Here is a 57671-nt window from a genome sequence, read left to right on the forward strand (position 1 = left end):
GGCAGCCTTCTCGCCAATCGGTACCACCGGTTGGACTGCTGTTGTTCAGGAACGGCGTAGTATGGCTTTACGTCCCGTTGCCGAAATGCGCAGCTGGCTCATTGAATATGGTTTGATTGTGTTGGTGACGAGTTGCCTGCTGATTTTCACGGTCTGGTATTTTGTGATGCGAGTTCTGACCGAACGCCGTGAATGGGACTGGTCTCGCCAGCAGTCGGAAAAGCGTTCCGAGCAAGGCTCAACTTCGGCCAGTTGGCCTAATCATCCACATAGTTCTTGAAACCATTCTTTTGGAATATGAGGGAGAATTTTCTTGTTGGAATTAATGATGTATGGAGCAAGCCCAAAGAATTCCAGCAAACTTAGCTTGGAGGCCGGTCAGGAACTTGTATTGGGACGGTCTCAGGATGTCCCGATTTCGGTTTCCTGGGATGATCGAATCTCCCGAAAGCATGCGCTGCTGACGGTACAACAGAAACAGGTATTGGTGAAGCGGTTTCCATCAGCTGAGAACCAAATATTTGTTTCTGGAAAGGAGCAGGATGAGTTTCTGCTAAAACCAGGCAGTGCGTTCGTGATTGGTTCCACTACATTTCAACTGACGGATTCGGTTTCCAGTTTTGCATCGCCGCGCGAATCCCCTTTAGAAGAAGTGACGTTCAAACCAAATGAATTATTAAAGGTCAGATATCGAGATGCCGATCAGCGAATCGATGTTTTAGCCCACTTGCCAGAGCTGATTATGGATGCGCGAAACGAGGCGGATCTGTATCATCGACTGGTGACGATGTTGCTGTCAGGTGTGAAGCATGCCGATGCTGTCGCGGTCGTTCGTTTGAATGCGGAAGATCGAGTTGAAGTTCCCTTTTGGGAACGCAGACGCCAGACCCAAGGGGGGTTCCATCCAAGCAGTCGTCTGGTACTGGAAGCGGTCAAAAAGAGCAGGCGGAGCGTTTTGCACGTCTGGGCTTCCAAAGAAGATGTCCCAGACGAGGATGATTATACAGCAGTTGCGGAATTTGACTGGGCATTTTGCACACCCGTTGAAGATGGTGATTCAGTCAAGTGGGGGCTGTATGTGGCAGGTGAGTTGAACCATCCCTTTCAGTCATCGATTCCTCAAGGGACCAGTGGCATTGATCTCCAGGCGGATGTGAAGTTCACGGAACTGGTTTCGTCAATTGTTAAATCGGTCAGGCGTCTTAATCAACTGGAACGACAGCAGGCTGGTTTAAGGCAATTTTTCGCTCCTCCGATCCTGGCTGCTATCGGAGACAATCTGAATACAGAGATTCTGGAGCCTCGGGAATGTGATGTGACCGTCTTATTTTGCGATTTGCGGGGATTCAGCCAGCACGCAGAGGATTCGTCGGAAGACTTAATTGGTTTACTGGATCGAGTCAGTCAGGCGTTGGGAATTATGACCTCACATATACTTGATTTTGGAGGTGTGACTGGTGATTTTCAGGGAGATGCGGCGTTAGGATTCTGGGGATGGCCTTTCTCTTCCGAATTGGCGCCGTTAGATGCTTGCCGCGCTGCTTTAGCAATTCGCGCTGCTTTCGAGCAGCTCAAGCTGCAGACCGATCACCCCCTTTCTGATTTTCGGATGGGGATTGGCATTGCTCATGGAAGAGCCGTTGCCGGGAAGATTGGGACCAGTGAGCAGGTAAAAGTGTCTGTCTTTGGGCCGGTGGTCAACCTTGCCAGTCGCCTGGAGGGCTTGACGAAGCACCTGCGTGTTCCGGTTTTAATGGATGAAGCGACGGCGCAAATCGTCAGGAGTAAGCTGGATCGTCAGGAGGGACGAGTTCGAAAGCTGGCTCGGATTCTTCCCTATGGAATGGAAAGACCCGTGGTGGTTAGTGAGTTGGTTCCACCAGAAACGCAGACAGAAACTCTGACGGATGAACAGATTCAATGCTACGAAACAGCTGTTGACTGTTTTATTCAAGGGCAATGGGAAGAGGCATTTCGATTGTTGCATGCAATTCCTCCTTCCGATCGCGCACAGGACTTTCTAGCGTTGCAAATTACTCGTACAAACCGTGTTGCTCCTGCCGACTGGGATGGGACTATCAGGTTTGATAGTAAGTAGTTTCGTCAATCCAAGTGGGTGTCCCATTTGGAGGGATTTACCTGCTGTTCGGGTTTTGCTGTCTGGGTGGAATACTGATGATAAGCAATCTACTTCTAGACAAAAATTTTCAGAAACCTCAGCCAATTGCATAAAGTTGACCTATTTTTTAACAACGGACGTCACGGCATCGAGTTTGTGATTTAGTCCTGAACAACTTGGGTAGTCAGAACAGGCGAGAGATTTTGCCATGAGCAATGTAGAACTATTAGTCGAGTCGGATACAGAGTTAACAGATCAAGATTTTAAGGTGACTGAAAAAATTGAAATTGATAATCGGTCTCAGGAGATGTTGCTTGTCTTAAATGAAGTCTTTGATTCGATTATTCCACCGACCCAATCTTAAGTTATGATTTTTTAGGTAGTAGGTTCCTCTCATGCTCCAAGCATCAGAAAAATCAAATGCTCGCGTCCTGGTGATTGACGATGACCCCCTCTTTCGTAATCTGATGGTTTCATTTTTGCGTAGAGAGTACATTGTCTCTGTAGCCAGCGATGGTTCCGAAGGATTTTACAAGGCATTGGAATATCCTCCTGACATTGCCATTGTTGATGTGCAAATGGCAGTATGGGATGGGTTACAAACGCTGAAGGCGTTTCGTTCTCATCCGGTACTCAGTCAGACGAAAATTATTATGCTGACTTCCGATGCGAGCAAAGAAACGGTTGTTGCTGCCATTCAGGGAGGCGCCAATGACTACATTATTAAAACCAGCTTCTCCAAGATGGAGTTTCTGGAGAAAGTTCGCAAATTTACCCAACCTGGCTTTACGCGGGTTGCGAATACTCCCAATTCTTCCAAGCGACAGCAGTCGACATCTGCACCAGTTGTTACTGCAACAACCCCTAATCTAGAGCAGCGTGGCACTGAAAATCATAATTCAAATGTGGCCCCCAGTTCGGTTGAAGATCAGTTAACGGGGTTGAATCTTGATCAAACCGAAGAAGAAGCCTTGGAAGAAATGATGGATGACTGGGATTGAGTGCGGCTTGATCGCCAGATTCACAACTCTCATTTCCGACCAGCAAACATGATTAGAGTCAAATAAAAAACCGCACAGGTAAGAGTCTGTGCGGTTTTGTTTTTATCTTGTGAGGCAATTGGTTTACAGTGTTTCTTTTGAAAACTTGGCAATGATATTGCCGAGGAATCTTAAGAATCCTTTATCCAGTTTTGCCTTACCGGAGATGGTATCCTCTTCTCTTTTCATCACAAAAGAGAAGGTATCATCGGAACTGGTCAGGGACTCTAAGGCCATCTTACGGAGTTCCTGTTTTCCTTTTTGATCACGGATTTTGTTGAACAGTTTCAGCCAGGGAAGTGCCTTCACATTCAACTCGATCACATTCGGACTGATCGTTTCGGGAGGGGCTTCTGTGACTGTTTTGGCTGCCGTTTTAATACGTTCGATAGCGCCCGGGCCAGCGGCCATCCAGAGCGATTCTGGTGTACTGCCTACGTATAGTGCTTCCCCTGCTCCAAACAGTTCATAAAAACCGGCTTGTTGTTTTTCTACAATGTTGATTTTATGAATATTCAGGGAGTCTTCTTTAACAACATCAAGCTCAACGGTTTGTCCGATGATCAGCTTGGGTAGGAGTGCGACAACTTCTTTGAGTTTGGCTCCGTCCGTTGACCGAATTCCCCCGAGCATCACATGTTTTTCACCATCAGCGTTGGTATCTATGAAACCATCAATCAGTGATGTTTCCTTGCCGGCATCCAGCATTTCAATAACAAGTTCAGCAACTTTACTGCTGGCAGTCTTTTGTTCCTCTGTCAGTTTTTTATTGTTCGTAATTCGTTCTTTGAGTGTTGGCAGGAGTAATTTATAAAACTCAGTGATATTTGTTTTTCGCATTTCATCGAGAGGATGATTGATTCTACCGTTGAGAATGCCGTCCTGCTTGACTGGGACCTTGGCAAAATAACTGGGTTTTGTGGCAAACTGTTTAATACTGTCATCCAGAGAAGTACCCGCGATCGCTTTAAGAGTAAAATCGAGGCGTCCTTCATGCTTTGCGGCATCAGTGGTCCAGCCGATGACCATTTTTTGTGATTCTGCAAACAGTCGCTCGACTTCATCCATTTGATGAGTGAAGGCCAGTTTTCTCAGTTCGTATGCGTTTTCCGATTCATCTTGCTTTTTCTTGACAGCTGCCAGCAACTGTTTGCGGGTGCTATTCATCGATTTTTTACGTGCATCGACCCCTTCTTTTTCATTCGTAATCAATGCACTAAAATCGTATTTTTGATTCAACAGTTCCTGGACCCGTTTGAGAGGATCTTTGATCTCCTCTACCTCTGAGAGTTTTTCAGAGATGACGACATATTTGTAGTCCTGCAGGTATTTCATAAATCCTTGGAAAAGGTTACCCAGGATATAAGGTCCATTGCGTTGTTTCTTCACAGAAATTTCGAAGACTTCCAAAGCTTCACGAAAAGTTCCGAGGTCCTCAACGGGAAGAATTAACCGATATCGTTCCTGCTGATTTTCTCCCAGCAAAATATCAATTCGCATGGGACGTTGTTTATCGATCCCTTCCAGGAAGGTGGGCAGCAACTCATCGAGGTTGCTCCAGCCTTTTTTATCATCAGCAAGATCAAGGACCAGATATTTCAGGTCGGCAATCATGCCCTCGGCATTGATCTGGACTAGCGAGATGTTCGGAGCCGAATTCTCTTCGGCCGAGACTGCTTTGGGGACGGAAATTCCGAGTAACAGGATTAAGGCAACATGAGCAATGCGGCTCATACATTTCCTCCATGATGTATTTCTAGGGATCGATGGTGATCAACAATAACTGCCAGGGTCTGATTTAGACTTATTCGGTGTTAGTTCCCTGCTAAAACGTACCACTGGCGGATGTTAGTTTATAATGAAAGTGGTGAATAGGGAACTCTGGTTGAAGAAATAACTAAAGTCCGAAATCGTTAAAGCTCACAACGGGTAGAACAGGCGGATTTGGGGTGACGTGCCTAATGTACACTTCCTGTGTGAGGTTGGGTTATCCAAGCCAGTACAGAATAAAAATTCGGCGGGATTTCTGGGAAATAATTAAGGATGTTCTACAGCAAACACAAAAAAACGAAAACTAGGGATCAATAAACAGGACAAATGACCTGAATCGAACCTTACAGGTTTTTCGGTTGTTCCTTTGAAGGGGATGTGCTGGCATCGTCGTTTTTCTTAGTAGCCTGGATTCCACTGATTAGTCCCAGGTAACCTGAAATGCTTTCAGTAGGAGTGTAGCGGTTGGAATCCAGCAACTGTTTGACAGGAGCGATATTTCCCTGAATTGCAGCAACGGCCCCAATGGTATTCAGCATGTCTTCTCGTAAGACGGGATCTTTGATCGCTGTTGTGAATTGAATCGCCTCTTTTAACTTCGACTGATTCATTAATGAAGAAAGTAATTGAAGTGAAAGTTGCCCTTTCCATGCCTTCTTTAAATCTGACTGGTTAATTTCATAGGCGGCCTGTTCCGGTTTTCCATTCATTACCAGTGAAGTTGTTTGTTTTATTAACGTGTCTTCTTTCGATAAATCTGGCATAGATTGATTCAATGCCGTTTTGATCTGTGTTTCTAATTGATTGTTCTTCTGATCAATTGATTCGAGGATGACAGCTGGCAGACTTGTTTCCAGCAGCGTATCTTTCAAATTATCATTGGTCGCCTGTTGACTGCTTGCGGCTATCTTCCATGCCTGTGCGGCTAATTGGGAACGAGTGGCTTGGGAAAGCAGCTTGACTAGAAGAACCTGTCTGTTTTCCGCAGCCGATTTCAGATTGCGTAATTGTTTTTTGTAGTTGTTGATACCTCTGCGAAGGCGATCACTCGAGTCAAGATTCAGGGCTTCTTTGATCTGATCTCGAAAATTAAAGTTGGATGCTTCACTATTTTTGGTTTGGACTGCAGCTACGCTGGGGGCGATCGCACGAATTGTCTGCACAGAATTATTCAGGAATTTGACCGCTTCTGCTGTTTGGCCTAGTTCAGACTCCGCGCAGGCGATTTGAAGGTATGTCTGAGCGAGAAAATCCAGCGGTGCGGCATCGGGGAGTGCCATTTCACTGATCGCTTTGATATTTCCCAGAGTGACGGGAGTGGGAACCGGTGTGCCTGACAAAAACGAGATTGATTTTGTCAGGAAAACACGGGCTGGTTCCGGTTGCTTCAGGGAAATCAGCTTTCTGGCACAACGGGCATACATCAAAGCATTGCCGGTGGGTGACAGTTTCTTCTCTGCAGGTTGAATTTTAGCAATTTCTGGTTTCTGTTTCTGTTTAACAGACTGTTCTATCTGTGCGAGTGACCATTGCGTGACTGCTTCTGTTCGTTCCATTGAGTCAGGAGCCAACGCCGCCCAGTTCAGGGCTTCTTGAGGATAACCGCGGGCAATCAGAATCAAAGTCGTCGCTACCCACTGGGGAGAATCCCAGCGATGATGCAGATCGATCAGTGACTCAAAATCATATTGATTGGTTTCATGAGCAATCTGCAGTGAGGCAGAGAGTTGTGCCAGACTATTTTCAGCTTGATATTTTTTGACCAAGTCGATCGCCAGGTCTTCTTTGCCGGCTGCGACCCAGAATGCTGCCAGGCGTGCGACCAGATCGAGCGAGTCCCGCCCACCAAATTCGGGAATCTGTTTTGAGAGTTCAATGGTTTGATCCAGCGTTTTTTTTAATTCTGGTCCTGATTTCTGTTTTAACTGAATCCAGCCAATTTTGATCAACGGAAAAATTTTATAAAAAGGGAGAAGCGGTTTAACGGCGTCAATCCGCTCAATCTGTCCTTGTGAGTCTTCGATATTTCCCGTGATGGCGTAGGCCTCGGCAGCCAGCCGTCGACTGAATGGTTTACTACGGTTATTTCGTAAACGGGAAAGGTCAACGATTTTTTCGAGTGCTTCTTTCTGAACTACTGCAGTCGAGACCGGAGTGACCGGATCTTTGCTGGATGGCTGCTGTTTCGTCTGGGTATCTTTTACCAGCGGGTTGACTTTGGGTTTATCATTATCAGACTGCTTCGATCGACCAGCAGGATCTGTAATGATTAGCTGGTCAAACGGTTTTGCCAACTCTGAGCCATCAGGGACTTGGGTTAATTTATAATAGCCGCCTCCCAGACCTGCGATGACCACAACAATTATTGCGATCAGAGGCAGTTTTGATTTTTTCTTTTCCTGTGGTTTGACTTGCTCGGCCGCTTTACGATCTTTGGCTTCCGGGTCGGGGACCAGAAAAACCGGCGCCAGGCATTCGGGATTACGACATTTCACTTCTTTTCCGACTATCTTGGGAGAAGCGAATCCGGGGGTATCACACATGGGACACACGACACGAAACATTTTTCCTTTCACGGGTTTACGCAATAAGGGAGTTACTTTTTCGGACTGTTTCTGGCGTTCCAGTTCAAACGGGTCATCATCAGAAACCGTTTCCCGTTTTGTTCGTTTTGTGAGTTGCGGTTTCTGTCCCGAAGCCTCTTTCTTTTCAGCAGCAGGTTTACGTGAAGCAGAAGCGGACATTGCCGCGCCACAGAAAGGACATTCTGCTGCGTCTTCATCGAGAACTGATGCTCCGCAAGATGGGCAAGTTGGAAGATCCATATTCACTAGTCCGATATATTGTAGTTGTCAGAGGTTTTGAATGTGTCACGAATCACAAATACGATTGATTGGAATCTGAGTACCGTAATTGTATGATCACGTGCAGAAATGAGCCTGTGATGCACGGTTAATAAAATAGTGCTCTAAACCCATTGTATACGGTAGGTAACGTTCCGTTCAAGGATTATCTATATATAGCATCAGGCATCTGTGGTCAAAAGAACTTAGCGGTTTGATTGCAGGTACCTCTGATTAAAGTCGGTAACGTGGATTAAGGGACTTGTTAACATGTTCAATTGTAATCAGATTGAAATTCGATGGATTGGAGTAGATAGGAACCAGTCATGCAACAAGTGAATGATATCTTGGCCCAGTTTGAAGAAGCGTTTCAAGAAAAATGCACAATCTTTCCTGTCTTAGACCGAATTATGGATGATTTGGGAGGCAGGGCAATTGGACTGTGGCGGTGTGAAATAGGTAAATTGATCCAGATTGGTTTTCGTGCTGTCGCTGAGATGGATGAACAAGTACGTAAACAATTTGCGTCCTTTACCCAAGAGGTGTCTCTGGAAAAGACCGGTTTAGGGATTGTGAAGGCAATAATAGAACGAACGCCGACAATTGGTACGCTACGAGTCGAGGAATCCGGACTTCAGGGGTCTTCGGAATGGCTCCAGAAATTCGGGGCTCAGCAATCGTATGCTGTCCCGATCATCGAAGGCGATCAGGTAGTGGGAGTCTTAGCAATTTCAACAAATTGCGTCCATCAGGAAGGAGATCCGGAATGGGAGATTTTGACACAAATTGCCGAAGGGATTGGTGAGAAAAAACTTTTGGGGATGCTTTAGTCGGCAAAATTGATTATGATTTCTCAAGTGCAAAAGAGTGGAATTGCCAATGGATTCTCCGGTGTATAACATATTGGTATGGTCAGGATTCGCAATTTGGGAGTGACTTTGCATTCTGAACCAGATTTTCTCTCAGGTTTTTCAGTGACTAAAATCTTCAGGTCTTCGTAAAATGAGTCGTTCGAACCCATTGCACTGGTCATTTCCAATCGGAACCTGGTTCCTGACCCAGGTTCGCGTCAGTATTTTTCTGCCAGTATTGCTACTCGTCTTCTGGTCTCATTACTCATTAGGACTGGGAGTTCTCTTATTTGGCATCCTCTTTTTGAGCGTTTTCCTGCACGAGATGGGACACGTTGTCGCCTGTCGCATGGGCGGTGGAGAAGCAGATCAGATCGTGTTATGGCCTTTAGGGGGGCTTGTTGCCTGTAGTCCTGGGCGTTCTGTTTCAGCCCGGATTATGACCGTGCTCGGAGGACCCGCTGTCAACCTGCTGCTCTGTGCCATTACGATTCCTGCTGTGATCTGGTCAGGGCATCTGTCAGAGTCTTTGAATCCGATCAAGTTACCTGTGGTTGACCTCAGTAACAATTTGGGGCAAGTCATTCTATTAATGATTTTTAACATTAATTGGCTGCTTTTATTGATCAATTTGATTCCTGTGCTTCCGCTGGATGGTGGGAAAGTCCTTCAGATTATTCTTTCGCGTCGTTTTGATGAAACTGTCGTGCATATGATTCTGTTCAATGTCAGTTTCTGGGGCGGCGGTCTGGGAATGGTCATTGGACTGTGTACCTCCAGTGTTTGGGTCGTCTTTTTCAGCGCGCTGTTACTGATGCTCAATTTGATTGAGTTTACGTCAGCTCATCGAGAAGATTCATTTGATGATTCTATATTTGGCTATGATTTCTCACAGGGCTATACCAGCCTGGAACGTTCCAGCGGCCAACTCGTGGAGAAGCAGGCGGGATTCTTTCAGCAATGGCGGGAAAAGCGGAAACTCCAGAAACAGCTTCGAGAGCGAGAAAAGAATCGGGACGCAGAAATACAGCTTGATTTATTGCTGCATAAGGTTCACGAATTTGGTTTAGAGTCTTTGACTCCCAAAGAACGACAGCAGTTAAATCAGGTGAGTGCCAGATTTCGTAAAAGTGATTCCGATCCATAATCTCGGTATATTCAGTTTCATCCCATCCCCGCTCTTTCCGAACACTCTGTATACCTAATGTCCTGTGTTTGAGAATTTACAATGGCGGTTTTTATTTTTTTGGAAATCATTTTACCTGAGAGGCCGTAGATTCGGTTTATTTTCACCAATCGGTAAAACCCGACTCTCAGCCGTTAGGATCAAATGGAACTGAGCCACAAAATGGTGAACACGCTCCTTTCATGAGTTGTGAAATTCTGCTTCAAGGTTGTAATACTTAATTCGCCTTAAGTTCCCTGTTTAAAAAGACTTATTCGAGCGATCCTGTAGGCCCATCATACAAATTTCACTAGCGGGGCAATTGGTTACCAGTCTAGGTTTGAATAATGATTTCGTTGTTCACTATTAGCCGGATAAAGCTTTTCCTCCTCTTATTTCAGCACTCTTTCTATAAAAAGTCCCGATATTCTCTAGAGATAAGGCATTTGAGGTCCGGTTTTTAAAACTGATTTGCGAGCTTAAGTCTACGAACTAACTTTTTATTGGGAATATTCCTTTAGAAAGTAGAGAAGAGACTTATGGCACTAGGAACAACTGACTCAGTGAAGAAGTTGTCGAACTTCAGCAAATGTGGTGGTGAATGGGATCTGGATTTGCATCAGGATGCAAAGATCGATCTTGCCATCAGCCGCATGAAGCGAGTTTCAGAACTGACTGGTCTGACGATGTTTTGTTTCGATTCCGATAATGGAATCGTTCTGGACAAAACGAATGCGCAGTCCCTGCCCTTCTTTCCTGTCGATATTCTCAATGAAATTCAACACATTGATGGCTTGACTTTGGTCGAAAATACAAATGGAGTGACTCACTTTCTCATCCCTCTCGTAGAAGATGAGGCTCATCGAATTACAGCCGCTGGATTTGTGTTTTCCAAAGAGAAACGCAAACTGACCGAAATGGTTTTAGCGGCAGTTCAGAGAGAGTGGGCCGCAGAGGAACTGGATGCGTGGTTGGAAAATCAAAGAGTCCTGGATACGAAATCTCTTCATGCATTATTGAGTCTGGCCCTGCTTCACATCGAAGAGGAACAGCAACTTACGATTTTGAATGAAGAAGTAGACAATCTGTCTGAGTGTCTGGATGAGACATTCGAAGAAATCAGTCTGCTGCATGAAGTGGCTCAGCATCTCAAGATTTCTGAAAGTCCGGAACAATTGGGGAAATTGTGCCTCGATCGAATTGGGACTTTGATCGAAGCGGAAACCAATATTATCTGGTTTGAAGGCCAAGGCAATACGTCACAGTTTATGCCAGACTGTACAGCGGGGTTTGATGAAGTGGCTCTGGCCCGGCTCGTGGCGCAGTTTGACGGATACAACTGGAATCAGCCACTTGTCATTAACCAGGTAGAGAACTCACTATTGTCACTCGAATTTCCAGATTTACACAATCTGGTGCTCGTACCGATTTCTGATGGTTCCAATTCTTATGGCTGGATTCTCAGCTGTAATTTACTGAAAAGCGAAGAATACGGAACAATTCAGGCCAGCCTGCTAAATTCCGTGGCTTCATTTTTAGGCACTCACCTGAGAAATATTGACCTTTACGCTCAACAGGAAGAGTTGATGTTGAGTTTTGTGAAGTCGTTCATCTCGACCCTTGATGCCAAAGATCCTTATACACGAGGCCATAGCGAGCGAGTCGCTTTGATTGCACAAAAACTGGCAAAGCAGTTGGGATATTCCGGCGAATTTCTGCAGAATATCTATCTGTCGGGGCTGTTGCATGACATTGGTAAAATCGGAGTCAATGATGGGATTCTTCGGAAAGAAGGAAAATTAACTGACGAAGAGTTTGCCCAAATTCAGAAGCACCCGATGATCGGATATAAAATTCTTTCCGGGATCAAAAAACTGAAGAATATTTTGCCGGGGATTCGTAATCACCATGAGCAGATTGATGGCTTAGGCTATCCCGATCGGTTAAAGGGGACTGACATTCCATTGATGGCGCGGATTATTGCTGTGGCCGATGCTTATGATGCGATGGGCAGTGATCGTCCTTACCGAAACGGTATGCCCTTAGAACGATTGGAAATCATTTTCCGCGAAGGTAAAGGCTTTCAGTGGGATTCTGATGTCATTGATGCCTATTTTGAGATTCGTGATGAAATCATCCGGCTTTCTCAAAAATATAATGACGAAGCGACAACTCTGGTTTATTTCAGTCCTAATTGATAAAATAGCGCCCTGTAACGGATATTCTCTTCTCAAACTGTACGATTCCCAATAGAGGGGCGTCGATGAGGCAGGCAATGATTCAACAGTGGCAATCTTCTTACTCGATAGTCGTAATTCTCTGCGCTGTCGGTTTTCCTGGCTGTGGTTTGAATGAGTATGAATCGAAGACCGATTTACCCATCCCGGAAGCGGAACCACTGCATTCCAGAGGGTTGAAGTCCGATCAGTTAGACCAGCAAACATCCGGAGTCAAAGAATTTGATGGGATTCAGTTTCAGGTGCCTGTGGGCTGGGAGCAGGCAGCATTAACGCCGGCTCAACGGGGAATGATTTCCGCCAGCTTCAAGATTCCTCAGGCCGGAGATGGAGTCAAGCTGACGCTTTCTTCCGTGGGAGGCGGCATTGACGCCAACATTCAAAGATGGAAGGGGCAGTTTCATTTGCCGCCTGGCGAAGCACCTCTGCAGGAAACAATTCGAGTGGATCATGTCGATGCGATCTGGCTCGATCTGAGAGGGACCTTTGATTCTGGACCTGCGATCAATTCCGGTGTGGCATCCGACATGAGAATGATTGGTGTTGCGATTCCACGCAGTCCCCGCGATTTTTATCTCAAACTGACAGGCCCGCGTGAGCAGTTACTAAAAGCAGAAGAGGGATTTCGCGAATTTGTCAAATCAGCTCGGTTTGTGCAATAGGCAGTCATACTAGTGGAGCGTCATTTTTAAATATTGGGTTGATAGATATCACGAGAGTGCGACAACGGAGCACGTAAACAACACCCCTAAGCCTCAATTTCTAGCTTGACAAAGCACTAGAGAGACGGATCCCACTTGCGGATCAGTCCCGCGACGAGGTGTCCCCCAAAACCGAACGACAGCTTCAGAGCCGTTTTGATTTCCTGGGGAACCGGTTTCAGCGGCGTGTAATTCAGAGTGCACTCCGGATCTGGGTTTTCCAGATTGACTGTTGGGGGAACCAGGTTATCGCGCATCGCCAGCAGGGTAAAACCGAGTTCCACACTTCCGGCCGCTCCCAGCAGGTGTCCCATGCCTCCTTTTAAACTTGAGCAACGAATCTTGCTTGATGCAGATCCCAGTGCGTTCTGGATTGCACGGGTTTCATACAGATCATTAATCTGGGTTCCCGTCCCATGCAGGTTGATGTAGTCAATTTCTGCGGGAGTGACCTGGGAGCGATTGAGCGTACTGGAAATCAATCGCGACAGGCTTTGCGCCGTCGGATCGAACTGCATTAAGTGAGTCGAGTCTGAACCCAGGCTGCCTGTTAACCATTCTGCATAAGGGACCGCGTTTCGCTTCAATGCCTGCTCCAGCGATTCCAGAACTAGAATTCCGGCACCCTCCCCGACGACAAAACCGTTACGTTTTCGATCATATGGGCGGCACGCGGATTCGGGAGATGGAAAATCGGTGGCCAGAACCCCCATGCGTTGAAAAGAGCCGATGACAGCCGGAAGGAGAGACGCATCAGCGCTGCCTGCAAAAACGGTTTCGCAGACTCCTTCTCGAATGAGATCAGCCGCGCGCATGATGCTGGAAAATCCTGTCGCACAGGCAGAGACCGTTGATAATGCCGCACCCTGTAAATCATAATGTGCGGCGACGGACTGGCTGGCGGCACTGGGAAAACATTGTTGCCAGAACGCAGTGGGAACTTGCGCTGCCTGTTCCGGGGGCATCCGCGGCAATTCTGCCATTTGTGCAAAACCAGCCATGCCTCCCTTACTGGAACCGATGACGCAGCCTGCTGTTTCTCGGGGAAGCTGATCCATATCGAGCCCCGCATCCTGAATCGCTTCTGCAGTAGCGTTCAGCGCTAATGTGATTGACGGTTCTCTCTGAAGCGGAATCTGATCGGACAGAGAAGTGGATGAGAGTTGCCTGTCTGGGATGACTCCACCCGCAATGGGGCGATTCAGTTGCCGAGACAAGTCATCAAGCAGACAGGTTGCGGATTGCCCTGTGAGCAGTTTCTGCCAGGACGCTTCCCGGCCTGCCGCATAAGGAGTGATTAAACCGATGCCAGTAATCACGACCCTGCGGGGAGAAAGCTCAGATACCGATAGCTTTGGTCGCATTAGAAATTAAAGTCGCAAAGGAAGTGAGAGAAGGAAAGCGTTCAGGAACGATGACTGGTTCGACAGATGGCAAATAAAGCTAAGCCGAACAGTACCGCTACCAGAATGTATTCGAAGATCGAAGTTTGAGACTGTTGCACCAGACCGCTTTTTTGTTCGTCCGCTTGTGCCAGTGCCATGGTTACCGAAACCAGCGATGCTCCGGAAACTGATACGAACCCAGTAATGATTCTGAAAATGTTTTGAGATCGCTTCATAGTCGTTTAAATCTGAAAGCAGAGGTAGAACTAAAGGAGTTATCGGCTGGCTTATTGTATCAGCCTGACTCACAAACTGCATCAGGAAAAGCCGATTCCTGATGGAAACCGGAATGAAAAATCGGAGATCCAATTTCTGGTGAGATCGTTTCAGACATCACAGCTGTGTTTCATTTCAGGATTGAATGATCGCATCTACAGGTTGTCGCATTTCGTGAAAATCCTGCTGGTGCAGGAAGACGGTTTGCCAGCTGTGGGAGCGTGATCTCATTTTCAGGCGGTATTCATCGATTTTCACCAGATAAAACGCATACAGGCTCCCTTTATAAGGAAACAATCTTTCCAGGTCGTTGGACAAGGAATTCGGTGGAAGTTGATATGCGAAGACTAATGCTGAGATGAAGCCTTCGCCGAACAGCTCCTGCCATTGCTGGAGCCCCTGAATATCCTCAATCGTAGCCCAATTTTCCCAGCGTCGACTCTGTCGCTGGTCTGGGGAAATTTCTGTTCTGCCTTTGACATCGACCAGCAGGTTAGGGCCTTGCTGCGAAGAAACAATAAAGTCCAGAGATTTGATAGAGGCGTTTTGTGCCAGGGCTCTACGCTTCTCATCGACGGCCACATAAGGGACTTTTGCTGCACGAAGGTAGTCTTCAAACGCGGCGTCATAATGGTTGCGGCGGATGACCATGGCCCGTATATCTCCCCACTAAAATCGAGATGTGAACTGATCTTATGTGAATGATATGGGGGTGTGGTGTAAAAGTCTATAGTGGATGTGTTTTTTCAGGGAAACCGCGTCACGATCAGGAGAATTGCCGGGGTGCTGCTATTTAACCGGGGCGCTGTTATTCAAGAAGTCCCGTCACGAATTTGATTATTTCCTGTTCCTTGACAGCGGTCTGGGTGCCTGTCTGCAGCTCTTTGACTTGCCAGATCTGGTTTTCAAATTCATCAGTCCCTGCGATAATCACGATCTGGAATCCATGTCGATTTGCATATTTGAACTGTTTTTTGATGGATTTAGTGTCAGGATAGACTTCTACATTCAGTCCGCTCAGTCGCAGTTCACGGGCCAGTCTGAGGTATTCCGGCGTATAAGCAGCGTCCATTTGAGTGACCAGAATGGGAGCTGGCGTCGAAACGTCTGGCAGCAGATTGAGTTCCTGCATCGCCGCCAATAAGCGGTCCAGTCCCAGGCTGGCGCCGACTCCTGGTAATTGTTGCGTCGTGAACAGCTCGGCCAGATTATCATAGCGGCCGCCTGAGCAGACGCTTCCAATATTTGGTAACTGGTCCAGAAATGTTTCGTATATGGTGCCGGTATAATAATCGAGTCCTCGGGCAATGGATGGATCGAGGACAATCCGATCGCCGGGAATGCCGGCTCTTTCTGATGCAGTGAAGATTTCCCGTAGATATTGGACGCCCTGCTCTCCACACGCATTTCCGGAAAGTTGCTGCTCCAGAGAATTCAGAATGTCTGTTGTCGAGCCCGCTACCGTTGTCAGGGAAATCACTTTTTCTGCCTGTTGTTGCGTCAGGCTCCCCTGTTCCTGCATTTCTTTGATGACCGCGTCCGGGCCAATTTTTGGGAGTTTGTCCAGCGCTCTCAATACTTCCGCGGACTGAGACTGTAGTTCCAGAATTTCGAGCAGTCCATTCAGAACCATGCGGTTGTTAATGCGGATTTTAAATTCGGTAAAGCCAATCTTGACCATCAGATCATGGATAATAAACAGCGTCTCAATATCGGCTGAGTTTGAGGTCGTGCCGATGGTATCGAAGTCGCATTGCATGAATTCACGGTAGCGTCCTTTTTGTGGTCGCTCGCCGCGCCAGACTTTCCCGACATGATAACGTTTAAAGGGAGTTCCCAGTTCATTGATGTTCTGTGCGGCAAAACGGGCGAAAGGAACGGTCAGGTCGAATCGCATCGCGACATCACGGCCGCCTTGTTCAAAGCGAAACATCTGTTTGTCCGACTCTTCTCCCCCTTTACCGGTTAGAATCTCAGTGAATTCGAGTGCGGGCGTATCAATCGGACTAAAACCATAGCTGCGATAGACTGATTTGGCAGTCTCAATCAGTTGTTCGCGAGGAATCATTGCTGCAGGCAGATAGTCCCGAAATCCTTTGAGTGTTCGTGGCTCAATTAGTGTTTTTTTCACAGTAGGTACCGACTTGGATCGAAAGTGATCTTTTTGTTGTTTGGAGTAATCGATGCGGGGAGTGACTAAAGCAGGGGACTAAATATGGACCACGGGCAGTTTTTGAGTGGCCGTGTCTGCCGGCGATTTCTTTCGTTTCTTCTTTTTCGGTGGCAGAACGGCGTGCGCATATTCCCAGATTTGTTCCGGAGTTTCGAAGAGGCGATCATAAGTTCCGTCATTGTCGTATTCACATTCATCTGTCGTGTAAGTGCGGCAAATTTTAGGACGATCATCATAATTGCCACACCGATAATCGGGTAGCAGGTATTTGCAATCGCCATAGACCATCAAAAACCAGACATCTTCATCAACGAAAATGGCACAATGGCCGTGCATGATATACCACCGCATATGATCGAAATCTTCCCAGTTTTCCGGGGTTTCGATCGGCAGGGCAAAATAGCGACAACAACGTGCTGTGCAATAGCTGCATAAAACTTCCCCAGCTTTGAGGTCAGCTCGTTTTACCGTGACCGTCGACATGGTCGTATCCCTTGATGAACTATAGATAGTGATGAAAAATTGACAGAAAGGTTCGCGTTGTCGGAATCAATCAAAGTTTTGCTACGCGTCTGATCGGGCACAAGTTGCAAATTCGAAGCGTGTGCCCTGCTTCAGGTTACCCTGATCCGTAACGAATCAGCATGTTTTATAAGTCATCTTGACGGAAAATGCACGGAATCAAGGGATAGAAAGTTTGGGTTTTCAAACAGAATCGAGACCGGTATTCTTGTTTCAATATTGCTGGGCGTTTGTTCCTGGCATCGATTTGAGCTCGATTAAGATTCACATTTGTCGGTTTTAGCGATTATCCCGTGAGGAGAAGGTGTATAATTGTGGTTTCTGCTTGACCCTGATTTATAAGGGGACTTATCATTAAACTATGGTTCTGCTTAACATTAATCACAATTCACTGTCTCACCAGCTTGTCTGATACGGGATACACGAGAATAATTGATACTACAGGATTTATTTTCGTTCTCAAAGTCGTTTGAGGACGATGTAATAAACAGGGTGGCGAGGGTGATTCCTGCTTCAGGTCATTTTGAAAGCCAAACCTGAGTGATCCCGTAGAATATAACGATATTAAGTTTGCATAATACGAAATAGTATAACGAGGCAGATGCGCTCGTTCGATTCCATCAAGGTTCAAAGAAGATGCATAAATCTGGAGTTATCCTGGCTTGGTTTGTCGCTCTCGTGGCTATCGGCGCGGTGCTGATGACATCGAAGATGCTGGACGTCCGTGGAAGCTGGTTAAAAACCGTTGAAAATAACAAGTCGAAAATTCAAAAAAATGAAGCTGATCTCGAAGCCAAAGAGACGGAAAACAAAACGCTTCGCAACGATTTGACGCGGCTGATGCTGGGCTGGGATCGCTATTGGGATGCGAATGTCACTGTTGCCAATCAACAGACCGGTGAAATTCAGGTCAATATTGGTGGAAATCAGGGACTGGGATCTGCACAGCAAGGCGATGATCCGGCTGCGCAACCAGTTGTATTTGCGTTCCAGCCTGATCAGAATAATCCGAATGGTGTGAGCTATGTGGGGGCGTTTCGTGTGAATGCATTGGAACCAAACGGTGCGCAACTGATCGCTGTGAACCCGCCTCAAGACGGTGAAGTGGCAACCTGGAAGAATGGTGTCTGGCGTTTAAGAGCCCTGGTCCCTCCCAATTATATTTCCACCTTACGAACATTAAGGGATAATCTGGTGGAACGCGAACAACAGCTCACGCGGAAGAAAGATCGGATTCAGGATTTGAATCGATTACTGACGTCAGCCCAGGAACGCCTGGAAGTCAGAGTGAGTGAGTTGATTGGTTCCGAGAATGCACCGCAGGATGAAATTCTTCCGGTCGAGTTACGAAAAGGTCTGGTGGCCGGCCTGGAAGAAGAAGAGAAACTGCGAAATCAAGAGTTCCAGGAAACAGATCGTTTAAGACGTGATCTGTTGAATGTCTATCAAAAACAACTTGATCTGGTGCAGGAAGTCAGTAAGCTGACCAAACAGCTGCCGCAGCAGACCCCGGCAGATTATTGAGCTGTTTGAGCGACTTTGATTAGCATGGAAGGTGGGCGAAGACTCTCGAAACGCCCCTGATTATAAAAAGACAAACAAGGATAGGTTGGCAATGGGGATTGAGAGCCGGGATTACCTGCGGCATGAAAGTGGTGGGGGAAGTTACGGTTCTTTCAGAAGGCCTTCTGGTGGCTGGGCCATCAAGTATCTGATTATCGCCAATATTGCTGTGTTTTTGCTGGAGATGTCCTCCCCCTCAATTCTTAATTTTTTCGCACTGCAGCGTGATGCCGTCCTGCCTTACTTTCAGATCTGGCGTTTTGTGACATACGGCTTTTGTCACTCCACGGCATCCTTAGGGCATATCTTCTTTAATATGTTCGTGCTCTGGATGTTTGGCCGGATGGTCGAACCGGTTCTGGGATCACGGGAGTTTCTCGCCTTTTACCTGGTCGGTATTGTCATCAGTGGCATCTGCCACGTTGCCATCAGTCCTAACCCCGTGATTGGTGCTTCGGGGGGCGTGATGGCTGTGGTCTTTCTGACTGCGATGACCTTTCCGAAGATGACTGTGCTACTGATGTTTATCCTGCCGATTGAATTGCGCTGGCTGGCCGTGCTCTATGCAGCCGTCGATGTGTTTGGATTCATTAATCCACAGAGTGACGGTGTGGCCCACTTCGCACATCTGGGAGGAGCCGCGTTTGGGGTCGCGTATAAGTATTTTGGTTGGCATCTGACAGGCAGCTTTCAGAAAAAGTGGGATCACTTTAAACTGAATCGTTCTGCCAGAAGTAAAAACTTACGTGTCTATTCCGAGCCTGATGCGAAACTTTCCAAGGCCGGGCTGGACGAAAAAGTGGATGCGATACTGGAAAAAATCAGCCGTGAGGGTGAGGCCAGTCTGACCGATCAGGAACGGGCGCTGCTTAAAGAAGCAAGCAACAAATATAAAAAACGATAAGTGGTTGAGGTTCGTCGTAGCCTTTCAGATGAATTCGTTTGTGATCCGCCGCAGGAATCTCGCAGAAAAGACCAACTCCGAGGCGCAACTATGTCTGAATCACAATTTGAAGCACTGATAGAACGAGCCCGGTCAGGGGATCGGGCTGCAGAGAACGAATTGCTGCAAAAATGCCGGGCTTATATCTCGATTATTGCGCGCGCTCAAATTGAAGGCTGGATGCGCACTAAGTTCGACGCATCTGATCTAGTGCAGCAGACATTGCTGGAAGCACATCAGGGGTTCGAAAATTTCAAAGGCCAGACAGAAGCTGAGTGGCTGGGTTGGTTGCGCGGGATTTTAAACCATAACACATTGGACTTTGCCAGAAAATTTCAGGGTGCTGCCAAGCGTGATGTGAAACGAGAATTTTCCATCAACCAGGTGGGGGGAAATTCTGCCTATTCGGAACCCCAGAAATGGGAATTGAAAGATCAGACGGAAACCCCCAGTCGCATTCTATTGAATCGGGAGCAGGAAATTCTGATGGCAGAGGCGGTCGCACAGCTTCCCCCCGATTACCAGGAAGTGATTATGTTGAGGAATCTGCAACGGCTTTCATTTAAAGAAGTCGCAGAACGCATGGATCGCAGCCCGGGCGCAGTGCAAATGTTGTGGTTGAGAGCCTTAAACCAGTTGCAGGAACTGATGGAGCGTGTTTAAGTCTGTGGAAACGGATTTGAATTGCTTATGGCAGTCCAGCATGAAGATAGAGAGAGCATAGGATCCGGTGACAAACGAGCGGGATGAACAGTCAGAGATCGTAATCGGGGTTTTGAACCAGTATCTGGATTACTTGCAGCTCAGTGACCAGGATAGCTGCCACGGTTTACAGGCGGTGAATCCGGAATTGAAAAATCTGATGGCCTGCCTGGATTCACTCGAACGCTTGGCGCCAGATGCTGAAAACGCGAACCGGGATGCGCCTTTTCTGGGATCGGATGATGCGACCCAACTGCTTCCCGGCTCACCTTCCGAGCGATCTGTGCCTCAGCAGACTCCCGAATTCGGAAACTATGAATTGCTGGAAGAACTCGGCCGGGGTGGAATGGGAGTGGTCTACAAAGCGCGGCAGAAGGACTTGAACCGGATTGTCGCCTTAAAGACGATCTTGAGTAAACAATTTGCTTCAGAAGAAGAAGTGCGCCGGTTTTATCTGGAAGCTCAGGCGATCGGCCGATTGCAGCATTCCAATATTGTTTCGATTCATGAAGTCGGACAGTATCTCGGGCAACATTATTTTACGATGGATTATATTTCTGGAGGTTCGTTAGCGAACCCCCAACTGCAAACACTTTCAGAAACACCACAAGCTGATTTTATACAGGTTGCCTGTCTAATGATGCAGGTTTCCAAGGCCGTTGAGTATCTGCATTCCAAAGAGATCATTCATCGTGATTTAAAGCCGTCGAATATTCTGATTGATGAAAGTGGGATGGCCTATGTCACTGATTTTGGCCTGGCGAAAGTGTTTGACGCGGTTCATCAGGGAACGGACCATGATGCGCACACGCAGAGTGGAACCATCGTAGGCACACCCGGATATATGTCGCCGGAACAGGCAGCGGGACAGCTAGAGGATATTTCTGCCCGCAGTGATATCTTTTGTCTGGGGATCATTCTGTATGAACTTTTGACCGGCGTTTCACCGTTCAAACAAAAGAGTCCTTTGGATTCACTGGTGTCTGTAATCGAAGGCGAGCCTCCGTTACTGCGCTCACTCAATCCAGACATACCCAGTCCGCTGGAATTGATCTGTCTGAAGTGTCTGGAAAAAGATCCGGAGTTGCGCTACCAGTCAGCCAGTGCTCTGGCTGAGGATCTGGAGTGTTTTATTGCCGGAGAACCGATTCAGGCACAACCTGCTGGTTTCAGGCAGTTGTTTCAACGTTGGTTTCGCAGACAGCCGGCCTTAGTTTCTCGCTTGTCGGCGATTGTGCTTTCCACGGGAATTGTTCAGACGGTGTACTCGACGCAAGGCGTGGATTTCTACTATCATCTTAAAATTATGACGATCTTTTGCCTGTGGGGAATTCTGGCGCTGTTTTTTCAATGGAGCCTGGATCACTTCCGGAATCAGGAAAAGGTGCGCTATTGCTGGGTGGCCGCTGATGTCTCGTTGTTGACGGGATTATTGATTCTGGCGGACCCTCCCGTCGGCATTTTATTGATAGGTTATCCGATGTTAATTGTTTCCGCGGGACTATTTTTTTATGTGAGGCTGGTCTACTTCACGACCATGATGTCCCTGCTGGCATTTGCTGTGCTCGTGTTATTGAGACCAGAATTAACAGGCCCGTGGCAGTATCCCGTAATTTATGGGATGGTTCTGGCAATCCTGGGGATGATGACCGCTTATCAGATCTACCGAGTTCGCGTTTTGAGTCGCTATTACGAACTGCGACGGCCTTAAAGGATTAAAGACTGGCTTACGCAGCTTTCCCGGCGCGTTGCGCTGAATGCCTGGAAATCAGTCGGGACAAAGCCTGCCAGACGCGTCCAATTTCCAGCTCTTCCATGCAGCATAAATTTTGTGGGCCGCGTTTGGGGCAACGCTTCTGATAGCTGGCTGCGCAGTCAACATTTGTGGAGACAAGTTCATGCTGGTCTCCCGGTGGTCCCGAGCGGACTGAGCTGGTGCAGGTGAAGATTCCTGTGACGGGTGTTCCCAGCCCTGCAGCAAGATGCATGGGGCCGGAATCATTGGTCAGCAGGAAGTCAGATTCAATGAGCACCGCCGCCAGTTGTTTGAGGTTGGTTTCGCCGGCCAGATTGATCACGTTGCCCGTAGGCACAAATTTGTGTAATAATTGTTCGATATGATTGGTCAATGGTCGTTCATCGGCAGAACCCACCAGAACGATATTGCAGCGGAACTGGCGGATTGCTTTGGCGCCGACCGCGGCAAAACTTTCAGGGGGCCAGCGTTTGGTAATCCATTGCGCGCCAGCATGAAGTGCCAGTGTGGGAGCCCGGTTTTCCTGATGAGAAAGTTTGCTCTTTGCCCAGTTCCGATCTTCTTCACTGAGAGCGATGTCGGTCTGTCTTTGAGTTTCTCCCAATCCCAACGCGTCTGCGACACGCCAGTATTTCAGATGGGCGGGTACCAGCCGCCCGGTATCGGGAATGGTCAGGTTGTAGGCCAGATGCGACCCTTCGCGGGCCGCTTCAATGCCAATTCGCCACGGAGCACGCGTGGCTGTTGTCATGATGCCTGTTCTGAGTAAGCCTTGCAAATCAATCACAAGATCAAACTGACGCTGTTTCAGATCTTTCAGAAAATTCCACCAGTACCGAGCTGAAGAGCGTCGACTGAAGGGGATGATGTGATTGATGTGTGGATGTCCTTCAAGCAGATTAGCAAAGCTGTCTCGAATGACCCACGAAATTTCGGCGTTGGGGAAGCGTTCTCGAAGTACCGGGAGGATCGGCAGCGTCTGCACAACATCGCCGAGCGCACTCGGCTTAATGATACAAATTCGTTTGGCTTCAATCTGATTCAATTGAGATAAAATGTGCTGGGAACTCATCGGAATCGTTTGATGTCTAGGGGCCAGGGTTTGTTTGAACAGGCTAAGCCAACGGGTGACGCATCATAATCTCAGAAGCGGAATTGAAGCAAGATCAGCTTGATGAATCGTTTTGCTTGAATGAAGTGCTCTATTTCTTAGGAATTCCACGTTGGAAGATTGCGAATCGAGATCGTTTTTTTTCAGAAACTGCGAAACCAATCGTTTACAGGCGAGTTTGATTTATTGTGAAGTGAATCAAAAACAGGAATTTAATCCTGTCCATTTTTTTAATGCATGAGGAGTTGCCTTGATGAAAGTTAGCCTGTTAGCGGTGTCAGCATTTGTCTTAGGAATGGCGGTTTTTTCGGGAAATTCAGTCACACAGGCTGAAGAAGGAAAAAAAGGACAACGGCCCAACCGTGAAGAAATCCTCAAAAAGTTTGACAAAGACGGTGACGGAAAGTTGAGTGAATCGGAGCGTGCAGCAGCAAGAGCGGCACGTCCCAAAGGAAAAGGCCTTAAGGGAGATGGTAAAACAGGCCGTCCAGGAATGGACCGGGAAGAACTCATCAAAAAATTTGATAAGAATGGCGATGGGAAGTTAGACGAAACCGAACGCAAAGCAGCTCAAGCAGCGAGAGCCAAAATGGGGCAGCGGGGACCTCGGATGAGCCGGGAAGAAATGGTCAAAAAGTTCGACAAAGATGGCGACGGAAAGTTGAATGAAACGGAACGTCAAGCAGCTCGAAAGTCGATGGGCAGTCGGCAAGGTCGCGGACCCGGTATGAGCCGCGAACAGCGCGAAGCGATGGTCAAAAAGTTTGATAAAGATGGTGATGGCAGGCTGAATGAAGAAGAACGAAAGGCTGCCCGCGCAGAAATGATGAAGAATCGCCCGAAGAAAGGTGCTGGAAAAGGCTCTAAAGGCGCAGGTGGAAAAGGGAAAAAGAAACCTTAACGCAAATCATTGAAAACATTGCTGTGGCTCGACAGGTCTGCCAGTGATGTGAACAAGAAAAGCCGACTGGAACAGGTTCAGTCGGCTTTTTTATTTTCAAAGACTATATTTGCTCTGAAACAATTTCTTTGTCGAAATAATTGGTTCCCATCCCGGCATCAATCACAATTCCCTGAGAATTAATGCCCGATGAGCGGGGGCTGATTAAAAATGCGACGGTATCAGCGACTTCCTGGGTCTGGACGGCTTCTTTTCGAAGGGTTGCTTTTTCCGCAAACAGATAGCTATCGACATATCCGGGAATGCCTGCTGAGGCAGACGTTTTCAATAAGCCCGGGCAAACGGCGTTAAAACGGACTTTGGAAAAGTTGGAAAATGATTTGGCAAGAAAGCAGACTGAGGAGTCCAACGCAGCTTTAACCGGAGCCATATAGCCATAATTTTCGGCTGCCATGCGCGTGGTTGAGATGGAAATCGTCACGACACTCCCCTGCTCCGGATCAAGGAGCTGGCTGAATGCATTCGAAAGTGCCATCAGCGAGAAGCAGGAAATATCGACCGCCTGCAAGAACGCGGCACGCGGCGTTTGATGGAAAGGAAGCCAGCCTGCGGAGTAATCTGCAAAGGCGATTGAATGTACTAAGCCGTGGATTACGTCGTATTGTTGACGGATTTCTGTGGCTAACTGGTCAATCTCCGGTTGATGCTCCACATCGCAGACAAAGATCGGGGCGTGTTTGATCAGCTTGGATAACGATTCTCTCCGTGCTTCAGAACGAACGACATAGATCACTTCCGCGCCTGCTTCTTCCAGTACCTTACCAGTCTGATAGGCCACACTTTTCCGGTTGGCGACTCCAAAAATCAGAATCCGTTTTCCAGCCAATTGCAAAAAATCCATCAAGCATCTTTCCAAAGATCGATAAAACTAAACAAATCCGGTCTACCGAGGGTTCACTCTGACAAATTTTCTTTTTTTTCGCAATGTGGAAGAGATTGTCACTCTCAGATATGTCGTAATTCGCAATAATGAACGGTATCTCAAGAGGTCTTCAAATCCCTGTCTATTTCTCAACGATTCCCTGAAAGTTGTTTTCATGTTCAGAGCACGTGCTTCACTGAAATCATTGTCGCTGTTTTGCCGATCGTTGAGCACAATGCTGGAGTCGGGAGTTTCGATTACCAAAGCGTTCCAGTTAGCAGGGAAAAAAATCGGAGATCATCGGCTGCAACAATCTGTGCGCGAGATCATGGTCGAGCTGAAATCCGGAAACGATGTCACCTCAGCCATGCGGAAACAGGGATCTTTCTATCCCGAATTGCTGGTGAATATGATCAGTGTGGCGGAACAGAGTGGCGGGTTGCCTGAAGTATTGAAGGCTTTGGCTGACCACTATGAGCAACTGTTGCACATGCGGAAAAACTTTGTACGGCTTATCGCCTGGCCTGTATTTCAATTTATAGTGGCAATTCTGGTGATCGCCTTGATGATCCTTGTATTAGGACTGATCGCCAGCGGGCAAGGAGGAAAGCCAATTGATGTATTGGGGCTGGGCTTATCCGGTCCCAGTGGCGCTATGATCTGGCTGACATGTACGTTCGGTTCGATTTTTGTCTTGTTTGTTACGTATCAGGTGTTGGATCGTTTGTTTGGCGGGAAACGCTATTTTCATCGTTTGTTCCTGAAAATTCCGGTCATAGGCGGTTGTATGCAATCCTTTGCGATTGCCCGGTTTTCCTGGGCATTTTCACTCACCCAGCAAGCGGGAATGAATATTCTAGATTCGTTAGATGCCAGCCTGAAAGCAACGGGAAATGGGGCGTTTATTGCTGAAATTCCCCAGGTGAACGGCGCGGTCAATGATGGGGCGCATCTTACAGAGGCCTTGTCGGAAACGCATCTGTTTACAGAAGAATATATTCATATGGTGGATGTGGGAGAGACATCGGGTACCGTTCCGGAAACCCTGGAGCGATTAAGCCCACGTTTTCAGGAAGATGCACAGCGGAGCCTGGCGACAATGGCTGCGGTTCTCGGTTGGCTGATTTGGGCACTGGTTGCTGCATTTATCATCTTTGTTGTCTTCCGGATCGCTTTTTGGTATCTGGGGATAATCAACGATGCCTTGAAGCATGTTTGAACTGCCGTTTTTTGCATCCTCGGAATTCTGATTAACGAAATATTCTTCTGAAGAGAAAGTTAAAGTGTCTCATTTTCAATTTGAACTGATCCATACTGATTCCAGGACCGGAGCCCGTGCCGGACGCTGGCATACGCCGCATGGAATCGTGGATACCCCTGCTTTTATGCCTGTCGGAACTTTAGGGTCGGTAAAAGGGCTACTGCCAGAGCAACTCAAACAGGTGGGAACCCAGCAGGTTTTGGCAAATACCTATCATCTGGCGCTACGTCCCGGGGCCGATATTGTGGAAGAGATGGGCGGGCTGCACAAATTCATGAATTGGGATGGTCCGATTCTGACTGACAGTGGCGGTTTTCAGGTCTTCAGTCTGGCGCAGCTGACCAAGATGGATGACGAACAGGTTGTATTTCGTTCTCATATCGATGGCAGCTTATTTGAATTGTCACCCGAAAAGGCAGTCAAGATTCAGGAACAGTTGGGCGCAGACTGCATTATGTGCTTGGATGAATGTCCGCCCCACGATGTCCCACTGGAAAAGATGCAGGATGCCGTTGATCGTACTACGAACTGGGCAGCACGCTGCCGGGACGCCCAGAAACGGGATGACCAGGCGCTGTTTGGTATCGTTCAAGGGGGAACCGATCAGAAAATGCGGGAACGTTCTGCAGAAGGCTTGCTGCCTCTGGAGTTTCCGGGATACGCGATTGGCGGTTTAAGTGTAGGAGAAAAACCTGAGGATATGTACTCTACGCTCGACTTTACGACTCCCATGCTGCCTGTAGAGAAGCCTCGCTATTTAATGGGCGTGGGACGCCCTTCCGACCTGATGGAAGCAATTATGAGAGGCGTTGATCTGTTTGATTGTGTGATGCCTACCAGAAATGGGCGAAATGGGATGGCGTTTACCAGTGAAGGACGCGTGAATTTACGTAATCAGAAACATGCCAGAGATCCCAATCCTCTGGACCCGGAATGTGATTCCCCGGGTTCAAGAGACTATAGTCGGGCTTATTTGAGGCACTTATTCATGTCTCGTGAGATGTTGGGGCCTATTTTGATTTCGCTGCATAACATTGCCTTTTATCAAAAATTGATGCGAGATCTGCGTCAGGCGATCCTCGATGATCAAGTTGAGGAGTTTAGGGCGGTTCACCTTGCCCGCTGGAACGCATCTTTCTAAGATACAGCTTACTAGATCGTTTGATAACTCCTGAAATTGTTTAGGTTTGGGCCAATTTCGATCAGGCTGTTGAAAGCGCGGGGGTACTGAAAACCTCTGTGTGCAACATTCTGAATCGGGAAACGACTTCTCCTAAGTAGTTAATAATTATTGCTTTAAGGGGATGGGTTTACAGCCCTTGGAAAAGAATTAAATGAACATTCTACTTGCAACGCTCTTTTTATTTGCTGAAGAAGCACCTGTGAAAGAGGGCCCCGCCCCTTCACCGATTTTTCAATTTCTGCCGATCATTGCGATCGTCATTTTCTTTTATTTCATCATGTTTCGCCCTCAGCAAAAAGAACGGGCGCGTCGTGAGAAATCTCTTGGCGAACTCAAGAAAAATGATCGCGTCGTGACCATCGGCGGGATTATTGGTACCATTGCCAACATTTCGGAAAAAGAGCAGGAAGTGACACTCAAAATTGATGATAACTCCAAGATTAAAGTACGACGTACCGCAATCCAGGGGCCTTATCAGGAAGAAAACAAAGAATCGACCAGCTAGTTTCTGAGAATCAGTATCTGATACCAATGTGTCAGTTTAAATCTTCATAGCCGAATGACTCGGCTCATACAAACAGAATAGTTTCGGGACTAATTGAATGACAGGGATTGATTTCCACTCAGCAGGTTTGCTCGCTGCAGAAGTGACTGAAAAGACGACATCACAAGTATCCGGGTGGGGCATCTTACTCATTCTGATTGTCGTATTCATTGTGCCATTTGTTCTGGGAGCCGCTATTGCCCGTGCTCTCAAACTCAAGGACTTTTCACGCAAAATTGGTCTGGTGTTATTCACCGCTGTGATTGCCTCGACCCCCTTTGCCTGGCAGATTGCCAATGGACATGACTGGCGCAATGCGATTCGTCTCGGGATTGACCTGGCCGGTGGTTCGAACATGGTGTTCGAAGTGGATGAAGGCCGAAGTGAAAAAGCACTTTCCAATGAAGTCATGGACCAGATGGTCGGGGCGATTGGCCGTCGTATCAATCCTTCCGGAACGGAAGAAGTCACTGTTCGCAAGGTCGGACAGAACCGGATTGAGGTCATTGTTCCGGGTGCAGACAGTGATGATGTTCAACGCATTAAGTCCCTGATTACCCGTCTGGGGAGTCTGGAATTCGATATTGTGGCGAATCGTCGTGATCATGCTACGATCGTCAATCGTGCTCTGGAGAGCCCCGGAAAAGATATTCGGGACGGCGAAGGTCGCGTGATTGCCAGTTGGCGTGAAGTAAACGGCGATGACTCTTATACCGACGATCAAATGGTCTCACGGCCTTTCACACGCGAAGATGGCACCAAGGGTGAAGAGGTTCTTGTGATTATTGAACCCAACCCCGAGAGAAAGGTCACTGGTAAATATCTGGTACGTGCCCGACAATCGTCAGACCAGAATGGTTCTCCTGCTGTGGCATTCACCTTCAATGCCCGGGGCGGCGCACTGTTTAGTCAGCTCACATCGAAAAACCGTCCCAGTAAAGATGGCTTCCATCGGCACTTGGCTGTTTTACTGGATGGAAAGGTGCATTCCGCACCGCGTTTGATTACGACGATTGGCTCTGAAGGACAAATTACAGGCCGGTTTACACAAAAAGAGATTTCTGACCTGTTAAACGTATTGAATGCGGGGGCATTAGAAGTTCCCTTGAAACCGGAGCCTGTTTCTGAATTTTCCATCAGTCCACTCTTGGGAAGCGATGTTCAGGAAAAAGGTAGGCGGGCGATTATCATTGCCGCGATCGCAGTCATTGTGTTCATGCTGATCTACTATCGTTTTTCCGGTCTTGTAGCCAATATCTGTTTGACCCTGAACCTGTTGCTGGTGATGGGAACGATGTCGTTTATCAATGCGACCTTTACCCTGCCCGGTTTGGCTGGATTGGTGCTAACCATTGGTATGGCCGTCGATGCAAACGTGCTGATCTTTGAACGAATTCGGGAAGAGAAAGCCCGTGGTTCCAGTTTAAGGATGGCCATTAATAACGGTTTTTCACGAGCGTTCACGACGATTGTGGATGCAAACCTGACGACGCTAATTGTCGCCATCGTGTTGTATATCATCGGAACCGATCAGGTGCGTGGTTTTGCTGTCACGCTCTTCATCGGGATTGTGATGAGTATGTTTACCGCTTTGTATGTGGGACGCATCATTTTTGATGTTTGCGAACGGAAACGCTGGATCAGCGATCTGAAGATGATGAGCATCGTAGGGCACACCAGCATCGATTTCATCGGTAAAAAAATGGTTGCTGCTGTGTTCTCAATTATACTGATTGTGATTGGACTCGGAGTTGTTGTGGCACGTGGTGATAAGAATCTGGATATCGATTTCACTGGTGGAACGATGGTTACGTTTGAATTCGAAGACAAACAGAACATTGATGATATTCGTGGATTACTGCAAGCCGAATTTGGTAATAGTTTAACTCTTGAACAATTGCAGCTTTCCAACGATCCCGCTTCTGAAGGACGTTTTTTCCGACTCCGAACAACAATGAACGACGCGGATGCAGAAGAAGACAAAGCGGAAGCAACAAGGACGATTCGTAAGAATCTGAATAATGCCTTCGATGATGCGGATCATAAGATGCGAAAAGTAACGATGAGCTTCGGTGAGATTAATCAGCTTGAAGGTAGTGAGAATACTCCCGCTGGTGCGGAAGTCGAACTGACTTTCAGTGGTGATGTGAAACCGTCCACGATTGATAATTATCTGAAAGAAGCCATTGCATCAATCAAGAATGCAGATAAGACTCCTAAATACGATCGCATCCCGGACTTTCTGTTGACCGGCATTGCTGCCGACAAGGAAGATTCCGAGTCTGAAGAAGAAGCAAAACGCTTTAAAAAGATGACCATGCAAGCCGGACCAGATCTCCTGGTTGATGATTTACAAACGGCACTCGCATCAATGCAGACTGTGATGGAGACAACAGCAATTCTGGACGAAGTGAACAGTTTCGACAGTTCTGTCGCCAGTGAAATGCAGGAATCAGCTTTATTGGCCATGCTGATCAGTTTGATCGCGATTGTGGCTTATGTCTGGTTCCGATTCCAGAGAATTACATTTGGTCTGGCAGCTGTTGCTGCTCTGGTTCACGACGTGCTCGTGGTATTAGGGCTGGTTGCTTTGGGGGCCTATTTGAGTAATACCGCTTTAGGGCCCGTACTGGGATTGAATGACTTTAAGATCAACCTGCCGATGATTGCGGCCTTCCTGACGATTGTCGGTTATTCGCTGAATGATACGATTGTTGTCTTCGACCGAATCCGCGAAGTGCGTGGTAAGAACCCTGCTCTGACCAAGACAATGGTCAATGAAAGTTTGAACCAGACACTTTCTCGAACCTTGTTGACTTCGGTCACGACGCTGATTGTTGTTTTGATCCTGTATGCCATCGGTGGTGAGGGAATTCATGGATTTGCTTACTGTCTGGTTTTGGGTGTGATTGTTGGTACTTATAGTTCGATCTTCATTGCCAGCCCCGTTCTACTCTGGTTGATGAATCGTCCTGGAAGTGCAACCGCACGTGCTTCTCAGCAAAGCGAAAAACAGGCCAGCGTCAGCAGTTAATCGGCTTGACTGACTGCGACTCAAAATAGAATCTGAAATGCGGGAGTTGATCATTGGATCGGCTCCCGCTTTTTTCTTGTACTTTGAGTACAGAAATGGGGAGCTCATCTTGAGTTCTGGCAGAGGTTTTTTTTTGAAGTGGCACTCAAGTTGCTGAAATCCTCAGCGGGCCTTGCGACCTTCGATGAATACTGCTTCTATCGAACCCGGGAAGGTAATTCCTTCAAAGGGAGACCAGCCGCATTTCGTTTTCAGGTCTTCTCGTTTGATCGTGACGGGCTGTTTCAGATTGAGCACCGTTAAGCTGGCGGTATAACCGGGTTCAATTTTGCCGAATTTCTTTGGTGAGACATACGGGTTTACAAAATTACCCGGGTTTTCCGAACAGAATAGAGCCGCCTGTTCCGGGGTAAATTTTTGATCCAAAATCAGCCAGGTGACAAAAACGCCAAAAGTATCCAGATGGGGTTGTCCTGAGATCCCCTGCTCGTTTTCTTCCAGCGTATGCGGAGCATGGTCGGTGGCAAGATAATCGAGTGTGCCTTCACGCAGTGCAGCCAGCATCGCCTGACGGTCGGCGACGGTGCGTAAAGGCGGATTCATTTGCATTTTACCACGGTTTTCATCGGTCAGATCGGTCTGATCAAAGTACAAATGGTGAGGGGTAACTTCACAGGTGACTTTCAAGCCACGGCTTCTGGCTTCCCGAATCAGTGGCAAGCCTTCCCCTACTGAATAATGGCATAACTTCCCATTGAGTTCATATTTTTCAATCATCTGCAGCGCAAAACGCGTGGCCGAAATCTCACACTCTGCTGGCCTTTTCTCTTCATGTCTGGCTGCATCGGCGTGTTCTTCAAGTAAGATCGGGTCTTCACAGTGGAAGCTGACGTTGCAGCCACGATAGTGGGAGAGCGTTTCGTCAAGTTGTTCCAGTGTTTTGAAAAACAGGTCCCCCACACTGGGCCCCATGTATGCTTTATAGGGGACGGCAAATGAGAGTGGTCTGGTTCCCGGGCCGATTCCGGCATACAGCGTGAAGTGAATCGGCGGGTTTCGTTTTTCCAGATGCCGGGTTTTTTCGTGGTAGCTTTCGTCTGTGATGGGCGGGACCGGATTGTTCGGCATGTCAGCTGCGTGGACCACGCCACCGTTGATGGCGGCGGCACCTGCGGTACAGAAATCTTCTTTATAGGTCTGTGACTCACTGACATCATCGCGGGCATGGATATGAATATCTCCCATGCCGGCAAAGATCAGACAATCGTCTGAAAAAGAAAAATCTGGCTGACCCAGGTTAGGTCCTACTTCGACGATAAAATTACCGTCGACTCGAATCTGGCTTTTAAAAGTGCCTGAAGAACTGACGAGAGTTCCTTGTATGATCATCGGTTGAAGTCGTTCTGTTTGTGCTATGGTCGTGTCTGATGATTTGTTGCTTGTGCTTACCAGCCAACAGACATATTGGTTTCGATCGCGAGTTGGGCCTCATGCAAGTCAGAACCGGTATCGCGCATATAAAGTCGGATCGCATGTACTTTATCGCCGGAAGCCTTAAACAGGCACTCACGTGCCATATCGCAGGGCTCGGTATGCCCTTCAATGCCCAGCAATCGTTTTGAGATGACCCACATATCGCGCGGACGACGTGTGACTCTCAGGATTTCATCCTCTGGATAATTCTCCTGAGCAGCATGTTCCGCCTCCTCTTGAGTATTTGCCCAACCCACCATGATATGTGCGTTTGTTTCAATCTCATAAAGAGCCATAATTCAACTCCAGTCTGAACAATGGAAAAGTGAAAATCTGACGAACGACGAAAAAAAGAGGACTCTTTCGAATTTGTCGCGGCAGTTCATAAACGCAGGAGTTTGAAATCGAGCATTTTCTAGACCCACATTATAGCCAAGCCGGATTCAGGGTGAGAGTGTCTTATTGAAATTGTTTCGAGAAAATAACAAATCCAGAGTTCTGAATCAATTTGATCCCCTCTCGCCACTCACGATGGAATTGCTCCGAATGAGAAATGTTCTGGATCAATCTGTCTGGTTCTGTCGCTGTGCATCCCATTTTTCTTCCGCAGCACTTTTCCGCAAATAAAAGGGAGTCAAACTCCAGACTTCATTGAGAGATTCATGCTGCTCAGGCAGGTTGTTTTGAAGAATTCGTGCTGTGATTTCAGAGATCTTGGCTGCGACTGGCAATCGCTGTTCCGATTCCAGGAGACGAACAGTGTTTAAAAGCGATGTTTCAAGCAACTCGATTCCAGGACCCGTAATTGTTGAGCCGGGGGCAAGAGAACGACAAAAATCGGTCATTTCACACAAGCCGACTTCCGATGTTTGTTGCCACTGGTTGTCTGAAATTTTGAGATATTTGCCGACGAACAGGTCGCCCCGTTGTGCATTGGAGATCACGTAGGTTTCCTGAATCTCTGGTGGACAGTTGAGGGCAATCGCCTCAAACGTGTCAATTCCTAAGACAGGACAGCCTGTCACGTAACCAAAAGTTTTGGCGAACGTGGTACCGATTCTCAGGCCCGTAAAACTGCCAGGGCCGCGGCTGACACCGATTCCTGAAATTTGACCTGGGGATAAATTGAGCTGATCCAGAAGTTTTTTTACTTCGGCAACCAGAGTCTGTGCATGTTTCCGCCCCTGCTGTTGCAAATTAACTTGCACAATTTGCTGCTGAGGGCCATAGAATGCGATGGACCCACTATGCCCTGAAGTCTCGATACCTAGATAAAACTGGGGATATTCCACACTGACTCAATTAATAGACATCGAAAAGGGGGGGCAAATCGGTTAAAACCAGTTAAAGTATTACAAACTCCGGTAATCCTTCCAAGTCTTCTAGCTCGAATTTGTCAGAGTGTGTTTGATAAAGAAGCAGCAACAGTTACCTCCGATGAAAGTCAAACGTGCAGAATGTATTTTGTTTTTCTGGCGTGCCGGCGATTTTCTAACCACCTTCCTGATTGTTATCATTGAAAATGGCTTATTTGAAAACATTTGGTCAGTTTCTGACATCATTCGATCTGAGAACGAATAGTAAATGGTTCGTGCTTTCCATATTGATTGGTGTTGTCGCTGGCTTGGGCGCCATCGTATTTGATGTGTTCACTCAAGTAGTCCAGCATTATACACTCGTTTCGATTTCCGGTTTTGATCACCCGCAAACGATAGGCGAGCATTCCATCTATGAAGAGGCAAAAAAACATGCGGACTTTTCTCCCTGGTTGATGTTAGTGGTGATTACCTTAGGGGGGCTGGCTTCAGGGTTAATCGTCTATAATTTCGCACCCGAAGCAGAAGGTCATGGAACTGATGCGGCCATTGACGCATTTCATAATAAACGTGGGATCATTCAGCCGCGCGTTCCGCTGATCAAAACTATTGCGTCTGCCCTGACCTTAGGGACCGGAGGTTCCGGTGGACGTGAAGGTCCCATTGCTCAGATTGGTGCCGGATTTGGTTCGTGGGTTGCAAGTTTGTTAAAGCTGTCGGCCCGTGATCGAAGAATCATGCTTGCTGCTGGAGTGGGGGCTGGAATTGGTGGGATCTTTCGTGCCCCGCTGGCAGGTGCCTTATTCGCTGCAGAGATTCTCTACAGCAATGCCGACTTTGAATCGGATGTGATTGTACCGGCGGCGATGTCATCGATTATCGCTTATTCCGTCTATTGTCTTTCACTTCCCCAGGAATTGCGATTTATGCCGCTATTTGGAGATAGCTTGCATCATACGGTCGATTCTCATGGGGAATTGATTCCCTATACGATCTTGTCAATCGTGTTGAGTTTGGCTGCCATCTTTTATGTGAAGACATTTTATGGCACCAATCGCTTATTCAAATTATTGCCGGTCAAGCCGATGTTCAGGCCGGCCATTGGTGCCTTTCTGACAGGACTGGTTGGGATCGGCATGTATTTTCTTTTTGATGAAGACGTGCGTGCCTTGTCGGTCATGTCAACTGGCTATGGACTTCTACAGAATGCGTTGACTTCGGCGGCAGGTCTCAGTATTCCGCTGCTACTTACCGTTGCATTCGTCAAAGTGTTTACGACCTCGCTTACGATTGGTTCTGGTGGTTCCGGTGGGGTATTTGGACCATCAATGGTGATTGGCGGCTGTGTGGGGACGGCGACAGGGCTGATTTTACAGCAGCTTTGGCCTGAATTGGTGACTCAGCCGGAGGCTTTCGGGCTGGTGGGGATGGCCGGCTTTTTTGCTGGAGCGGCACACGCGCCGATTTCGACCATTATCATGGTTTCTGAAATTACGGGGAACTATTCTTTGTTGCTGCCGACCATGCTGGCTTCAACACTCTGTTTCGTGTTGTGCCAGAAAGTGCACTTGTATCAGAAGCAGTATCCCAGCCGCCTCACATCACCTGCGCATCGGGGAGACTTTCTGGTAGATGTGCTTGAAGGGAGTCGGGTTTCCGATGTGTTTGATCCGGAGCGAAAAATTCAACTAATCCATGAGTCGAAATCATTGGATGAAATCGTGCATTCTCTGGCAGGTACTCAGCAGCACTATTTTCCTGTTGTTGACGATAATGAAAGAATCATCGGCATTTTTTCGGAAGATGACGTTCGGGCTTATCTGTATGATGAGACCATCTGGAAGCTGGCTGTGGCACGGGATATTATGCAGTCCGATTTCGTGAAAGTCAGTCCGGATGACGATTTGAATACGGCGATGCAACGTTTTACATCGATCAATGTCGAGGTGTTACCCGTGGTCGATGAGCATGATCCGGAAATATTGCTGGGTATGCTGAATCGTAAGGAAACGATTGGTTACTATAATCAGCAGTTAATGAAATGTAAGCGTGCTGGTGAAGAGTGTGACGAATAAGAGGGGCATCGCAAGGTCACTCTTCGTCCGTCTTTCGCATTTCAAACAGGAAGCGAGAAGGAAGCGTGGGCTGTTTTTTTCCCCACTTTGTGCGTGTGGCAGCGCGGCTTAATGTCAGATAGTCCTCTGCTCTGGTAATGCCGACATAAGCAATCCGTCTTTCTTCTGCAATTTCAGCGTCTGTTCCCTCAACCGAGCGTTTATGTGGCAACAGACCTTCTTCCATACCGACTAAATAGACACGTGGGAATTCCAGCCCTTTGGCACTATGTAATGTCATCAGCTTGACAGCATCTTGTGCGAGCTGATCTTCTTTTTCATTTAAGTCGTCCCGGTCCCCCAATGCGGTCTCTTCCAGAAAACCGATCGGTGTAGGGTCGCTGGAACGCTTGCAGTATTCATTGATGGATTCGATAAATTGCTCAAGGACTACAATTCGAGACAGCTGTTGTTCTGATGTCTTATATTGCTTTTTGATTTCTGATTCATAATCGATTTCTTTGATCAGATCGTGCATAATCCGGGCAAGATCATGGGGAGACTGTTCGAGGCGCGCACGATAGCGTTTGATCAAATCGTGAAATCCATTGAGTGCCGTGCTGGCGCGTGCACTCAACTCGTTTGTATTTTGAGCTGAAGCGACCGTTTCCCAAAACCGGTCCCCTGCTTTGACGGACTGATTGACCAGCTTTTCAACGGTACTGTTGCCAATTCCCCGGGTCGGAGTATTGATGATTCGCAGCATGGACAGTTCATCGTGGGGAAATGCCAGGGTTTTGAGATAGGCTAATAGATCGCGGATTTCACGGCGATCAAAAAATGACTGGCTGCCGATGAGCTGGTAGCGTACATTCGTGCGACGTAATTCGGTTTCAAACACGCGAGGTTGTTCATTGGTCCGAAACAGAATGGCAAAATCACGTAGAGGCACTTCTTGGGCTTCGTGCAGGTATCTGATTTCGCCTATGATTTTTTCTGCTTCCGTTGATTCGTCTTCCAGTTCCAGGAATCGAACGGGGGACCCCATTTTCTTATGTGCGATCAATTGTTTTTTGTGTCGATCACGATTGTGTTTCACAAGCCGGTTGGCCACGTCAATGATTTTGTCTGTGCAGCGGTAGTTGCTCTCAAGCCGTACTACTTTGGCGCCGGGGAATTGTTGTTGAAACCCCAAGATGTGCCGTACTTCCGCGCCGCGCCAACCATAAATGGACTGATCGTCGTCCCCAACCACACACAGGTTCTGGTGTGGTTTGACCAGCGCGCGAATCAGATTAATTTGTGAGAGGTTTGTATCTTGATATTCATCAATCTGAATATAGTCAAATCTGTTTTGGGTGCGTTCCAGTGCTTCGGGGGAAATTGTAAACAGCTCATTGGTCAGCATTAATAAATCATCAAAATCCACCGCGCCGCTGGAGCGTAATTTGGTCTGGTATTTTCGATACGCCATCGCAGCGAGAAAATCAAAGTCATTCTCTGTATGATCCGTGGCCTGTTCAGGGGTGACGTGTGCCATTTTCCAGTTACTGATTCGATTGAGCAGATCTCCTGGCCGCAGACTTTTATCATTCACACGAATATCACGGAGTGCAGAGCGAGCCGCCGATTCCTGGTCGCCTCGATCGTAGATCACGAATTTCTCTGGGTAACCCAAGACTGAAATCTCTTCCCGCAAAACTCGTACACAGAGCGAATGAAATGTCGAGATAACCGGTTTCGCAGGCAGTCGTTTACCCAGTAATTTCTTCATCCGCTGCTGCATCTCTTTGGCTGCTTTATTCGTGAATGTCACAGACAAGATTTTATTAGGCGGGACTCCCTGACGAATGAGTTCAACCATTCGATAGGTAATCACTCGGGTTTTGCCGGTACCTGCGCCTGCTAAGACCAGGAGTGGGCCTTTGAGAGTCGTGGCTGCTTCACGCTGGGCCGGGTTGAGTGACGAAAGCTGGCTCGATTGATTCGGGCTGGGAGACAGGGGCATGAAATTGATCAATTGTCGAAAGATGAAACGAAGACGAAATCTATATCATCGAAAGATGATTCACTTCAGATGAGTTGAATTCAGGAATTCTCATCCGGATTCTTGCGTTTTGGTTTTGATGTTGGTTTTTTCGTTGGGGGACGATCCGTCTTTACAGGAGCGTCCTGAGCATTGTTTTTTTTGATTTTCTTTTTTCCCTGCGGCGGTCGTTTTGTCTGGGAAGCGGGCTGGTCGGCAGCCTTTTTTTTCTTTGGAGCCGGAGCGGCTGTTTTCGCTGATGGTTTCGTACTCTGGGCAGATTTTGATTCTCTCAACTGCTGTTGATTCGTTTGAAAGGCCTGCTTGAGTGGTTCGAGCATTGCTTCCATCGTTTGCCAGCGATCTTGCGGATAGAGCTCAAGGCCTTTCATAATTGTTTCTGCTACCTGGGGGTTCAGGTCTGGCAGCAGCTTTTGAATATTTTCAGGGGGAGTATTAATGTGTTGCAGGACGGCATCCAGAGTTTCTGCTGCTTCCCAGGGTAATCGTTTGGTAAGCATTTCATAGCAGGTCACGGAAAAGGAAAAGATGTCGATTTTCTGGCTGGTCTTCTGGCGTTTGATCAGTTCCGGCGCCATGTAAGCGGCTGTGCCCGTACGATTTCCGGGTTGCAGAAAGGCTGCTGTATTGGGGACAACCAGACCAAAGTCGATCAACTTCAGTTGCTGCTCATTATTGACCATGATATTTCGGGGACAGATATCACGGTGAATCCAGTTTTCCTGATGGAAGTAGTTAATTGCCTCTCCCAGCTGAATCATATATTTCAGGCAATTCTTGCGCATGTCTTCGTTTTGTGCTTCGACCAGATAGCTGAGGCTATAGCCTTCGATAAATTCCATCACGAGAAACTGTTCTTTCTCGGTGGTAATGCCGTGCTCAAAAGTTTTGACGATATGCGGATGGTGAAACTGAACTGCAATTTCGCCTTCCTTTGGTTTATTCAGTCCGACAAAACGTGCTTCGAGTTCCTCTGTTTTTTCTTTATGCAGGACTTTGAGTGCCACGGTCTTACCCGTATTGTAGTCCCGGGCGCGCCAGACCTTGGACATACTTCCCTGACCGACGCGTCCGATGAGCTCAAAACGTTGTTTGATATTCACACGCGGTATGCGGGGCTGTTTTGAAAAGAAACGCTTTAGAAAGTTCATGCATTCACCAGAAAGCAAAGAGTGAATTCAGTGCAAATCTGAATTTCCCGCTCAGTAAAAAATTACCAGCCCACCCCCGATAGTATAATTGTCTTCACAGAGATACGCAAAGCGGTACTGCCGAAAGCTTTTGATTCTTCAGATGAAACTTCCCCCCAGATGCATGAGTGGGGGAATTACACGCAATAGTCAATCAGGCGCGCTAATTCTGATCGCAGTTTGGGTCTGGGAATAATTCGATCGACAAACCCGTGTTCGAGCAGAAACTCACTGGTCTGGAATCCGTCAGGCAGGGGTTTTTTTATCGTGGCTTCAACGACGCGCGGTCCCGCAAACCCGACGAGTGCTTTGGGTTCAGCGACAACAATATCACCCAGAGATGCAAAGCTTGCCGCCACCCCTCCCATTGTCGGATTGGTTAATACAGAGATAAATAGCCCGCCTTTTTCATGGTAGCGTCCCAATGCTGCAGAGACTTTTCCCATTTGCATTAAGGAGAAAATGCCTTCATGCATCCGGGCACCACCTCCCGAGCCGCTGATAATGATCAGCGGAAGATTTAACTCAGTGGCCTGTTCGATGGCGCGTGTCAGTTTTTCGCCTACGACAGAGCCCATACTGCCCATGATGAAAGAGGAATCGGTGATTCCCACCACCAGAGGGCGACCTCGCATATAACCTCGGCCGACCACGCAGGCGTCTTTCATGCCTGTTTTCTTTTGTTCAATGAGAAGGCGGTCTTTGTAGGTTTTGTTTTTATCCGCAAATTCCAGTGGGTCTCCCGCCGTTAAATCGGGATACCATTCTTCAAAACTGTCAGGGTCTAACAGCTGTTGAATGCGGGTTTGTGCAGAGATAATAAAATGGTGATCGCACTCAGGACAGAGGCCTAAACCCTGCTCGACCTGTTTCCTGAAAACCGTAGCATTACATTCAGTACAGCGTAACCAGAGACCTTCTGGAACGCCGCGCTTCGGGCGAGATGATGTATGGCTTAACCATGAATCAACATTTGACTTGGGAGCAGAACTCATTTTACTTAGCCTCCTCGAACCGCCACTTTTCGTCATGGCATCCCTGATCTTGTTGCGGGTCCTTCTTTTTAGATTGATCGTCCGAACTTATCTGTTTTGAATCACTTTTTTTCGGAGGTGACTCAAGAATTTCAAACATTTCATTCTGACAGAAGCGACCGCTGTGCTCAAACGAAATTTTTTCTTTTTGCTCATTTCTCAAGAGAGTGGAAATGATTGTGGCCAGGGGCTCAGAGGCGACGATTGCAAAGTTTTGTTTCTTTTTCAAATACTTCTGCAGTGTTTTTTCAACGCGTTTTACTGCTTCTGAAGCGAGTTCCCCTTCTGGAGGGCAGACCGTTTCAGGTGATTCGGACCATTGTTTAAGAAGCTTGGGGTATTTACGGCGTACTTCTTCATACTCTAGTCCCTGCCAGAGACCCTGGTTGAGATTTTTTAATCCCTCTTTTTCTTTGACCGGAACGCCGAGGTTTTCACCGAGTTGTTCGGCTGTTGAGCGCGCCGGTTCCGAAGAGGAAGTGATAATCGTTTCAATACCGGAACCCTCGATCTTGGGCAGCAAATTTTTGACTTGTGCTTCCCCTTCCTCATTCATTGGAAGGTCCAGGGTTCCCTGGATTCGTGCATCTTTATCAAAGTCTGTACAACCAGGACGGATTAGTACCACAGTGGGCATTGTTTCAAATCTCTTTTATGTGAAGGAAGCTGTTTGGCTCCTGGCTTTTTCTACCAGTTCGCTTACAGCAATCGAATAATCTGCCTGGCTGAACAGTGCACTGCCAACGACAAAATAGTTGGCGCCAGCACCGGCCGCTTCAGCAATTGTTTCCAGACCTATTCCCCCATCAACAGAAAGAATGGTCTCTTTGGAAAGCATCGTTTTCAGCTGCTTGATTTTGGGCAGGCTTGATTCGATGAATGATTGCCCCCCAAATCCTGGTTCGACACTCATCACGAGGATCAAGCCACAAGAATCAAGATAAGGTTCAATCATCGTTATGGGAGTTTTCGGACTGATGGCCAAGCCCGGTATGACACCAGATTTTTTCAGATGCGACAGGATCTCTTGTGGATCAGGAACAGCTTCAATATGAATCGTGATTGAATCACAACCCGCTTTAATGTAATCGTCGATATATTTTTCTGGATTGCTGACCATTAAGTGCGCGTCAAAGAACATCTGAGTCAACGGTCTGACTCGTTCAATCAACAGCGCCCCATAGGAGAGGTTGGGGACAAAATGTCCGTCCATCACATCCCAATGAAGTACTGCTGCTTCAGCCGCTTCCAATAATTCGACTTCCCGATGAAGATTGCCGAAGTCACACTTCAGCATCGACGGGGCGATGACGGGAAAAGGTGTATTCAATTTACTCTGAAGTTTTTGATTTGTCATAGAATTCAGGAATGATATCCAATTCAAAGCCAAAAGCAAGTTCTTTGAATTATGGGATCGATTTGATCATTTGGTTTAAAAGTTTGAGAGGAGATGTTGAATAAGTTATAAGCGGGCTATTTTACGATCTTGGCGAGCAACGTCTAGTCGAAAGTCAAAATGCATATTCTAATGACTAGTGCCTGTTAGGTTGAAAAACAGCCGAGATGTATTCCATCTCGGCTGGATTTCCGGTTTGCAATATGGCTTTTCGATAATTAAAAGCCCTTTTATAGACTATAGTTGCGCCAGACGAGCAATCATGTCAGCAGTTCGATTTGAATAACCATATTCATTATCGTACCAGCTTAAGACTTTGAGCATATTTCCACCAATTACGGTGGTCCAAGTGGAGTCAAAAATCGAGCTGTGAGGGTTACCAACGATGTCACTGGAGACAATCGGATCGGTATTATACTCAAGAATACCTTTGAGCGGGCCTTCTGCAGCAGCTTTCATGGCTGCATTGACTTCCTCGGCGGTGACATCTTTGCTCAGATTGACAACGAGGTCTGTGATACTGCCTACAGGAACAGGAACGCGAAGGCTTAATCCGGTAAGCTTACCATTTAATTCTGGCAAGACGAGCCCTACTGCTTTTGCAGCGCCTGTGGTTGTTGGGATGATATTAATGGCAGCAGCGCGAGCACGAAGTGGGTCCGCGTGAAGCTGATCTGAAACCCTTTGGTCGTTTGTGTAAGCATGCACTGTCGTCATCAAGCCATGCTCAATGCCGAAGTTTTCATGAATGATCTTGGCCATCGGAGCCAGGCAGTTTGTTGTGCAACTTGCGTTAGAAACGCAGAGATGATCTGCAGTCAGTTGATCATCATTCACGCCGAATACAACTGTCATATCAGGTGCATCTTTGGCCGGAGCCGAAATCACAACTTTGCGTGCTCCCGCTGTCAGGTGGCTGTCATAACCTGGTTTGCCATCTGCTTCACGATTTGTAAAGAACCCTGTTGATTCAAGAGCGACTTCCACTCCCAGTTCTTTCCAAGGAAGTTCGCGCGGGTCGCGTTCTGCACAGACTCGGACTTTTTTCCCATCGACAATCAGGTCACTCCCGTCAACTTCAACTGTTCCGGGGAAACGCCCCTGAACACTGTCATATTTTAAGAGCAATGCCAGTTTTTTGGGATCTCCCAAGTCGTTGATGGCAACCACTTCGAATTCATCCGGTCGCGCAGCAAGCGCTCTGAATGTAATACGGCCAATGCGTCCAAAACCATTGATACCAACCTTTACGGGCACGTGACTAACTCCTTAGTTCAAATAATAATAGATGTTTATCGTTTAACGGCAGTCGCGATGGAAAACAATTCCTTAAGGATCTCTGATTGCGGCTGCCGTAGAGCTTTCAATCGGGTGGATTGTAATCGTCTCAGGACAGCCACACAACCGAACGCAGAGTCTCCTTTGAGTTCTTAATAATTGAATGTTCTTAATAATGTCGAGGTTTCTGGTCAGGTTCTATAGTCGGTGGTGGTTTTGTATAGGTTTTGTGGGTGGTTGCCTGTCATTTGTAATTGGTGATTATATTCAGAGGATTCCCCTCCCTTCCAAATCTAAGGGTAATACACCCTCAAGCGGGTCCGCCAGAAATGACGATAGTGACTCAGGGGAGAATGCTAATAATTGGGGGGAATGTATTGACTAACCATATATTAATGGTTGTCGATAAGTTCTTCCTGCTAAGTGACTTACAATCTCTCTTATCTATGTCTTTACTTTTTTTCGTTCCTTTATCACCAGGGCGGGCTGATGGACGACATTCTGCAGGAGTTTTTGGCAGAAAGCTGGGAGAATCTAGGTCAACTTGACTCAGAGATTGTTGAGTTGGAGAAGGATCCGCAGAATGCTGAGCTGATTGCCAGTATTTTTCGTACCATACATACGATAAAGGGGACCTGTGGATTTCTCGGGCTGACAAATCTGGGAGCAGTTGCTCATTCTGCAGAGAATGTTCTAGGCAAAATGCGTGAAAGGATACTGGATGTCTCCCCGGGAGCTATTTCACTAGTCCTGGAAGCGATCGACCAGATTAAAGCGCTTTTGCAAGGCCTGGAAGCGACGGGCGAAGAGCCGAAAACAGATCATTCCTCTTTAACATTGATGCTGGATGAGCTGGCAGAATATGCTACCAAAGCGGCAGCAGAAACCCCTGCCTCTGCACCGGAGCCTGATTCGGAGACAACTCCTGCCGGAAGCGCCCCTGAAGTAGAAGTGGGTTCAAGCAGTCCACTGGTTGAGAGTAGCGAGAACGCTGTAGAGCATGAGGAAGAAGCTGTTGCCGCCAATTCGGAAACCAAGTCAGAGACACCAGGGCCTACAGTTCCCGCGTCGGTGGCAGAAGATACCTCTACGAAATCATCCAAGGTGAGTGTGGCCGACCTTTCAATTCGCGTGAATGTCAATGTGGTTGACAGTTTGATGAATCTGGTAGGTGAGCTGGTACTGACGAGAAATCAGTTGCTGCAACTTGCACGAGGTGATGAAGAAGAATCCAAGTATGCGGCTCCGATCACACTTTTAAATCGGGTGACGACCGACCTGCAAGAAGGAGTTATGAAAACTCGCATGCAACCGATTGGTAATGCATGGAACAAGCTGCCTCGACTCGTTCGAGATTTATCACAAGTTACAAGTAAACAAATCGAATTGGTTATGACGGGGGCAGAAACCGAGTTGGACCGGACGGTTCTGGATGCAATTAAGGATCCCCTGACTCACATGGTCAGAAACTCGGCCGATCATGGACTTGAATTACCGGATGTACGTAAAGCGAATGGAAAGCCTGAATCGGGAACGGTTAATTTAAATGCTTATCATGAAGGTGGGCATGTCATTATTGAAATCGAGGATGATGGAGCAGGCATCAGTCGCGATAAAGTTTTGGCAAAAGCAGTTGCTCAAGGATTAATTAAAGAAGCAGATGCTTCTAGTGCTTCAGACAGTCATATCTATTCAATGATTTTTCATGCCGGGTTTTCGACGGCTGAAAAAATTAGTTCTGTTTCTGGGCGTGGCGTCGGGATGGACGTTGTGCGGACACAGATTGAAAAAATTGGTGGTACTGTCGATCTTACTTCCAAAGTAGGAAAAGGGACTCTGGTACGAATCAAGATTCCTTTGACTTTGGCAATTGTGTCTGCCTTGGTATTAGAGAGTGGTGGTCAGCCATTTGCGATACCTCAATTAGGTGTCGTAGAGCTGGTACGGCTATCTGCAGAAGACCGTGAGAAAATTGAAACCATTCATAATAAAGAGGTCTTTCGATTACGCGATCGGTTACTGCCTTTAGTTCATCTAAACGAAGTACTGGGGCTCGAAGAGACACCTCCGGACGACCATGACTTGGATGCTACCAACATTGTTGTGGTCCAGGTGGGCGAAGATCAATTTGGACTAATTGTATCCAGAATATTTGACACCGAAGAAATTGTGGTGAAGCCTGTAGGACGTCTCTTAAAAAATATAGGGCTTTACCAAGGGACTACAATATTGGGAGACGGGAGTGTTGTGATGATCCTGGACGTAAGTGGGATCTTCAACAAATGTGGTGGTAGTGCAGCTCATTCTCAATCGACGTCAGAAGAGACAAATACAGGCGCCAATCGGGATACCATCAGCATGCTGCTTTTCAACGTCGGAGAAAATCAGACCATGGCTGTTCCCTTGGCTCTGGTTGCTCGTTTAGAAGAGTTTCCACAAGAGAGCATAGAGACTAACGGTGGGCATCAAGTCGTTCAATATCGTGAGGATTTACTACCATTAGTCTCCGTTGAAGGGGCTGGCTATGGATCTGGCGAGCCATTGGATCCACAACCAGTGATTGTATTCTCGGACAATAATCGATCAATGGGGCTGATGGTCAATGAAATTAAAGACATCATTGATGAGCAATTTGTAATTCGTATGCAGTCAGATCGGTCCGGCATCCTGGGGACAGCAATCATTGGTAAAAATGCTATTGATGTCATTGATACTCAATATTATGTCACACGCTCTACACCGAACTGGTTTGAGGATGTGGAAGATAAAAAAACGTTTCGAGTTTTAGTGGTCGATGATTCTATGTTCTTCCGCCAATTAGTGGCAACGGCTCTCGAATCTGAGGGCTATTCAGTAATGACTAGCGATAGTTGTGTTAATGCTATTGAACTTTTGCAGAGAGACTCACAGTTCCATGCGGTGGTCACTGATATTGATTTGCCAGAAATGAATGGCTTTGAGCTCTGTGAATGGCTCAAAGAACAGGATAATACCAAAAACATTAAGGCTATCGCTTTAACTTCTTCAAGTAGCTCGATTAACCAATCGAGGGCAACTGAAGTTGGTTTTGATCAGTTCCTGGTCAAATTTAATTCTCATGAACTGGTTTCTTGTCTGGATGAATATTTTGCCAGAATAGAACATGAAACAGGAGTAAAAGCATGAGTACAACAAAAGCAAAATTAGACTCAAGTAGTGGTATGGAATCGCAATTAGATTATTCAAGTCAGTACGTTTCGTTCAGGGTTGATGGTCAATTACTTGGCGTGCCGGTAAATATGGTCCAGGAAGTACTCACCGAACAAGTGATTTCTCCGACACCTCTCGCTCGAGCTGAGATTAAAGGGCTGTTAAATCTTCGAGGGCAGATAGTGACGGCAGTCAATCTGAGAAAACGTTTAGGTCTACCTGATCTGGAAGAGGGTGATTCCATGAATGTTGTTACTCGAATGGGGGAAGAGTCATTCAGCTTACTGGTAGACGAAGTGGGTGATGTAATCAATGTTTCAGGTCGCTCGATGGAACCGGTTCCCCGCACCTTAGACCAGCACTGGCGATCTGTGACGATTGGTGTCTTTCAATTAGAGGAAGGCCTGTTTGTCATTCTTGATGTTGAAACAATATTAAATTTTGACTGAAATACTTTCCTTGTTCGGCTGATTTTTAAGGGCCAATCCCGTGGATTTAAATGTGACCGCACTTCGAGACTCGTTCGAACTGGTTGCACCTCGTGCAGACCAGTTAGCTGAACAGTTTTATGAGAAGTTATTCGAAGATTATCCCGACATACTGCGATATTTCACGCATACCGATTTCTCGGAACAACGGGGGAAGTTAATTCAGGCACTGGTTCTCGTGCTGAAATCGCTCGAGAACCCCCCTGCACTTACCAAAGTATTACATCAACTGGGTAAGCAGCACAGGGAAATGGGAATTCAGGAAGATGATTATCCACCGGTAACCAGTACGCTTTTGAGTGTATTGGCTGAGTTTGCAGGTGATCAATGGAGTGAAGAACTGGAAGAGTCCTGGAGTCAGGCACTCGAAGCGGTTGCATCAACCATGATTGAAGGTGCCAAAGACTCTAGTCGCGCAAAACAGCTTCAATCGGCGGCTGTATCAGGCTCACGGGGAGCCAACTTTGAAGAAGTGGATTCCGAACAGGACATTCCATCGGTTTCAGAGAAACTACACAACACACAAACCGAACCACCATTAAGATCTGAAGAGCAGATCAATAATCCCAAGGAGAATAGCGATATGTCGATTGATTCAGTACAGAATACGGGACAGGGTGCGGCTACTGAACAGTCGCAGAATCTCGACCAGTTTTATGGCATTGTTGAATACAGCCCACAGGCGACTCTGTTTTTGAATACAGAGGGAACTGTGACTTATCTCAACCGTAAAGGTCAGGAGCTAATTAAACTACTCAGTGGTGAATTAGGAATTCAGCCACAACAGCTTGTGGGGGGATCGATCAGCCAGCTCTATCAGCAGATCCCCGAACTACAGACTAAATTATCAGGCTTGGCAGGAGAAAAGACGATCACCGCAAAGTTAGGTGATCGGTCGGTTGAGATTGCTTTGAGTCCGGCCAAATCTGAGAATGGTGATATCGTAGGTACCGTTCTCGTCTGGGAAGAAAATACAGAACTCGAAAAACTGGAAGAAGAGAACTGTGATTTTGCCGGTCAGTTAGGAGCCATTAGTGACGCTCAAGCTGTGATTGAATTCAACATGGATGGTACGATTCGGACGGCGAATCAGAATTTCTGTGTTACTTTAGGGTATTCACTGGATGAAATTCAGGGGAAACATCACAGTCTGTTTGTCGAGACCGATTTCAAAAACAGCAATGAGTACAAGGAGTTCTGGGAAAAACTGAATGCCGGGCAGAATCAGGTTGCTGAGTACAAACGAATCGGCAAAGGGGGGAAAGAGGTTTGGATTTCTGCCTCCTATAATCCTATCAAAAATAAAGCCGGCAAGCTGTTCAAAGTTGTGAAGTATGCGTCAGACATTACTGCGAAAAAACGCGCCGAACAGGATATGGTTCGTGTTCAGAACATGATGGAAAATATTCCCGTCAATGTGATGATGGCCAACAAGGATCTGGAAATTACGTATGTGAATCCGGCATCCAAGAAGCAGTTATCTGCTTTGCAGCAGTTCCTGCCAATTAAAGCTGAAAATTTGCTTGGTCAGAATATCGATATCTTCCATAAGAATCCTGCCTATCAGAGAGGGATTCTGAGTGATCCTTCCAATCTTCCTACACGCGCTGTGATTAATGTTGGGCCGGAAAAACTGGACTTGCTGGTCAGTGCTGTGATGGATGAACAAGGAAATTACATTGGTCCGATGGTGACCTGGGAAGTGATCACTGAAAAATTACGGCTCGAGAATGAAATGGTACGCATTCAGAATATGATGGAAAATATTCCCATCAATGTTCTGTTGGCGAATAAAGACTATGACATGGTCTATATGAATCCAGCATCATATAAGCAGTTAAAAGCTATCGAACACTTGTTGCCCAAACCTGTTGATCAACTGATGGGGCAAAGCATTGATATCTTCCATAAGAATCCGGAATTGCAGAGAAAGCTGCTGGCCGATCCTGCAAACCTGCCGCACCGCGCCAAAATCAAAGTCGGCGAAGAGACGCTTGATCTCGAAGCAACTGCAATTATGGACAAAGATAACAACTATATTGGTCCGATGATCTGCTGGTCTGTGGTTACAGATCAGGTGACCTTGGCAAATGATTTTGAATCGGAAATTCAGGGCATTGTGAGTGTCGTCACATCTTCTGCTACTGAGATGCAGGCCAGTTCCAAGAGCTTGTCTGATATGTCAGACGAGACGGCTCGCCAGTCTCAGGTTGTAGCCGCTGCCAGTGAAGAAGCGACACGCAATGTTGAAACTGTTTCTTCTGCTGCAGAAGAATTGAGTGCCTCGATCAGTGAAATTGCCCGCCACGTGCAAGAGCAGTCACACATGACTTCTCAAGCCGTGGGTGAAGCAGACCGCACAAACGACACGATCAAAGAGTTGGGCAATGCCAGCAGTGAAATTGGTCAAGTTGTCAAAGTGATTACTTCGATTGCTCAGCAGACGAATCTGTTGGCATTAAACGCGACGATCGAAGCGGCTCGTGCTGGTGAAGCCGGCAAAGGGTTTGCGGTTGTAGCGAACGAAGTCAAAGAACTGGCACGCCAGACTGCTCGGGCAACCGAAGAAATCAGTGAAAAAATTGGCGCCATTCAAGGCTCGACTAACATTGCTGTTTCTGCCATCGGTTCGATTGGTGAAAGTATTCGCAAAATCAATGAGATTTCGACCACGATTGCCAGTGCTGTTGAAGAACAGACAGCCGCAACCAACGAGATTTCACGGAATGTCGCAGAAGCCGCCCGCGGGACTGCTGAGGTTACGAACAATATCTCAGGTGTCTCTCAAGCTGCCTCAGACAGTGGAACCTCTGCAAACGATATGTTGGCTGCTGCTCAAGGTCTGACTCAGGAATCTGTCAAACTGGACGAAGCAGCCGCTTCCTTCCTGACACGCATGAGAGCGATCTAATCTATTTGAGAAGCATGGCCAATCTGGTCAGCTGTTGAATAAAACGAAAAAATACCGCCAGAGTAAGCATGTGTTTATGTGCATCGGTTTAGTCTGGCGGTTTTTTTCTATCCTGAGTATGGGATGTTTTGAGGGAAAATGCTCAAAATGGCTAAAAGTGAAGGAATTTGCAGTTTGAGCACGTCCCCTTCTCAAATGTGTCCTAGACTTCGTTTAGAAATATGAGCAGTCGTTATTTCAAGAGGTGACAACGCATTTTATGCATTCATTACTTGAGCTATCGGCTATTAACAAAGAGCTAATTTTACATACTGGGAGACCGGTGGAAATGAAATCGATATTACTAGTTGACGATTCCAGGGCTGTTCGACTTGTTGGACGCCGTATGATGGGAACTCTGGGACTTGAAGTCCTGGAGGCTGAAGATGGCAAACAGGCTTTGGAAGTGGCGCGAGCCAATCCAGATCTCGATGCTGTCCTTCTGGACTGGAATATGCCCATCATGGATGGAATGGGTTTTTTAACCGCATTGCGAGCCGACGAACGGGCAAAACAGCCGATCGTGGTGATGTGTACTACGGAAAATGATATGCCTCAAATCGTACAAGCCATGCAGGCTGGTGCCAATGAGTATATCATGAAGCCTTTTACGGAAGATATTGTCCGTGACAAGCTAGAAGAGACAGGTGTTTTGTGAGTCCTTCGGTCATCAAAGTTTTAGTGGTCGATGACTCAGCTGTGATTCGGGGATTAATGACTCAAGCCATCAATATGGACTCTGACTTAAAAGTGGTCGGGTCTGCTATGCATGGTCAGACTGCCCTTACCTGGCTTCAAAATAACCAGGCGGATGTGGTCGTTCTTGATGTTGAAATGCCTGTCATGGATGGGATCAGTTGTTTAAAGCAACTGAAACAGGATTATCCTGATCTACCTGTCATCATGGCCAGTGCCCTGACTCGAGCTGGCGCAGAAATCACTCTGCAAGCGCTTGATATTGGTGCTGCAGGTTGTATTCCCAAGCCAGTGGCAACGAATCCCTCTGAGGCGATTGCACAAGTTGCTCGCAATTTGATTCCGTTAATCAAAGCATTAGCGGGGCCTGCGCAAGTAACTCCTCAGTCGAGTTTCACAAATCGCAGTAGCAGTTCGAATGCAGCAGTACTTCCTGCTAAGACTCCGATGGTTTTAGTCGTTGGGTCCAGCACAGGTGGTCCCAATGCATTAAAGGCAATGTTGTCTGCAATACCAGAGAAATTTTCGTTACCAATCCTCATTGCCCAGCACATGCCCCCTTTGTTTACAAAGTCGCTGGCTGAGCATATTCAACGGGAAACGAAGCGTCAGACAGCGGAAGCTATTGATGGCGAATTAATTGAGAGAGGCCATATTTATATCGCCCCGGGTGATTTTCATATGGTGATTGATAAACAGGATGATCGAATGGTGATTCGTTTGAATCAAGATGATCCAGAACATTTTTGCCGGCCTTCTGTAAATCCTTTGTACTCATCAGCAGCAAAATGGTATGGCAGTTCGGTGTTGGCAGTGATGTTAACAGGGATGGGAGATGATGGGATTGAGGGAGCGCAATTGATCAGTGAGCGTAAAGGTTATATTATCGCACAAGATGAACAGAGTAGTGTTGTCTGGGGAATGCCTGGTGCGATTGCCAATGCAGGACTGGCCAGCCAGGTTTTACCACTCAGGAATATTGCTCCTGAATTAGCCCGACTTTGTTCTTTATAGAAAGTGGTGATCTCGTGTCTCCAGAAGATTATAAATATATTACAGATTTTTTATTGGAATCAACAGGACTTTCTCTTGGCGAGAATAAAGAGTATTTACTGGAAGCACGCCTGATTCCACTCGCTCAAGCTCACGGCATGAATGGAATTGAAGATCTGGTGTTGAGTTTAAGGTCAAAAATTGACCCTACTCTGCAGCAGGGTGTCATGGAAGCGATGACCACGAATGAGTCCTCGTTCTTTCGGGACAGACGTCCTTTTGATGAGCTCAAGAATTCGATCTTGCCGGATATCATTGCAGAACGCAAAATGACTCAGAAGTTACGAATCTGGTGCTCTGCCTGCTCTCATGGTCAAGAACCTTACAGTATCATTATGACGTTGCGAGAACATTTTCCAGAACTTGCAGACTGGAATATCCAAATTATGGCGACGGACTTGTGTTCGAAAGCCTTAAAACGGGCTGAAGAAGGAGTTTATTCCCAGTTTGAAGTTCAGCGTGGTTTACCTGTTCAGCTCTTGATGAAGTATTTTGAGCAATGTGAACAAGGTTGGAAGATTAAATCCGACTCCGGGGTCAGTATACAGTGGAAACATTTGAATCTTCTCGAAGATTTCAAACATCTGGGAATGTTTGACATTGTCTTCTGTCGCAATGTTCTGATTTACTTCAAACCTGAGATGAAAAAGAATATTCTAAATCGCGTCAGTCAGCAAATGCATTCCTCGGGTGTGTTATTGCTGGGGGCTGCTGAAACCGTATTGGGCATTTCCGATAATTACAGTAAGCTGTCTGGTTGCCAGTCTGCCATTTATCAGTTAGCTGGTCGTAATGTGGCAAAGCAGGGAGTGAGCTAAGCTGCTCTTTGATGAGTCTGTGTTATTAAACTGTGATTACAAACTCTCTAATTGAATGAGCTGGTTTTGTATTGAATTGCACAGACAAAAAATTCTCTTTCCTTATTTGTATCTATGTGATATGAGAATACAAACTGGGGCTGCTGTAAGCTTTCCAGTTTCATCGAACTGAACCTATTCTGCTGATTTCGCACAGGGAAGTGCAGAGAACAATGCGGCTTGCCATATTTGAGGATCGTTCTGCGCTGCAATTCGCGCCGATTTCACTTTTGAGACCGGTGTTTGAATTGTTGTGCGGGCAACTCTCTGTTCGCGAACGACTTTTCCGGTCTGTCCCGACAGCGGAATGGGGCGTATTGATTCGCCCTGCCTTGGCTGAGGTCTACGCAGAACAGCATCCCGAAGCTCGGATTAATGACGCCATCTGGCTGAGCGAAGCCCCCACCCTGTTGATCAATGGTCGCTGGCTTCCTTCGAATGCTGAGCTCGGACGACTGGCTCACGTTTCTCCTGATACCGTTGGTATGATGGGGGAGACAGTTGCTTATTTACTGCTGGAGCCAGAAGAGGCTGCTCTGTTAACAACTGATGCCTGGGATGATGCGATTCAAAAAATTGCATCGACCCGAAAGTCGGTCGTTGCTGAGGGGGTCGAATTGCAGTATCCCTGGGACCTGGTGAATCAGAATCGAAGTCAGTTACTTGCTGATTTTACTTTTGACCAGTCAGCGCACCCATCGATGGGTGACGCCAGGAACCTAACTATCGTGGGACCACCAGAGATGGTGCGGGTGGCAGCTTCCGCAGAGATCGACCCCTTTGTCGTGCTGGATACACGTCAAGGACCTGTGGTGATCGAGGAAGATGCGACGATACAGGCTTTTACTCGCATTGAAGGACCAGCCTATATTGGAAAAGGGACTCGGCTGTTTCGTGCGAATCTCAAAGCGGGGACAACCGTCGGGCCGTACTGCAGGCTGGGAGGCGAAATTGAAGAATCGATCCTTCATGGATACGTGAATAAATATCATGACGGTTTCTTAGGTCATTCTTACGTTTGTCCCTGGGTCAATCTGGGAGCGCAAACCAGTAACAGCGATCTCAAAAACGATTATTCCGAAGTCAAGGTTCCACTAGCGGGGATTCCCGTTGAAACGCAGTCGGTGAAAGTAGGCTGCTTTATCGGAGATCACACTAAGACTGGTTTGAACAGTCTGTTTAATACCGGAACTTCCGTTGGTGTGATGTCGATGGTACTGCCCACGGGAGAGTTGCTGCCGAAGCATCTTCCCTCGTTTTCGCGATTTTGGTTGGGGCGCATTGACTGTCAAATCAACCTGTCGGATCTCTTCCAGCTGGCTGAATATTCCATGCAGCGCAGGGGGCTGTCACTCTCTGCCGGTCAGCGTAAGCTTCTGGTCTCTCTATTCGATGAAACCAGCGAGGAACGTGAGCAGGCAATCCGATGGTGGGATAAGAAACAGGCTGCCCGCCCTGCCCCTCAGTCAGCGTCATAAATCAGAGTATGTCGCCGAGACCGTTGCTTCAGGGGCGTAATTTAAGCAGCGGCACAATAGCGAACTTGAGGCAGGTTTGTGTTGTCATATTGATGAGTGCCCGCCCAAGAATAGAGTATGGCGGAACTTGAGGGAAATCTGCGGAGAATCAGTCAGTTCGTAAGATTTATCATCTTGATGTAAGAATGTCGCAAAATGACGACAGTAATTGCATGGTGCCTGCACATTTTGTGAAAATTTCAATTTGTGTTTTGTGCTCCAGATGTGGGAGTCATAAGCATTTAGGATGGACTGTGACTGGAATCCATTTTTTCGGCGAGTTTGGTACAGCCCTTGCGATTCATTCAGTCATTCAGCTTTTCCAGAGGTGGAAAGCAACAGCATCGTTCGAATCACAGGATTCGAGGCTGTGGAAATAGATCATCAACAAAACAAAGTCGTGAATAGTGAAAGTAGGAGAAGAGGGTCATGTCAAATCAGGTCATGGAAGAATTGTGGAATGGGTTGGCTCCAGCGGCAAGTAGTGCAGAGCTGGCTAATGCGGTCGTGGATCGATTGGTCGAGCTGAAAGTTGATTTGCAGGAGGTTTCTCTGGCAGAGATGAAAACACTATTGGCTAATGCCTATATACGGAGTGTCCGGGGAGAGGTGCAGCCTCGAAACCGTAGTGTTTCCGATTGTGTAATTGCATCGTAAATCGTGCGGGACCTCGCACGATTTTGCGTAATTCAAGGTAGGTGCCAGGAAAGTCCTTGAACAAAACAAGCTCCTGGTGGTAGAACTAATGGCGATGCATTTTTCTCTACCCCAGGATACGCTGATATGAATGACTCCGATTCCCAATCGCCAGAAGATACTGGCGCGGCCGACGATCAGTCCGAGCTTGTAAGAAAGATCGTGAATTCGCTCAAACAGGGCAATAAGATCCAGGCCATCAAGGATTACCGGGAGTCCACGGGCGCTGGCTTGAAAGAATCGAAAGAAGTGATCGATGAGTTGATCCAGAAGTATGAGATTCAGATGAAGTCTGGATGTGCTTCGATGGTCTTAATGACGCTATCCACTCTGCTCGTACTTTTCGTCTTCTGCGGCCGCTGAAGTTTCCTTTTTATTGAGGACGTTCGCGTCCACTAATCTCCGGCTTGCCCTTCCTCTCCCCCTCAATTCTCGGAGACTCCTGTCTGCTCGCCAGACTTTCTCTAGTTTGTCTAGGTGAAAAGGCTTAGGTGATTGGTGATATTGTTTTTTTCTAAAACTATGAAACAAATATTAATTCGTTCTTGAGGTACTGACTTGTGTAAGTATACTTAATTAATTAAGGCCGCTCCGAAGTAAAAATCAGCTCTACAATTCTTCATTACTTATTTAATAAATCTTGCTAAACATCTGGGCCTCTTGGGAAAACCTTGGGGCAGATTTTTTAGCCAGCGCCGAATAATTTATGAATATTTTATCCTTTCTTTTTTTAGGAGAGCGTCATGATTTCAAGTCAAAAGAGGCGTCTAGGTTTTACGTTGATCGAACTGCTGGTCGTGATTGCGATTATCGCGATCTTAATTGCCCTGCTGTTGCCTGCCGTTCAACAGGCCCGCGAAGCGGCTCGTCGTGCCAGTTGTAAGAACAAAATCAAGCAGATTTCGTTGGCATTACATAATTATCATGAGACACATCGGGTGTTTCCTCCGGGGGCAATCAATTATGGGTGGTGCTCTGAAAAAGCGACCTTCATGCCACTGAGTCCAGCACGAACAAACCACAATAAAAATGGGTTATCTTTATTGCTTCCATTTTTAGATCAGGCTCCGCTTTATAATAAAATAAATCAGGAGACAGCGAATAGTGCTCAGAATAGCGGTTACTGTTGTAGTTATACAGGAAATGGAAAGCCCCTGGCAGGGAATCCAGCGGATAACGCCGATGCAATGTCGGCTCTCCTGGATGTTTTTCTCTGTCCTTCCGATAGTGGTTCCACACATCTAGGAACTGGTGCGCCTTATGGAACTGCGGCGGCACCAGGCCCTGCTCAGACAAATTATGAATTCAGTGCGGACCAAACGATTGATTGTAATCTGTGGTCGAACCAGGCACCCAATGCTCGGAAAATCTTTGGTGAAAACAGCAGGTCCAAAATCAGTGATATTAAGGACGGCAGTTCCAATACTCTCATGGTTTGTGAAACGGCACGTGAGGTCGCTAATGGCGAGGCACCTGCCTGGGGAATGCGCGGCTGGGTCACAACCGGGGGAGACATTGATCCCGGGATCAATGTGTGGGATGTTCCCACTGGATGGACTCGTCCCGATGTCGGTAACTTAAATAGCTGGGGCCAAGTTGGAAGTCTACACACAGGTGGTGCACACTTTGGACTTGGTGATGGGGCGGTCCGATTCATCTCAGAAAATACGGATCTTACCTTGTTGAAGCGATTGGGAACGATGTCGGATGGTTCGGTAGTTGAACTCCCCTAATTCTAAGTCCTGAGTATCCCAATCACGAATCAAGTAAGAGTGAGGTTTTCAATGCGCTTCGATCCCTGCGGACAGGTCATTTCTGCCGTCGTCATGTTTCTGTTTTGTTTCTGTGTGGGTTGTGGGTCTGCAACAGAACCGGGCCCTGAACTGACTCCGGTCACAGGTGCAGTCTCTTTAAACGACGAGCCTTTAGTCAATGCAGATCTCGTTTTCATCCCTCTGGAAGGCACTCCAGGAGTGGGGGGACAAGCCCGCACTAAAGAGGCTGGCGAATTCAATGTCATATATAGTCGTGGGGGAGAAGGACTTCCTGTAGGAACTTACCGAGTGGCTGCCAGCTATCGATTACTGCCCGATGGTACTCCCGTTCCTGAAGGAGATACAACACCCCCCATAGAATCTCCGGCGAAAGAAACACTTCACCGTAAGTATTCTAGCCAGGATGAATCAGAATTAAGGGCAACGGTTTCTCCCGGTACGCCGATCGAGTTAAAACTGACTAAGAAGAAATAGGAAATAGAAAGACAAGAAGTATCACTTCTCTTAAACGAGGCAGATCGACAAAATCTCATTTTGCTGGTTTTAACTGCGGAGTGACAGAATAAACATACCCGAATTCGGTCGCCTCCGAATTCGGGTTTTGTCGTGTATTCAGGGCTTTTTCTACGAACGGAAATTGAAGAGTGAACCCGACTCGATGTTTTGAGTGCGCTTAGAATATTGCTTCTTGATTCTAGGGTATTATGTTGAATTGGAAACAGGCTAGCCCATCCCCAAAATAGAGCTGTGAAATGTAGTATACAGAGTTGATGCGGTGCGATGGGTTTTCGTTGTCTGCTTACCGTAAATTGCAGTTCCAAGAAAACTTTCCTATTAAAAACATCTTTTCTTCACAATTACCAAACAATTTGTCATCATAGTATGGTGTCGATTCGATTTGCGTGATTTGCTGTTTCGTAAATCTCTTGTGATCGAATTGAAACATCGACCCGCCCGAAGCTACCCTCCTCGAAAGGTGAATTCATGAGACGGTTTATCACTTCTCTGGCTGTCCTAGGTGCACTGTTAACCTCAACAGTAATCTGGGCGTGCTCGGTCCCCGTCTTCCGTTATGCATTGGAACGGTGGCCTGCCGACAAATATAACGCTGTTGTGTTTTACCGGGGAGAACTCAATGCAGAGCAGCAAAAGCTGGTGGCTCAATTCGACAAAGAGGGCGCGATTGGCCAAAAATCGGCGAACGTCGAATTGAAGTTGGTAAATCTCGATGCGAAACCCACTCCGGAAGATCTTGATCTCTGGAAAAAACAAAAATCAGAAACGCTGCCATTAATGGTCGTGCGGACTCCCCTGCCCGCTCCGGTGACGGAGGGCTTCTGGTCGGGGGAACTAAATGCAGAGAATCTGGTACGTTTGATTGATTCTCCCCTGCGGCAGAATATCGCCAAGCAGCTGATTAATGGGCAAACTGCGGTCTGGGTCTTCCTGGAAAGCGGGAATCCAGAAAAAGATAAAGCCGCCTTTGAACTTCTGACCAAAGAACTCAAGCGAATGGAAAAAACGCTGAAGTTGCCTGAGATCGATCAGGCGGATATCGAACAGGGATTGGTCAGTGTTTCCCCGGATAGTTTGAAGCTGAAGTTCAGCGTCGTAAAATGTTCGCGTGAGGATTCAACAGAAACCTACTTCACGCAGATGT

Annotated in this window: 47 protein-coding genes (2 of these 47 cut by a window edge); 29 read left to right on the forward strand and 18 right to left on the reverse strand. The window is 47.2% G+C overall.

Annotated elements, in window-relative coordinates:
- The 3 genes from AAC022_RS16080 to AAC022_RS16090 form a co-directional block, all read left to right on the forward strand.
- Positions 1 to 280, forward strand: the 3' end of a protein-coding gene (locus AAC022_RS16080; protein WP_339732578.1) for a serine/threonine protein kinase. The gene continues 1967 nt to the left of window position 1, outside the view; only the last 280 of its 2247 coding nucleotides appear in the window; its start codon lies off the left edge, out of view; it ends in the stop codon at positions 278 to 280.
- A gap of 33 nt (positions 281 to 313) precedes the next feature.
- A complete protein-coding gene (locus AAC022_RS16085; protein ID WP_339732580.1) occupies positions 314 to 2098 on the forward strand; it encodes an adenylate/guanylate cyclase domain-containing protein in 1785 nt (594 codons plus the stop codon).
- A gap of 416 nt (positions 2099 to 2514) precedes the next feature.
- Positions 2515 to 3120: a response regulator gene (locus AAC022_RS16090; protein ID WP_339732582.1), complete on the forward strand. Its 606-nt coding sequence runs from the start codon at positions 2515 to 2517 to the stop codon at positions 3118 to 3120.
- A 123-nt stretch (positions 3121 to 3243) separates the two neighbouring features.
- Here AAC022_RS16090 and AAC022_RS16095 read toward each other — a convergent pair whose 3' ends face one another.
- Together AAC022_RS16095 and AAC022_RS16100 are read right to left on the reverse strand one after the other, a co-directional pair.
- The gene (locus tag AAC022_RS16095; RefSeq protein WP_339732584.1) at positions 3244 to 4893 is read right to left on the reverse strand and encodes a hypothetical protein; all 1650 of its coding nucleotides are present in this window, start codon (positions 4891 to 4893) and stop codon (positions 3244 to 3246) included.
- Positions 4894 to 5273: 380 nt separating this feature from the next.
- Positions 5274 to 7673: a hypothetical protein gene (locus tag AAC022_RS16100; RefSeq protein WP_339732586.1), complete on the reverse strand. Its 2400-nt coding sequence runs from the start codon at positions 7671 to 7673 to the stop codon at positions 5274 to 5276.
- 425 nt (positions 7674 to 8098) lie between these two features.
- On the opposite strand from AAC022_RS16100, the gene AAC022_RS16105 reads away from it, so the two are divergent.
- The 4 genes from AAC022_RS16105 to AAC022_RS16120 all read left to right on the forward strand — a co-directional run bounded on the left by AAC022_RS16105 (position 8099) and on the right by AAC022_RS16120 (position 12687).
- Positions 8099 to 8602, forward strand: a complete 504-nt coding sequence (locus AAC022_RS16105; RefSeq protein ID WP_339732587.1) for a GAF domain-containing protein — start codon at positions 8099 to 8101, stop codon at positions 8600 to 8602.
- 172 nt (positions 8603 to 8774) lie between these two features.
- A complete protein-coding gene (locus AAC022_RS16110) occupies positions 8775 to 9770 on the forward strand; it encodes a M50 family metallopeptidase (protein WP_339732589.1) in 996 nt (331 codons plus the stop codon).
- A gap of 557 nt (positions 9771 to 10327) precedes the next feature.
- Positions 10328 to 11986, forward strand: coding sequence for an HD-GYP domain-containing protein (locus AAC022_RS16115; protein ID WP_339732590.1), 1659 nt, complete (start codon positions 10328 to 10330; stop codon positions 11984 to 11986).
- Positions 11987 to 12051: 65 nt separating this feature from the next.
- Positions 12052 to 12687: a hypothetical protein gene (locus AAC022_RS16120; protein WP_339732591.1), complete on the forward strand. Its 636-nt coding sequence runs from the start codon at positions 12052 to 12054 to the stop codon at positions 12685 to 12687.
- 116 nt (positions 12688 to 12803) lie between these two features.
- Here AAC022_RS16120 and AAC022_RS16125 read toward each other — a convergent pair whose 3' ends face one another.
- From AAC022_RS16125 to AAC022_RS16145, 5 genes are all read right to left on the reverse strand, one after another.
- The gene (locus tag AAC022_RS16125) at positions 12804 to 14090 is read right to left on the reverse strand and encodes a beta-ketoacyl-[acyl-carrier-protein] synthase family protein (protein WP_339732593.1); all 1287 of its coding nucleotides are present in this window, start codon (positions 14088 to 14090) and stop codon (positions 12804 to 12806) included.
- A 41-nt stretch (positions 14091 to 14131) separates the two neighbouring features.
- A complete protein-coding gene (locus tag AAC022_RS16130; RefSeq protein ID WP_339732594.1) occupies positions 14132 to 14269 on the reverse strand; it encodes a hypothetical protein in 138 nt (45 codons plus the stop codon).
- A 253-nt stretch (positions 14270 to 14522) separates the two neighbouring features.
- Positions 14523 to 15038: an HYExAFE family protein gene (locus AAC022_RS16135; protein WP_339732596.1), complete on the reverse strand. Its 516-nt coding sequence runs from the start codon at positions 15036 to 15038 to the stop codon at positions 14523 to 14525.
- A 157-nt stretch (positions 15039 to 15195) separates the two neighbouring features.
- Positions 15196 to 16518, reverse strand: a complete 1323-nt coding sequence (gene hisS, locus AAC022_RS16140; RefSeq protein ID WP_339732598.1) for a histidine--tRNA ligase — start codon at positions 16516 to 16518, stop codon at positions 15196 to 15198.
- Positions 16519 to 16596: 78 nt separating this feature from the next.
- The gene (locus tag AAC022_RS16145) at positions 16597 to 17043 is read right to left on the reverse strand and encodes a YkgJ family cysteine cluster protein (protein ID WP_339732601.1); all 447 of its coding nucleotides are present in this window, start codon (positions 17041 to 17043) and stop codon (positions 16597 to 16599) included.
- A gap of 675 nt (positions 17044 to 17718) precedes the next feature.
- Between AAC022_RS16145 and AAC022_RS16150 the strand changes: the two genes are divergently transcribed.
- The 4 genes from AAC022_RS16150 to AAC022_RS16165 all read left to right on the forward strand — a co-directional run bounded on the left by AAC022_RS16150 (position 17719) and on the right by AAC022_RS16165 (position 22001).
- The gene (locus AAC022_RS16150; RefSeq protein WP_339732602.1) at positions 17719 to 18606 is read left to right on the forward strand and encodes a hypothetical protein; all 888 of its coding nucleotides are present in this window, start codon (positions 17719 to 17721) and stop codon (positions 18604 to 18606) included.
- Between the two features lie 91 nt (positions 18607 to 18697).
- Entirely contained in the window at positions 18698 to 19549 is an 852-nt protein-coding gene (locus AAC022_RS16155; RefSeq protein ID WP_339732605.1) for a rhomboid family intramembrane serine protease, read from the forward strand.
- Positions 19550 to 19639: 90 nt separating this feature from the next.
- Positions 19640 to 20251 (forward strand): sigma-70 family RNA polymerase sigma factor, encoded by a 612-nt coding sequence (locus AAC022_RS16160; RefSeq protein ID WP_339732607.1) that lies wholly within the window; start codon positions 19640 to 19642, stop codon positions 20249 to 20251.
- 67 nt (positions 20252 to 20318) lie between these two features.
- Positions 20319 to 22001 carry a protein kinase gene (locus tag AAC022_RS16165; protein WP_339732609.1) on the forward strand — a complete coding sequence of 561 codons (1683 nt, stop codon included), beginning with the start codon at positions 20319 to 20321 and terminating at the stop codon, positions 21999 to 22001.
- Positions 22002 to 22017: 16 nt separating this feature from the next.
- Here AAC022_RS16165 and waaF read toward each other — a convergent pair whose 3' ends face one another.
- Positions 22018 to 23118: a lipopolysaccharide heptosyltransferase II gene (gene waaF, locus AAC022_RS16170; protein WP_339732611.1), complete on the reverse strand. Its 1101-nt coding sequence runs from the start codon at positions 23116 to 23118 to the stop codon at positions 22018 to 22020.
- A 292-nt stretch (positions 23119 to 23410) separates the two neighbouring features.
- Here waaF and AAC022_RS16175 point away from each other — a divergent pair, with 292 nt between their 5' ends.
- Positions 23411 to 24058, forward strand: coding sequence for an EF-hand domain-containing protein (locus AAC022_RS16175; protein WP_339732613.1), 648 nt, complete (start codon positions 23411 to 23413; stop codon positions 24056 to 24058).
- 103 nt (positions 24059 to 24161) lie between these two features.
- Here AAC022_RS16175 and AAC022_RS16180 read toward each other — a convergent pair whose 3' ends face one another.
- Entirely contained in the window at positions 24162 to 24959 is a 798-nt protein-coding gene (locus AAC022_RS16180; protein ID WP_339732616.1) for an SDR family oxidoreductase, read from the reverse strand.
- Positions 24960 to 25155: 196 nt separating this feature from the next.
- Between AAC022_RS16180 and AAC022_RS16185 the strand changes: the two genes are divergently transcribed.
- The 4 genes from AAC022_RS16185 (at position 25156) to secD (ending at position 31002) form a co-directional block, all read left to right on the forward strand.
- The gene (locus AAC022_RS16185; protein WP_339732618.1) at positions 25156 to 26199 is read left to right on the forward strand and encodes a type II secretion system F family protein; all 1044 of its coding nucleotides are present in this window, start codon (positions 25156 to 25158) and stop codon (positions 26197 to 26199) included.
- Between the two features lie 64 nt (positions 26200 to 26263).
- The gene (gene tgt / locus AAC022_RS16190; RefSeq protein WP_339732620.1) at positions 26264 to 27382 is read left to right on the forward strand and encodes a tRNA guanosine(34) transglycosylase Tgt; all 1119 of its coding nucleotides are present in this window, start codon (positions 26264 to 26266) and stop codon (positions 27380 to 27382) included.
- Between the two features lie 193 nt (positions 27383 to 27575).
- Positions 27576 to 27929 carry a preprotein translocase subunit YajC gene (gene yajC / locus AAC022_RS16195; RefSeq protein WP_339732623.1) on the forward strand — a complete coding sequence of 118 codons (354 nt, stop codon included), beginning with the start codon at positions 27576 to 27578 and terminating at the stop codon, positions 27927 to 27929.
- Positions 27930 to 28026: 97 nt separating this feature from the next.
- Positions 28027 to 31002, forward strand: coding sequence for a protein translocase subunit SecD (secD, locus tag AAC022_RS16200; protein ID WP_339732625.1), 2976 nt, complete (start codon positions 28027 to 28029; stop codon positions 31000 to 31002).
- Positions 31003 to 31164: 162 nt separating this feature from the next.
- On the opposite strand, the gene AAC022_RS16205 is transcribed toward secD, so the two are convergent.
- The 3 genes from AAC022_RS16205 to tsaB all read right to left on the reverse strand — a co-directional run bounded on the left by AAC022_RS16205 (position 31165) and on the right by tsaB (position 33767).
- Positions 31165 to 32391, reverse strand: a complete 1227-nt coding sequence (locus AAC022_RS16205; RefSeq protein WP_339732627.1) for an amidohydrolase family protein — start codon at positions 32389 to 32391, stop codon at positions 31165 to 31167.
- Positions 32392 to 32447: 56 nt separating this feature from the next.
- Entirely contained in the window at positions 32448 to 32771 is a 324-nt protein-coding gene (locus AAC022_RS16210; RefSeq protein WP_339732629.1) for a DUF6793 family protein, read from the reverse strand.
- Between the two features lie 267 nt (positions 32772 to 33038).
- Complete coding sequence (tsaB, locus tag AAC022_RS16215) at positions 33039 to 33767, reverse strand: tRNA (adenosine(37)-N6)-threonylcarbamoyltransferase complex dimerization subunit type 1 TsaB (protein ID WP_339732632.1); 729 nt, start codon at positions 33765 to 33767, stop codon at positions 33039 to 33041.
- A gap of 230 nt (positions 33768 to 33997) precedes the next feature.
- Between tsaB and AAC022_RS16220 the strand changes: the two genes are divergently transcribed.
- Positions 33998 to 35866, forward strand: coding sequence for a chloride channel protein (locus AAC022_RS16220; RefSeq protein ID WP_339732633.1), 1869 nt, complete (start codon positions 33998 to 34000; stop codon positions 35864 to 35866).
- Between the two features lie 16 nt (positions 35867 to 35882).
- Here the strand turns inward: AAC022_RS16220 and AAC022_RS16225 are convergent, their stop codons facing one another.
- The 6 genes from AAC022_RS16225 to gap form a co-directional block, all read right to left on the reverse strand.
- Entirely contained in the window at positions 35883 to 37853 is a 1971-nt protein-coding gene (locus tag AAC022_RS16225; RefSeq protein ID WP_339732636.1) for a UvrD-helicase domain-containing protein, read from the reverse strand.
- An 80-nt stretch (positions 37854 to 37933) separates the two neighbouring features.
- On the reverse strand, positions 37934 to 39043 hold the full coding sequence (locus tag AAC022_RS16230; protein WP_339732638.1) for a serine/threonine-protein kinase: 1110 nt from the start codon (positions 39041 to 39043) through the stop codon (positions 37934 to 37936).
- Positions 39044 to 39219: 176 nt separating this feature from the next.
- On the reverse strand, positions 39220 to 40077 hold the full coding sequence (accD, locus tag AAC022_RS16235; RefSeq protein WP_339732641.1) for an acetyl-CoA carboxylase, carboxyltransferase subunit beta: 858 nt from the start codon (positions 40075 to 40077) through the stop codon (positions 39220 to 39222).
- Between the two features lies 1 nt (position 40078).
- Positions 40079 to 40753, reverse strand: coding sequence for a histidine phosphatase family protein (locus tag AAC022_RS16240; protein ID WP_339732644.1), 675 nt, complete (start codon positions 40751 to 40753; stop codon positions 40079 to 40081).
- 15 nt (positions 40754 to 40768) lie between these two features.
- The gene (rpe, locus tag AAC022_RS16245) at positions 40769 to 41473 is read right to left on the reverse strand and encodes a ribulose-phosphate 3-epimerase (protein ID WP_339732646.1); all 705 of its coding nucleotides are present in this window, start codon (positions 41471 to 41473) and stop codon (positions 40769 to 40771) included.
- 276 nt (positions 41474 to 41749) lie between these two features.
- A complete protein-coding gene (gap, locus tag AAC022_RS16250) occupies positions 41750 to 42769 on the reverse strand; it encodes a type I glyceraldehyde-3-phosphate dehydrogenase (protein WP_339732648.1) in 1020 nt (339 codons plus the stop codon).
- Positions 42770 to 43279: 510 nt separating this feature from the next.
- On the opposite strand from gap, the gene AAC022_RS16255 reads away from it, so the two are divergent.
- The 12 genes from AAC022_RS16255 to AAC022_RS16310 all read left to right on the forward strand — a co-directional run.
- A complete protein-coding gene (locus AAC022_RS16255; protein WP_339732651.1) occupies positions 43280 to 45955 on the forward strand; it encodes a chemotaxis protein CheW in 2676 nt (891 codons plus the stop codon).
- Positions 45952 to 46428 carry a chemotaxis protein CheW gene (locus AAC022_RS16260; protein ID WP_339732653.1) on the forward strand — a complete coding sequence of 159 codons (477 nt, stop codon included), beginning with the start codon at positions 45952 to 45954 and terminating at the stop codon, positions 46426 to 46428. Before AAC022_RS16255 ends, AAC022_RS16260 begins: the two co-directional genes overlap by 4 nt.
- A 52-nt stretch (positions 46429 to 46480) precedes the next feature.
- Entirely contained in the window at positions 46481 to 49378 is a 2898-nt protein-coding gene (locus AAC022_RS16265) for a methyl-accepting chemotaxis protein (protein WP_339732655.1), read from the forward strand.
- A 328-nt stretch (positions 49379 to 49706) separates the two neighbouring features.
- A complete protein-coding gene (locus AAC022_RS16270) occupies positions 49707 to 50075 on the forward strand; it encodes a response regulator (protein WP_339732656.1) in 369 nt (122 codons plus the stop codon).
- On the forward strand, positions 50072 to 51127 hold the full coding sequence (locus AAC022_RS16275) for a chemotaxis response regulator protein-glutamate methylesterase (RefSeq protein ID WP_339732659.1): 1056 nt from the start codon (positions 50072 to 50074) through the stop codon (positions 51125 to 51127). Before AAC022_RS16270 ends, AAC022_RS16275 begins: the two co-directional genes overlap by 4 nt.
- Before the next feature lie 14 nt (positions 51128 to 51141).
- Positions 51142 to 51984 carry a protein-glutamate O-methyltransferase CheR gene (locus AAC022_RS16280; RefSeq protein ID WP_339732662.1) on the forward strand — a complete coding sequence of 281 codons (843 nt, stop codon included), beginning with the start codon at positions 51142 to 51144 and terminating at the stop codon, positions 51982 to 51984.
- Positions 51985 to 52196: 212 nt separating this feature from the next.
- Positions 52197 to 53501, forward strand: coding sequence for a putative sugar nucleotidyl transferase (locus AAC022_RS16285; RefSeq protein ID WP_339732664.1), 1305 nt, complete (start codon positions 52197 to 52199; stop codon positions 53499 to 53501).
- A 468-nt stretch (positions 53502 to 53969) separates the two neighbouring features.
- Positions 53970 to 54197: a hypothetical protein gene (locus AAC022_RS16290; RefSeq protein ID WP_339732665.1), complete on the forward strand. Its 228-nt coding sequence runs from the start codon at positions 53970 to 53972 to the stop codon at positions 54195 to 54197.
- Positions 54198 to 54323: 126 nt separating this feature from the next.
- Positions 54324 to 54599: a ribosomal protein L7/L12 gene (locus AAC022_RS16295; RefSeq protein WP_339732667.1), complete on the forward strand. Its 276-nt coding sequence runs from the start codon at positions 54324 to 54326 to the stop codon at positions 54597 to 54599.
- Positions 54600 to 54979: 380 nt separating this feature from the next.
- Positions 54980 to 55969 (forward strand): DUF1559 domain-containing protein, encoded by a 990-nt coding sequence (locus tag AAC022_RS16300; RefSeq protein WP_339732668.1) that lies wholly within the window; start codon positions 54980 to 54982, stop codon positions 55967 to 55969.
- 51 nt (positions 55970 to 56020) lie between these two features.
- Complete coding sequence (locus AAC022_RS16305; protein ID WP_339732669.1) at positions 56021 to 56485, forward strand: hypothetical protein; 465 nt, start codon at positions 56021 to 56023, stop codon at positions 56483 to 56485.
- 510 nt (positions 56486 to 56995) lie between these two features.
- A protein-coding gene (locus AAC022_RS16310; RefSeq protein ID WP_339732671.1) for a hypothetical protein crosses the window boundary here: on the forward strand, positions 56996 to 57671 show its 5' portion. The gene runs 602 nt beyond the window's last position; 676 of the gene's 1278 nt are visible here — the first part of the coding sequence; the start codon lies at positions 56996 to 56998; its stop codon lies off the right edge, out of view.

The organism is uncultured Gimesia sp. (assembly GCF_963976445.1).
Classification (GTDB): domain Bacteria; phylum Planctomycetota; class Planctomycetia; order Planctomycetales; family Planctomycetaceae; genus Gimesia.

Coding starts and splice junctions, on each gene's coding strand:
- AAC022_RS16090 (WP_339732582.1), top strand. CDS start 2,515: ATGCTCCAAGCATCAGAAAAATCAAATGCTCGCGTCCTGGTGATTGAC.
- AAC022_RS16095 (WP_339732584.1), bottom strand. CDS start 4,893: ATGAGCCGCATTGCTCATGTTGCCTTAATCCTGTTACTCGGAATTTCC.
- AAC022_RS16100 (WP_339732586.1), bottom strand. CDS start 7,673: ATGTCCGCTTCTGCTTCACGTAAACCTGCTGCTGAAAAGAAAGAGGCT.
- AAC022_RS16105 (WP_339732587.1), top strand. CDS start 8,099: ATGCAACAAGTGAATGATATCTTGGCCCAGTTTGAAGAAGCGTTTCAA.
- AAC022_RS16110 (WP_339732589.1), top strand. CDS start 8,775: ATGAGTCGTTCGAACCCATTGCACTGGTCATTTCCAATCGGAACCTGG.
- AAC022_RS16115 (WP_339732590.1), top strand. CDS start 10,328: ATGGCACTAGGAACAACTGACTCAGTGAAGAAGTTGTCGAACTTCAGC.
- AAC022_RS16120 (WP_339732591.1), top strand. CDS start 12,052: ATGAGGCAGGCAATGATTCAACAGTGGCAATCTTCTTACTCGATAGTC.
- AAC022_RS16125 (WP_339732593.1), bottom strand. CDS start 14,090: ATGCGACCAAAGCTATCGGTATCTGAGCTTTCTCCCCGCAGGGTCGTG.
- AAC022_RS16130 (WP_339732594.1), bottom strand. CDS start 14,269: ATGGCACTGGCACAAGCGGACGAACAAAAAAGCGGTCTGGTGCAACAG.
- AAC022_RS16135 (WP_339732596.1), bottom strand. CDS start 15,038: ATGGTCATCCGCCGCAACCATTATGACGCCGCGTTTGAAGACTACCTT.
- AAC022_RS16145 (WP_339732601.1), bottom strand. CDS start 17,043: ATGTCGACGGTCACGGTAAAACGAGCTGACCTCAAAGCTGGGGAAGTT.
- AAC022_RS16150 (WP_339732602.1), top strand. CDS start 17,719: ATGCATAAATCTGGAGTTATCCTGGCTTGGTTTGTCGCTCTCGTGGCT.
- AAC022_RS16155 (WP_339732605.1), top strand. CDS start 18,698: ATGGGGATTGAGAGCCGGGATTACCTGCGGCATGAAAGTGGTGGGGGA.
- AAC022_RS16160 (WP_339732607.1), top strand. CDS start 19,640: ATGTCTGAATCACAATTTGAAGCACTGATAGAACGAGCCCGGTCAGGG.
- waaF (WP_339732611.1), bottom strand. CDS start 23,118: ATGAGTTCCCAGCACATTTTATCTCAATTGAATCAGATTGAAGCCAAA.
- AAC022_RS16175 (WP_339732613.1), top strand. CDS start 23,411: ATGAAAGTTAGCCTGTTAGCGGTGTCAGCATTTGTCTTAGGAATGGCG.
- AAC022_RS16180 (WP_339732616.1), bottom strand. CDS start 24,959: ATGGATTTTTTGCAATTGGCTGGAAAACGGATTCTGATTTTTGGAGTC.
- AAC022_RS16185 (WP_339732618.1), top strand. CDS start 25,156: ATGTTCAGAGCACGTGCTTCACTGAAATCATTGTCGCTGTTTTGCCGA.
- yajC (WP_339732623.1), top strand. CDS start 27,576: ATGAACATTCTACTTGCAACGCTCTTTTTATTTGCTGAAGAAGCACCT.
- secD (WP_339732625.1), top strand. CDS start 28,027: ATGACAGGGATTGATTTCCACTCAGCAGGTTTGCTCGCTGCAGAAGTG.
- AAC022_RS16205 (WP_339732627.1), bottom strand. CDS start 32,391: ATGATCATACAAGGAACTCTCGTCAGTTCTTCAGGCACTTTTAAAAGC.
- AAC022_RS16210 (WP_339732629.1), bottom strand. CDS start 32,771: ATGGCTCTTTATGAGATTGAAACAAACGCACATATCATGGTGGGTTGG.
- AAC022_RS16220 (WP_339732633.1), top strand. CDS start 33,998: ATGGCTTATTTGAAAACATTTGGTCAGTTTCTGACATCATTCGATCTG.
- AAC022_RS16225 (WP_339732636.1), bottom strand. CDS start 37,853: ATGCCCCTGTCTCCCAGCCCGAATCAATCGAGCCAGCTTTCGTCACTC.
- AAC022_RS16230 (WP_339732638.1), bottom strand. CDS start 39,043: ATGAACTTTCTAAAGCGTTTCTTTTCAAAACAGCCCCGCATACCGCGT.
- accD (WP_339732641.1), bottom strand. CDS start 40,077: ATGAGTTCTGCTCCCAAGTCAAATGTTGATTCATGGTTAAGCCATACA.
- AAC022_RS16240 (WP_339732644.1), bottom strand. CDS start 40,753: ATGCCCACTGTGGTACTAATCCGTCCTGGTTGTACAGACTTTGATAAA.
- rpe (WP_339732646.1), bottom strand. CDS start 41,473: ATGACAAATCAAAAACTTCAGAGTAAATTGAATACACCTTTTCCCGTC.
- AAC022_RS16255 (WP_339732651.1), top strand. CDS start 43,280: ATGGACGACATTCTGCAGGAGTTTTTGGCAGAAAGCTGGGAGAATCTA.
- AAC022_RS16260 (WP_339732653.1), top strand. CDS start 45,952: ATGAGTACAACAAAAGCAAAATTAGACTCAAGTAGTGGTATGGAATCG.
- AAC022_RS16270 (WP_339732656.1), top strand. CDS start 49,707: ATGAAATCGATATTACTAGTTGACGATTCCAGGGCTGTTCGACTTGTT.
- AAC022_RS16285 (WP_339732664.1), top strand. CDS start 52,197: ATGCGGCTTGCCATATTTGAGGATCGTTCTGCGCTGCAATTCGCGCCG.
- AAC022_RS16290 (WP_339732665.1), top strand. CDS start 53,970: ATGTCAAATCAGGTCATGGAAGAATTGTGGAATGGGTTGGCTCCAGCG.
- AAC022_RS16295 (WP_339732667.1), top strand. CDS start 54,324: ATGAATGACTCCGATTCCCAATCGCCAGAAGATACTGGCGCGGCCGAC.
- AAC022_RS16300 (WP_339732668.1), top strand. CDS start 54,980: ATGATTTCAAGTCAAAAGAGGCGTCTAGGTTTTACGTTGATCGAACTG.
- AAC022_RS16305 (WP_339732669.1), top strand. CDS start 56,021: ATGCGCTTCGATCCCTGCGGACAGGTCATTTCTGCCGTCGTCATGTTT.